The organism is Caulobacter sp. 05T431, assembly GCF_056665975.1.
This window is the reverse complement of the sequence record NZ_JBFTKU010000007.1, coordinates 1-57671: the sequence shown is the minus strand read 5'-3', so window position 1 is coordinate 57671 and position 57671 is coordinate 1. Positions and strand designations below refer to the sequence as shown.

The 57671-nt window shown below is 69.6% G+C and carries 38 protein-coding genes (1 of these 38 running past the window's edge); 24 read left to right on the top strand and 14 right to left on the bottom strand.

The genetic code is table 11. From position 1 onward, the window contains the following. From AC1U89_RS08585 to AC1U89_RS08535, 11 genes are all read left to right on the top strand, one after another. A protein-coding gene (locus AC1U89_RS08585) for a hypothetical protein (protein ID WP_479899299.1) crosses the window boundary here: on the top strand, positions 1-340 show its final stretch. The gene continues 1229 nt to the left of window position 1, outside the view; 340 of the gene's 1569 nt are visible here — the last part of the coding sequence; its start codon lies beyond the left edge, outside the window; the stop codon is at positions 338-340. 183 nt (positions 341-523) lie between these two features. Beyond that, a complete protein-coding gene (locus AC1U89_RS08580) occupies positions 524-1111 on the top strand; it encodes an OmpA family protein (protein WP_479899298.1) in 588 nt (195 codons plus the stop codon). Positions 1112-1250: 139 nt separating this feature from the next. Continuing rightward, on the top strand, positions 1251-2015 hold the full coding sequence (locus tag AC1U89_RS08575) for an outer membrane protein (protein WP_479899297.1): 765 nt from the start codon (positions 1251-1253) through the stop codon (positions 2013-2015). A 170-nt stretch (positions 2016-2185) separates the two neighbouring features. Further along, entirely contained in the window at positions 2186-3145 is a 960-nt protein-coding gene (locus tag AC1U89_RS08570) for a polysaccharide deacetylase family protein (RefSeq protein WP_479899296.1), read from the top strand. Between the two features lie 102 nt (positions 3146-3247). Next, on the top strand, positions 3248-4903 hold the full coding sequence (locus tag AC1U89_RS08565; protein WP_479899295.1) for a carboxylesterase/lipase family protein: 1656 nt from the start codon (positions 3248-3250) through the stop codon (positions 4901-4903). Positions 4904-4982: 79 nt separating this feature from the next. Then, complete coding sequence (locus AC1U89_RS08560) at positions 4983-5261, top strand: hypothetical protein (RefSeq protein WP_479899294.1); 279 nt, start codon at positions 4983-4985, stop codon at positions 5259-5261. A 190-nt stretch (positions 5262-5451) separates the two neighbouring features. After that, positions 5452-8559, top strand: a complete 3108-nt coding sequence (locus AC1U89_RS08555) for a TonB-dependent receptor (RefSeq protein WP_479899293.1) — start codon at positions 5452-5454, stop codon at positions 8557-8559. 143 nt (positions 8560-8702) lie between these two features. After that, positions 8703-9419 carry a SapC family protein gene (locus tag AC1U89_RS08550; RefSeq protein WP_479899292.1) on the top strand — a complete coding sequence of 239 codons (717 nt, stop codon included), beginning with the start codon at positions 8703-8705 and terminating at the stop codon, positions 9417-9419. A gap of 13 nt (positions 9420-9432) precedes the next feature. Then, positions 9433-10464 carry a cupin-like domain-containing protein gene (locus AC1U89_RS08545; RefSeq protein WP_479899291.1) on the top strand — a complete coding sequence of 344 codons (1032 nt, stop codon included), beginning with the start codon at positions 9433-9435 and terminating at the stop codon, positions 10462-10464. Between the two features lie 16 nt (positions 10465-10480). Beyond that, positions 10481-11971 carry a tryptophan halogenase family protein gene (locus AC1U89_RS08540; protein ID WP_479899290.1) on the top strand — a complete coding sequence of 497 codons (1491 nt, stop codon included), beginning with the start codon at positions 10481-10483 and terminating at the stop codon, positions 11969-11971. A gap of 130 nt (positions 11972-12101) precedes the next feature. Beyond that, entirely contained in the window at positions 12102-14213 is a 2112-nt protein-coding gene (locus tag AC1U89_RS08535; RefSeq protein WP_479899289.1) for a multicopper oxidase family protein, read from the top strand. 96 nt (positions 14214-14309) lie between these two features. On the opposite strand, the gene AC1U89_RS08530 is transcribed toward AC1U89_RS08535, so the two are convergent. Next, positions 14310-16277 carry a sensor histidine kinase gene (locus AC1U89_RS08530; protein ID WP_479899288.1) on the bottom strand — a complete coding sequence of 656 codons (1968 nt, stop codon included), beginning with the start codon at positions 16275-16277 and terminating at the stop codon, positions 14310-14312. Beyond that, a complete protein-coding gene (locus AC1U89_RS08525) occupies positions 16274-16993 on the bottom strand; it encodes a response regulator (RefSeq protein WP_479899287.1) in 720 nt (239 codons plus the stop codon). Before AC1U89_RS08525 ends, AC1U89_RS08530 begins: the two co-directional genes overlap by 4 nt. A gap of 297 nt (positions 16994-17290) precedes the next feature. Here AC1U89_RS08525 and AC1U89_RS08520 point away from each other — a divergent pair, with 297 nt between their 5' ends. Continuing rightward, positions 17291-18223 carry a bifunctional helix-turn-helix transcriptional regulator/GNAT family N-acetyltransferase gene (locus AC1U89_RS08520; protein WP_479899286.1) on the top strand — a complete coding sequence of 311 codons (933 nt, stop codon included), beginning with the start codon at positions 17291-17293 and terminating at the stop codon, positions 18221-18223. A 105-nt stretch (positions 18224-18328) separates the two neighbouring features. Beyond that, positions 18329-18832, top strand: a complete 504-nt coding sequence (locus AC1U89_RS08515; protein WP_479899285.1) for a YcxB family protein — start codon at positions 18329-18331, stop codon at positions 18830-18832. Between the two features lie 18 nt (positions 18833-18850). Here the strand turns inward: AC1U89_RS08515 and AC1U89_RS08510 are convergent, their stop codons facing one another. The 3 genes from AC1U89_RS08510 to AC1U89_RS08500 form a co-directional block, all read right to left on the bottom strand. After that, the gene (locus AC1U89_RS08510) at positions 18851-19576 is read right to left on the bottom strand and encodes a response regulator (protein ID WP_479899284.1); all 726 of its coding nucleotides are present in this window, start codon (positions 19574-19576) and stop codon (positions 18851-18853) included. Between the two features lie 3 nt (positions 19577-19579). Then, complete coding sequence (locus tag AC1U89_RS08505; protein ID WP_479899283.1) at positions 19580-22822, bottom strand: autotransporter domain-containing protein; 3243 nt, start codon at positions 22820-22822, stop codon at positions 19580-19582. Positions 22823-22996: 174 nt separating this feature from the next. Further along, positions 22997-25711, bottom strand: a complete 2715-nt coding sequence (locus AC1U89_RS08500) for an exo-rhamnogalacturonan lyase family protein (RefSeq protein WP_479899282.1) — start codon at positions 25709-25711, stop codon at positions 22997-22999. A gap of 122 nt (positions 25712-25833) precedes the next feature. On the opposite strand from AC1U89_RS08500, the gene AC1U89_RS08495 reads away from it, so the two are divergent. Continuing rightward, on the top strand, positions 25834-27078 hold the full coding sequence (locus AC1U89_RS08495; RefSeq protein WP_479899281.1) for an SGNH/GDSL hydrolase family protein: 1245 nt from the start codon (positions 25834-25836) through the stop codon (positions 27076-27078). Between the two features lie 19 nt (positions 27079-27097). Here the strand turns inward: AC1U89_RS08495 and AC1U89_RS08490 are convergent, their stop codons facing one another. The 3 genes from AC1U89_RS08490 to AC1U89_RS08480 form a co-directional block, all read right to left on the bottom strand. Beyond that, a complete protein-coding gene (locus AC1U89_RS08490) occupies positions 27098-28780 on the bottom strand; it encodes a S8 family peptidase (protein ID WP_479899280.1) in 1683 nt (560 codons plus the stop codon). Positions 28781-28811: 31 nt separating this feature from the next. Further along, on the bottom strand, positions 28812-30749 hold the full coding sequence (locus AC1U89_RS08485) for a S41 family peptidase (protein ID WP_479899279.1): 1938 nt from the start codon (positions 30747-30749) through the stop codon (positions 28812-28814). A gap of 185 nt (positions 30750-30934) precedes the next feature. Next, on the bottom strand, positions 30935-31948 hold the full coding sequence (locus AC1U89_RS08480; protein WP_479899278.1) for a LacI family DNA-binding transcriptional regulator: 1014 nt from the start codon (positions 31946-31948) through the stop codon (positions 30935-30937). 127 nt (positions 31949-32075) lie between these two features. Here AC1U89_RS08480 and AC1U89_RS08475 point away from each other — a divergent pair, with 127 nt between their 5' ends. From AC1U89_RS08475 to AC1U89_RS08445, 7 genes are all read left to right on the top strand, one after another. Further along, positions 32076-33572 carry an MFS transporter gene (locus tag AC1U89_RS08475; protein ID WP_479899277.1) on the top strand — a complete coding sequence of 499 codons (1497 nt, stop codon included), beginning with the start codon at positions 32076-32078 and terminating at the stop codon, positions 33570-33572. Positions 33573-34205: 633 nt separating this feature from the next. Beyond that, positions 34206-37583 carry a TonB-dependent receptor gene (locus tag AC1U89_RS08470; protein WP_479899276.1) on the top strand — a complete coding sequence of 1126 codons (3378 nt, stop codon included), beginning with the start codon at positions 34206-34208 and terminating at the stop codon, positions 37581-37583. A gap of 75 nt (positions 37584-37658) precedes the next feature. After that, complete coding sequence (locus AC1U89_RS08465; protein ID WP_479899275.1) at positions 37659-39224, top strand: tryptophan halogenase family protein; 1566 nt, start codon at positions 37659-37661, stop codon at positions 39222-39224. Continuing rightward, positions 39224-40702, top strand: a complete 1479-nt coding sequence (locus AC1U89_RS08460; RefSeq protein WP_479899274.1) for a tryptophan 7-halogenase — start codon at positions 39224-39226, stop codon at positions 40700-40702. Before AC1U89_RS08465 ends, AC1U89_RS08460 begins: the two co-directional genes overlap by 1 nt. A 14-nt stretch (positions 40703-40716) precedes the next feature. Further along, entirely contained in the window at positions 40717-41742 is a 1026-nt protein-coding gene (locus AC1U89_RS08455; RefSeq protein ID WP_479899273.1) for a cupin-like domain-containing protein, read from the top strand. After that, positions 41739-42461: a DUF6445 family protein gene (locus tag AC1U89_RS08450; RefSeq protein ID WP_479899272.1), complete on the top strand. Its 723-nt coding sequence runs from the start codon at positions 41739-41741 to the stop codon at positions 42459-42461. The genes AC1U89_RS08455 and AC1U89_RS08450 overlap by 4 nt, the downstream gene beginning before the upstream one ends. A gap of 148 nt (positions 42462-42609) precedes the next feature. Next, positions 42610-44655 (top strand): glycoside hydrolase family 97 protein, encoded by a 2046-nt coding sequence (locus AC1U89_RS08445; RefSeq protein WP_479899271.1) that lies wholly within the window; start codon positions 42610-42612, stop codon positions 44653-44655. 85 nt (positions 44656-44740) lie between these two features. On the opposite strand, the gene galA is transcribed toward AC1U89_RS08445, so the two are convergent. Continuing rightward, positions 44741-47257, bottom strand: a complete 2517-nt coding sequence (galA, locus tag AC1U89_RS08440) for a beta-galactosidase GalA (protein WP_479899270.1) — start codon at positions 47255-47257, stop codon at positions 44741-44743. Between the two features lie 218 nt (positions 47258-47475). Beyond that, entirely contained in the window at positions 47476-50115 is a 2640-nt protein-coding gene (locus tag AC1U89_RS08435; RefSeq protein ID WP_479899269.1) for a TonB-dependent receptor, read from the bottom strand. 307 nt (positions 50116-50422) lie between these two features. On the opposite strand from AC1U89_RS08435, the gene AC1U89_RS08430 reads away from it, so the two are divergent. After that, positions 50423-51139 (top strand): DUF899 family protein, encoded by a 717-nt coding sequence (locus AC1U89_RS08430; RefSeq protein WP_479899268.1) that lies wholly within the window; start codon positions 50423-50425, stop codon positions 51137-51139. Between the two features lie 169 nt (positions 51140-51308). On the opposite strand, the gene AC1U89_RS08425 is transcribed toward AC1U89_RS08430, so the two are convergent. From AC1U89_RS08425 to AC1U89_RS08410, 4 genes are all read right to left on the bottom strand, one after another. Then, entirely contained in the window at positions 51309-52676 is a 1368-nt protein-coding gene (locus tag AC1U89_RS08425; RefSeq protein ID WP_479899267.1) for a glycoside hydrolase family 53 protein, read from the bottom strand. A gap of 165 nt (positions 52677-52841) precedes the next feature. After that, entirely contained in the window at positions 52842-55154 is a 2313-nt protein-coding gene (locus AC1U89_RS08420; protein ID WP_479899266.1) for an acyl-CoA dehydrogenase, read from the bottom strand. A gap of 56 nt (positions 55155-55210) precedes the next feature. Then, a complete protein-coding gene (locus AC1U89_RS08415; protein WP_479899265.1) occupies positions 55211-55879 on the bottom strand; it encodes a class I SAM-dependent methyltransferase in 669 nt (222 codons plus the stop codon). Between the two features lie 205 nt (positions 55880-56084). Next, on the bottom strand, positions 56085-56780 hold the full coding sequence (locus tag AC1U89_RS08410) for a helix-turn-helix transcriptional regulator (protein WP_479899264.1): 696 nt from the start codon (positions 56778-56780) through the stop codon (positions 56085-56087). A 151-nt stretch (positions 56781-56931) separates the two neighbouring features. On the opposite strand from AC1U89_RS08410, the gene AC1U89_RS08405 reads away from it, so the two are divergent. Beyond that, a complete protein-coding gene (locus tag AC1U89_RS08405; protein ID WP_479899263.1) occupies positions 56932-57513 on the top strand; it encodes an RNA polymerase sigma factor in 582 nt (193 codons plus the stop codon). Next, positions 57477-57671, top strand: a 195-nt coding sequence (locus tag AC1U89_RS08400; protein WP_479899262.1) for a DUF4880 domain-containing protein, incomplete at its 3' end; no start/stop codon positions are given. The genes AC1U89_RS08405 and AC1U89_RS08400, both read left to right, overlap by 37 nt.

Sequence of the window (57671 nt, the reverse complement as noted above, 5' to 3'; positions counted from 1 at the left end):
CGAAGCCGAGTACTATGCCCGCTGGCTGGACCACTTCAGGGTCGAGGGAACGATCCCCAAGAACGAGATGTTCGACCACGGCTACACGCTGCAGGCGTCGGCCATGGTCATTCCAAAGACGCTGCAGCTGTACCTCTCGGGATCCCAGATCTGGGGCGAATACGGCAATCCGCACGACCTGGCCCTTGGTCTCAACTATTACCCCCTCAAGCGGCGCGATCTGCGGGTGAACGCCATGGGGCTGTGGGTCAAGAACTCGCCGGTCGGCTACACGGCCTATCCCGTGCCCGTTGGCGGCAACGGCTTCACCTTCATCACGGACTTCTCCCTCGCCTTCTAGAGGCGGGAGGCGCCGAGTCCGGGTAAAAGATCGCACCTGGGAAAAGGCCATTGCGAGACCATAGGACTCGGCAAGCCCAGATTCGGGTGAACTGAGGTCTAGGCTCAGGTCTACACCTGATAGGTCTTGTCCGCCCCGGCGCCAAACTCCTGTCCGAGTTTGGCAAGAGCTGGGAGATCCAAGATGGGTCATATTCTATCGGGCGTCGCGGCCGTGGCCGTGATCGCCGGCGGGCTGGCCCTGAGCGGCTGCGCCACCGAGAAGTACGTCGACGAGCATATCGCCGCCGTCAATTCGCGGGTCGACGCCGTCGACTCCAAGGTCACGGCGCTGTCGGGCCGCGTCGACCAGGTGGCCGGGTCCGCCCAGTCGGCGCAGGCGCGGGCCGACGAGGCCTACGCCCTGGCCCGGGGCAAGATGACCCGCACTGTGGTCAGCGAAAGCGACAGCATCACCTTCGAGACCGGCAAGTGGGCCCTGTCCGACGAGGCCAAGGCCACCCTGACCGCCTTCGCCGAGCGCCTGAAGGCCGACAACAAGAAGGTCTTCGTCGAGATCGTCGGCCACGCCGACTCCCGCGGCGACAGCGACGCCAACCGCATCCTGGGCGAAAAGCGCGCCCTGGAGACGCGCCGGTTCCTGTTCAGCCAGGGCCTGCCCCTGGTCGGCATGCAGACCGTGTCGTGGGGCGAGGACCAGCCGGTCGCGGCCGGCAACACGCCCGAGGACCTGGCGGCCAACCGCCGCGTGGTGCTGCGCATCATCGAGTAGTCCCGGACGGCGCGCGGGACGCCTCGCGCGCCGCCTCGGGTCTCGGCGCCGGGGCGATCAGGCTTCCACCTGATACCGGCGACTCACGGTTCCAGAAAGCCTTGCGCCTGGGGGGCTCCCCGCTTTTCTGGAGAACAGTATGAGCAAGACGCAGCTTGCCGCGGTCGGGATCTTCGGCTTGGCCGTCCTCGGCGCCGGCACCGCCGCCGCGCAGGACACCCCATGGAACGGCTTCTACATCGGCGCCAACGTCGGTGGATCGAAGGCGGACACGCACCTCAAGATGAAGGCGGCTTCAGGCAACGGCACGGTCATCATGCCGCCCGGCGACACGGCCCTGATCAATGCGGTCGGGTCCACCAAGGACAACGACACCGGCTTCAGCGGCGGGATCCAGGGCGGCTACAACTACCAGGTCGACTCCTGGGTGTTCGGCCTTGAGACCGACGTCGGCTTCTACGACATKGGCCAAAGCCGTTCGAAGACCTTTCAGTCGCCGCTGCTGATCACCCCGCCGATCAACTTCACGGTCGAGCAGAAGATCAAGACCGACTGGATCTGGACCCTGCGTCCGCGCATCGGCTACGCTACCGACAGCTGGATGATCTACGGAACGGCGGGCGTCGCCGTGTCGGAGATCAAGCTGAGCACCAGCTACCGCGACACCCGCGCCACGCCGATCACGGCCTCCAACAGCGAGTCCGACACCAAGACCGGATGGACGGCGGGGCTGGGCGGCGCCTATGCCCTGAACCCGAACGCCTCGATCCGGGGCGAGTGGCTCTACACCAACCTGGGCACGATCAAGTCCCAGACCACGGTGGGCGCAAACTACGCCACGCTCAGCTCGGAAGCCGACACCCGGGGCAACCTGATCCGCATCGGCCTCGACTACCGGTTCTGACGACCGGTCCCGGCGACAACCAAAAGCAAAGGGCTCCCGCGCGGGAGCCCTTTCGCGTGCCGCGGCGACGATCGGGCGGCGCTAGACCGGCGTGAACGGCCTTGCGGCGAAGCCTGCGGACGGCATAACTGTTACCGTTATCATCCACGAAGGATGAAACGGGAGGACGCATGGCGATCGAAGGTGGAGCGCGGCGCGCGCGGGCTGGGCTTTGGGCGCGGTGGATCGCGCCGCTGGCCGTATCGGCGATGACGGCGGGCGCGGCCCAGGCCGCCGAGCCGGTGAAGATGGCCCTGACCTTCGACGACCTGCCGGCCCACAGCGCCCTGCCGCCCGGCGTCAGCCGCATGGACGTGGCGGGTCGGCTGCTGGCCGCCTTCCACGACGCGGGGACGGGTCCGGTCTACGGCTTCGTCAACGGCGTTCAGGAAGAGCGCGAGCCCGACTCGGTCGGCGTGCTGTCGCTGTGGCGCGCGGCGGGCCACCCGCTGGCCAACCACACCTGGTCGCACATGAACCTCAACACCAACAGCCTGGCCGACTGGGAGGCCGACCTGGTCCGCAACGAGCCGCTGCTGGAGCGGCACATGGCCGGTCAGGACTGGCGCTGGGTGCGCTATCCCTTCCTCAGCGAGGGCGAGACGCCGGAGAAGCACGCGGCGGCCCGCAAGGTGCTCAAAGCCGACGGCTACCGCATCGCCAGCGTGACCATGAGCTTCGGCGACTACGCCTGGAACGAGCCCTACGCTCGCTGCATGGCCAAGGGCGACACGGCGGCCGTGGCGGTGCTGGAGGCCAGCTACCTGAAGGCCGCCAAGGACGCCCTGGACTTCGAGCGCGCCCTGTCGGCCAAGCTCTACGGCCGCGACATCCCCTATGTGCTGCTGATGCACGCCGGGGCCTTCGACGCGCGGATGATGCCCAGGCTGCTGAAGCTGTACCAGGACAACGGCGTGACCTTCGTCAGCCTGCAGGAGGCCGAGCGCGACAGGTTCTACGCCGCCGACTTCAAGACCGAGGCGACCGCCGCGCCCACGACCCTGGAAGAGGCCGCCAAGGCCAAGGCCCTCCTGCCGCCGTCGCCGGCGCCGGCTTGGGGCGGGGCCGAACTCGACAAGATGTGCCGCTAGGACGTTTCGACGAAGGTCGGGGTCCAGCAGGACCTCGGACTCGCGCAGGATGAACCGGGCTTCGGCGTCCGCCGGAGGCCGCATGAGAATGGGGAGGCGTCCATGAAGTCCTTCGAGAGCGGCGTCGATCGCCGTCGCCTGCTGGCGGGCGGCGCGGCCGTCGCCGGCGGCCTGGTCCTGCCTTGGGCGGCGCGCGCCGACGAGCCGTCCGAGACCGTCGAGACCGAGGTCGCCGAGGGCCGCCTGCGGGGCGCGCGGACGGGCGGCGTCGACGCCTACAAGGGCGTGCCCTATGGCGACAGCGTCTCGGGACCCAACCGCTTCAAGCCGGCCCGGCCGGTCGCGCCGTGGACCGGGGTGCGGGACGCCACGCGGCTGGGCACGCCCACCCTGCAGGACCCGACCACCGTCTACGGCCTGAACGAGCCGGCGCCGGGCGAGGACTGCCTGGTGCTGAACGTCTGGACCCCGGCCAGCGGGGGCAAGGGCAAGCCCGTGATGTTCTACAGCCACGGCGGCGGCTACACGACCGGCTCAGGCGGCAGCACGGCCCAGGACGGCTCGACCCTGGCCCGCGAGCACGACGTGGTGGTGGTGGCCCACAACCATCGCCTGGGCGTGCTGGGCTATCTGTATCTGGGCGAGCTGGGCGGGGCCGAATACGCCGGGTCCGGCAACCAGGGCCTGTCCGACATCGTGCTGGCCCTGAAGTGGGTCCAGCGGAACATCGCCGCGTTCGGCGGCGATCCCGGCAACGTCACGATCTTCGGCGAGAGCGGCGGCGGGGCCAAGACCTCGTGCCTGTACGCCATGCCGTCGACCGCGCCGCTGTTCTCCAAGGCCATCATCCAGAGCGGCCCGGTGGTGCGGATCTCCACGCCCGACGTCGCCGCCCAGACGACGCGGTTCTATCTGGACCTGCTGGGCGTCGCCCCGGCCGACTGGCGCAAGGTGCTGGACGTTCCCGCGCCGCAGATCCTGGCCGCCCAGAAGGCCCTGCAGGCCAAGTATCCGGGCGACAGCGGCGGCTGGAAGGGCATCCAGTCGCTCAATCCGGGCAGCTACGGGCCCATCGTCGACGGCGGCCTGCTGCCCCATCACCCGTTCGATCCGACCGCCCCGGCCAGCGCCGCCGGCAAGCCGCTGATGATCGGCTGGCTGGACCGCGAGGCGGCCTTCTTCTCCTGGCAGAACAAGGACGTCGAGGCCTTCCGGCTGGACGAGGCGGGGCTGAAGGCGCGCCTGACGCCCAAGCTCGGCGACAAGGCCCAGATGACGATCGACGCCCTGCGGGCGGCGCATCCGGACGCGACCCCCAGCGACCTCTATCTGACGGCGCTCAGCTTCTACGCCATGGGCGCGGGGTCCGTGGTCACCGCAGAGCGCAAGGCGGCGCAGGGCAAGGCGCCGGTCTATGTCTACAACATCGCCTACCGCTCCAACCGCAAGATGGAGGGGACCGACATCGAGCTGGGGGCCATGCACGCCAGCGACATCCCCCTGGTGTTCAACACCGTGGCCTCGCCCAAGACCCTGGCCGGCGACCGCGCCGATCGCTTCGAGGCGGCCAGGAACATCAGCGCCATGTGGGCCAGTTTCGCGCGGTCGGGGCGTCCCTCGGCGCCCGGCCAGCCGGCCTGGCCCGCCTACGACCTGAAGACCCGCCAGACCATGGTGCTGGACGTGGCGTGCAAGGTCGTTCCCGATCGGTTCGGGGCGGAGCGGGCGCTGTGGGCGAAGCTGGATCCGGCGGTCTAGGCCCGGCGGAAAAGAAGGGGGCCGCCGTCGCGGAGACGCCGGCCCCTTGAAGGTAATCCACGGGCGGATGGGCAAGCGAATGACCGCCAGCCTGAAAGCCCAAGATAGCGGTAACATCGTTCACGGTCCCGTCAACGGGATTTCTCCGCCAGGGCCGTCAGAGGGCGGATCGCCGGGCGAACCGCTGGGCGCCGCTACGTCAGGCGCCGCGATCGATCACAGGTTGACCCGGGGATCGCCCGCCGTGGTCTGTGTCGAGACTGCAACAACCGATACGCCTTGCGAAAAAGGCTTTTTCGTCAAAAAAGCGGCAACCCGCTTATTTGTCAGGGTTTCTGCTCATTTGTATGAGAAATGAGCCGATACAGCGCTGTCAAAATCGCTTTTCGATCGCTTGACCGATTTCGCGTACTGATGTTACCGCTAACTCAGTCGCCGCTATTCCGCTGTTTTTGACGAAAATCGCAAAAACTGGCGGGCCCAACGTATCGGCGCCGAAACAAAAAGAACCAAGCCCCTTCGGGGGCCACTTGTGCGGGGAAACGGCTATGAAGCGACACCGTCGCCTGAACACCTCTGCGTCCTTGCTGGCTCTGTCCATGGCGATCTTCGCCGGCGGTCAGGCCCAGGCCCAGAGCAACAACGACAGCAGCACGGTCGACGAGATCGTCGTCACCGGCATCCGGGCCTCTCTGGAGCGCTCGATCGAGATCAAGCGCAGCAACAGCGGTGTGGTCGACGCCATCTCGGCCGAAGACATGGGCAAGTTCCCCGACACCAACCTGGCTGAATCGCTGCAGCGGATCACCGGCGTGTCGATCGACCGCACCAACGGCGAAGGCTCGCAGGTCACGGTCCGCGGCTTCGGCGGCGGCTTCAACCTGGTGACCCTGAACGGCCGGACCATGCCCTCGGCCAACGTCTCGACCGTCGGCGGCGACCAGTCGGCCGACTTCCAGACCGGCACCAGCCGCTCGTTCGACTTCTCGAACCTGGCGTCGGAAGGCGTCTCGACCCTGGAAGTCTACAAGACCGGCCGCGCGGGCATCCCGTCGGGCGGCATCGGCGCGACGATCAACGTCAAGACCCGCCGTCCGTTCGACGCGCGCGAAAGCGGCCTGTCGGGCAGCGTCGGCGTGAAGGCCGTCTACGACACGAGCATGGACAACAAGCTCGAGGACGCGGCCAAGGTGACGCCGGAAGTCTCGGGCCTGCTGAACTGGACCGACGCGGACGAAAAGTTCGGCGTCACCCTGTTCGGCAGCTACCAGAAGCGCAACTTCACCAGCACCAGCGCCACGTCGAACGACTGGAACATCCGCAAGTATTCCGACTTCATCAATCCGGCCAACGGCTTCGTCCGTAACGGCGGCGCGACCCAGATCACCAACGCGCCGGCCAGCGGCGACACCCTGGTGGCGATCCCGAACGACAGCCGCTACCACTTCTCGCAAGGCAGCCGCGAACGCATCAACGCCCAGGCGTCGGTGCAATGGCGCCCGACCGAKAACATCCTGATCACGGCCGACGGTCTGTACGCCGACAACAAGTCGTTCGAACGCCGCAACGACCAGACCAACTGGTTCAACCGCCCGTTCGACAAGGTGACCTTCGACAAGAACCCGACGGTGGCTACCGCCGTGTTCCTGCAGGAAACCCTCAGCGGCACCAAGGACACCGGCTTCGAGCAGCAGTACCGCGCCAACGAGGACAAGCTGAAGTCGTTCGGCCTGAACGGCGCCTGGGACGTCACCGACCGCTTCAAGATCACGGTCGACGGCCACATCTCGAAGGCGTCCAGCGACCCGGACGCCCCCAACGGCACCAGCTCGACCTCCGTCAGCATCGGCGCGCCGATCATCTCGACGCACTCGGTCGACTACAACGGCAAGATCCCGGTCCAGTCCGTGATCATCAACGACGCCCTGCCGCGCGGCAACGGCAACGGCGTGCTGGACGTCGGCGACCTGGGCAGCCAGGTGGCCCGCACCTCGGCCCAGAGCCAGGACCAGGAGATCAAGGAATTCCGCGCCGACGGCGGCTACGAGTTCGACGACAGCGGCAGCCGCTTCGACTTCGGCTTCGACTACCGCAATTCGAAGATGAAGCAGGCCAGCATCAACACCCAGCAGGACCTGGGCAGCTGGGGCATCTCCAACCCGCGCGACGTGTCGCAGTACGCCGGCAGCCTGGTGAAGCAATTCTGCCTGGCCTGCCGCTTCGACACCTTCGACGCGCATCAGAGCGGCACGGGCCTGGTCGCCTTCCGCGCCGACGCGATCGCCCTCTACAACGCCCTGTCGCCGCACTACGTCTCGGTCGGCAACGCCATCGGCGTCACCAGCCAGGACGACAACCGCGTCGACGAGAAGATCTGGGCCGTCTACGGCCAACTGACCTGGAAGGGTGAACTGGCCGGCCACGAGGCCAGCATGGTCGCCGGCGCCCGCTACGAGGAGACCAAGTCGGAGTCCGTGTCGCTGATCCGCACGCCGCAAGCCGTCGTCTGGACCGCCGACAACGACTTCCGCATCGACACCGCCTCGACCTACTCGCCGATCTCGGGCAGCAACAAGTACAGCAACCTGCTGCCCGCCCTGGACTTCCAGATGGAGCTGAGGAAGGACCTGATCGGTCGCTTCTCGTTCAGCCGCACGATCGCGCGGCCGGACTACGGCAACCTGTTCGCTTCGGTCGCCCCCCAGGCGCCGAACCGTCCGATCGCCAACGGCGCCATCCCGCTGGCCACCCGCGGCAACCCGGAACTGCAGCCGCTGATCTCGGACAACTTCGACGTCTCGGTCGAGTGGTACTACAAGCCCGACAGCTACATCTCGGCGGGCTTCTTCGAGAAGCGCGTGAACAACTTCGTGGGTACGGGCACGTTCAACCAGAGCCTGTTCGGTCTGCGTGACGCCAGCTCGGGCGCCGCCGGAACCCGTTCGGGCGACGCCAAGGCGTCCCTGGCCGCGATCGGCGCCGACCAGACCGACGTCAACCTGTTCACGATGACCTCGCTGATCAACACGACCGGTTCGGTGGCGGCCGCCACGGCCCAGTACCAGGCCAACCGCGGTCCGTCCGGCGACCTGAACCAGGCCTTCGTCGACGCGATCCTCGCGGCCACCGACGTCTCGCCCAACGCGTCCGATCCGCTGCTCAACTTCCAGGTCGCGCAGCCGATCAACAACAAGACGGGCAAGATCCACGGCTTCGAAATCGCCGCCCAGCACTTTTTCGGCGACACCGGCTTCGGCGTCTCCGGCGCCTACACCCTGGTGCGCGGCGACGTCGGCTTCGACATCGGTTCCGACCCGGGCCAGGACCAGTTCGCCCTGCTGGGTCTGAGCGACACGGCCAACGCCACCCTGATCTACGAAAAGAACGGGATCTCGGCGCGACTGGCCTACAACTGGCGCGACAAGTTCCTGCAGGCCACCAACCGCGGCGGCTCGCGCAACCCGGTGTTCGTCGCGCCGTTCGGCGAGCTGGACTTCAACATCAGCTACGACGTGACGTCCAAGCTGGCGATCTCGCTGGAAGGCATCAACCTGACGAACGAGAGCCTGCGCACCTACGCTCGCGACGAACACGAGCTGTGGTACGCGCAAGAACTGGACCGCCGCTTCCTGCTCGGAGCGCGCTACAAGTTCTAAGGAACGTAGCCATGGTCGGGTCCCGGGGCTCTTGTCTTGGGGGCCCGGCCTAGGTCGGGGGGAAGGGCCGCTGTTCGCAGCGGCCCTTTCTTCTCTACAGTGGCCCGACATCGCACCCGCGACGCTTGGGCCGGAAGGCGGACATGACCAACAGAGTGCTGCTCAACAACGTCGACCACGGCGATCTGCACGTCGTCACCAGGGGCGACGCCGCGTTCGGCGACGACATCAACCAGGTGCTGATCTTCCCGACCGAGTTCGAGGCGGTGCAGCGCGAATATCCGATCTTCTTCCGCAAGGACGCCGAGGGCGCCTTCCAGTCCGTGGCCCTGCTGGGCCTGGACCGCGACGAGAACCTGTTCCTCGAGGAGCGTGGCTGGAACGCCCGCTACGTGCCGGCCATCCAGCAACGCGGGCCGTTCTCGATCGCCCTGCGCGGCGACGGCGAGCCGATGATCCATGTCGATCTCGACGATCCCCGCGTGCTCGCGGCCGAGGCCGAGGGCGGCGAGCGGGTGTTCCTGCCGGCTGGGGGCAATTCGCCCTATCTGCAGCATGTCGCGCGCCTGCTAGGCGTGATCTATGACGGCCTGGAGTTCAGCAAGGCCATGTTCGCCGCCTTCGAGGCCCATGGCCTGGTCGAGCCGGTCGATGTCGAGATCAAGCTGGACGACTACACCCAGTACGACCTGCCCGACCTCTACACGATCTCCCAGGATCGGTTCGCCGCCCTGGACGCCGCCGGGCTGGAGGCGCTGCACCGGTCGGGATTCCTGGCCGCCGCCCAGTGGGTCTTGTCGTCCCTGGGCAATGTGGGATTCCTGGTCGAACTGAAGAACCGCAAGCGGGCCCAGGCCTGAGCGGGGGGATCCGATGACCGACATCGCTCGCAAGACGCCGGTGGTGGAGGGGCTGACGCCCGACCAGATCCCGTTCGACGAGATCCTGACCCTTCAGCGGCCGACGATCTTCCGCGGCATGGCCCGCGACTGGCCGCTGGTGCGGGCGGGCCTGGTCTCGCCCCGCGCGGCGATGGACGAGCTGCTGGCGCACGACCGCGGCGAGCGCTTCATCGGCTATACCGGCGCGCCCGAGATCAAGGGGCGGTTCGGCTATGACGAGGCGGTCACCCGCCTGAACTTCCAGGCCGAGCGCACGCCGCTGCCGGCCTTCCTGGAGCGGATCGAGCAGACCCTGGACGAGCCCGGCGCGCCGTCGCTCTACATCGGCTCCAGCGACATCGACGCCTATCTGCCGGGCCTGCGGTCCCAGAACGACCTGGGCCTGGACCTGACCGCCCTGGGCGACGCCACGCCCCTGGCCAGCATCTGGATCGGCAACCGCACGGTCGCCGCCGCCCACTACGACATGTCCAACAACATCGCCGTCTGCGCCGTGGGACGCCGGCGCTTCACCCTGTTCCCGCCCGAGCAGGTCGAGAACCTCTATCCCGGTCCGCTGGACATGACGCCGGGCGGCCAGGCGGTCAGCATGGTCGACTTCGCCGCCCCCGACTTCGGGCGCTTCCCGCGTTTCCGCGACGCCCTGGCCGCCGCCCAGGTGGCCGAGCTGGAGCCCGGCGACGTGCTGGTCTATCCGGCCCTGTGGTGGCACCAGGTCGAGGCGCTGGAGCCGTTCAACGTGCTGGTGAACTACTGGTGGAACGCCGCGCCGGGTTTCATGGACGCCCCCATGAACACCCTGCTGCACGGCCTGCTCAGCCTGCGCGACCGGCCCGACTTCGAGAAGCAGGCCTGGAAGAAACTGTTCGACTACTACGTCTTCGGCCCCGCCGACCGGGCGGGCGCGCACCTGCCCGAGGGCGCGCGCGGCGACCTCGCGCCGATGGACGACCGCAAGGCCCGCCGGCTGCGGGCCTATCTGCTCAACCGCCTCAATCGCTGACGACCAGGAGAACCCCATGCAGGAACAGGTCGTGAAGAAGGTCGTGGTCGCCGGCGGCGGCACGGCCGGCTGGATGGCGGCGGCGGCGCTGGCCAAGCAGCTGGGCCCGCTGCTGGACATCACCCTGGTCGAGTCCGACGAGATCGGCACGGTCGGGGTCGGCGAGTCCACGATCCCCACCGCCCGCACCTTCAACGCCCTGCTGGGCATCGACGAGCCGGCGTTCATGCGCGCCACCCAGGCCACGTTCAAGCTGGGCATMTCGTTCGAGAACTGGGGCCAGATCGGCGACCGCTACATCCACTCGTTCGGCCAGGTGGGGAAGTCGAACTGGATGGGCAGCTTCCATCACTTCTGGCTGCAGGCGAAGGCGGCCGGCTTCGGCGGCGAGCTGGGCGACTACTGCTTCGAGTTGAAGGCCGCCGAGGCCGAGAAGTTCTCGGTGGGCGAGGGGCCCGAGCTGAACTACGCCTACCACCTGGACGCCACGCTGTACGGCGGCTTCCTGCGCAAGATGAGCCAGGCCCTGGGCGTCAAGCGGGTCGAGGGCAAGATCGCCAGTGTCCAGCAGGACGCCGGGACCGGCTTCATCGAAGCCCTGGTGATGGAGAACGGCGACCGCGTCGAGGGCGACCTGTTCATCGACTGCACGGGCTTCCGGGGCCTGCTGATCGAACAGACCCTGAAGGCCGGCTACGAGGACTGGGGCCACTGGCTGCCGACCAACAGCGCCCTGGCGGTCCAGACCAAGTCGACGGGCTCGGCCGTGCCCTACACCCGCGCCATCGCCCACACGGCCGGCTGGCGCTGGAAGATCCCGCTGCAGCACCGGGTGGGCAACGGCCTTGTCTACTGCAACGAATACATGTCGGACGACGAGGCGCGCGCCACCCTGCTCGAGGCGCTGGACGGCGAGCGGCTGATCGAGCCGCGCGTCATCCGCTACCGCACCGGCCGGCGGCTGAAGACCTGGTCCAAGAACTGCGTCGCCCTGGGCCTTGCCAGCGGCTTCGTCGAGCCGCTGGAATCGACCTCGATCCACCTGATCATGATCGGGGTGACGCGGCTGATGCAGCTGTTCCCGTTCACCGGCTTCAGCGAGGCGGTGATCGCCCGCTACAACCAGCAGGCCGTCGACGAGCTGGAGAAGATCCGCGACTTCATCATCCTGCACTACAAGCTGACCGAGCGGACCGACAGCCCGTTCTGGGACCGCTGCCGGACCATGGACGTGCCCGACAGCCTGGCCCACCGCATCGAGCTCTTCCGCGAAAGCGCCCAGGCCTTCCAGGCGCCGGGCGAGCTGTTCCAGGTCGACTCGTGGCTGCAGGTGATGCTGGGCCAGCGGCTGGAGCCGACCGGCTATCACCAGATGGGCCGGCTGATGCCGCCCGAGGAGCTTCGCGGGGCGCTGTCGGGCCTCAGCGCCAACATCGCCCGCGCCGTCGGCGGGCTGCCGGGGCACCAGGCCTTCCTCGAGCGGTACTGCGGCGTCCAGACGGCCTGAACCAACTTAAAGCTGCACCTTTCCAATCGGCGATCCATGCGCGATAGTTCGCCCTTGGGTAGTCATTTGGCGCTACGCAATCCCTGGTCAATCCTCGTGGCCGAGGCGGGCGCCGTTGGGAGGGGCAGTCATGGAATCTCACGCTCGCACGCGGTGCGTCGCCCTGGCCGGCGCATCGGCCGTCGCCCTGGTCCTGGCGGCCGCGCCGTCGTCGGGCCTGGCGCAGCCCAAGGCCGCCAAGCCGGCCGCCCAGGCGGTGAAAGAGGCTCTGCCGAACGTCTTCGCCAACCCGCCCGCCGCCATTCCGGAGGAAGAGCCCGCGCCGCCCCGGCTGACCGCGCCCCTGGGCGTGATCAAGCCGCCGGAGCCCGTCCCCGGCGCCGACAGCTACGTCGATCCGCGCAAGAACATCCTCTACAAGTTCTCGATCGAGTTCACCGAGGGCACGGTCCGCAATCCCTGGACGCTCAGCGACGACAAGGTGCTGCTGCGCTCGTACCACAGCTCGGCGGTCGACCCGAACACGCCCTTCCTGGCCCCGACCATCACCATGCGCCCCGGTCAGACCGTGCGGATCAGCCTGGCCAACGACCTGTTCGAGACCAAGGACGGCAAGCGACTGCCGGTCGAGAAGTGCAAGATGCCGGACGGCGGCGTGAACGTGCCCCACTGCTTCAACGAGACCAACCTGCACGCCCACGGCCTGTGGGTCTCACCGTCGGGCAACAGCGACAACGTGCTGATCTCGATCAATCCGGGCGTGACGTTCGACTACGAGTACAACGTCCCGTCCGACCACGCGGCCGGCACCTTCTGGTACCACCCGCACAAGCACGGCTCGACCGCCCTGCAGGTGTCCAGCGGCATGACCGGGGCGCTGATCATCAAGGACGACCGCGTGCCGACGGCCACCACGCCGGGCGACATCGACATCCTGCTGCAGGACGAGAAGGGCCAGGCCTTCCCCGACAAGGTGCTGATGTTCCAGCAGGTGCAGTACGCGTGCTTCGACAAGGACGGCAAGATCCAGCAGTCGAAGACGCCCACGGGCCAACCGTGGCTCTGCAACGCCGGCCAGGTCGGCGAGATCCGCGACTACGAGCAGCAGCTGAGCTTCAGCACCAGCTGGCAGTATTCCGGTCGCTTCACCTCGATCAACGGGAAGGTCCAGCCCGGCGTCACGGGGCTCCAGGCCGGCCGGTTCGAGCGCTGGCGGCTGATCCACGGCGGGGTGCGCGAGGCGGTGAACTTCCGGCTGTTCCCGATGAAGGCCGGGGCTCCCGACTGGAACACCGTGTCCGCCGACAAGCAGGACGAGTTCATGCGCAAGTACTGCGGCGGAAACGCCTTGCCGATGTGGGAGGTGGCGGTCGATGGCCTGACCCGGTCCCAGGCGTTCCGCACCAGCGAGGCGCGCCTGCAGCCCGGCTACCGCGCCGACCTGGTGGTCTATTTCCCGACCGCCGGGAACTACTGCATCATCGACGGGGCCAGCGACGCCCTGGGCAGCCCCAGCCAGGCGGCCGAGCCGATCAAGCTGCTGGGCGTGGCGGTGGTGGGCGCGGGCAAGGCGCCCGCCGATCCCGACAAGGCGCTGCGCGACCTGATGAAGGCCGCCGCCGATCGCAACATCACCGACGGCAAGATCAAGGCCGAGGTGGTCGGCGACATCGACGCTGATCTGAAGCTGTCGAGGTTCGTCTGGCACAAGCCGATCGCCGAGGCGGAGCTGAACGCGCCGCCGCAGGACCTGCATTTCGCCATCGTCGCCGACCCGAAGCGGCCGGGGAAATCACTGTTCCAGGTCAACAATCCCAAACTGCCGCCGGACGAGAGCGGAGCCTATGTCCCGTCGCGGATCGACCGCACGGCCAAGATCGGCGACGTCCAGGAGTGGCGGCTGACCTCGGACGCCGGGTCCCACCCGTTCCACATCCACGTCAATCCGTTCCAGGTGATAAGCGTGCTGAACCCGGCGGGCCAGCCGGTCACCGATCCGGGCACGAAGGCCTACGACCCCGACTACGCCGGCGTGCTGGACCAGTGGAAGGACACCCTGTTCGTCAAGCGGGGCTACAAGATCGCCGTGCGCACCCGCTACGAGCGCTACATCGGCGAGTACGTCCTGCACTGCCACATCCTCGACCACGAGGACCAGGGCATGATGGCCAACGTCAAGATCGGCATCCCCGACGGCCAGGGCGGCATGGCCGAGGCGCATGCCGGGCACGAGGGGCACTGAGGACGACTTGGGGGACACACACTCACCCCACGGCCCCGCCAAGCCGGCCGTCGCCTTTGGGTGAGTGTGTGTCCCCAGCTTCGAGCTGGGAGCTGTCTATTCCGCCGCCTGCAACCGCACGGGCGTCGCCGGCGCGGCCGCGGCCACCAGCGGCAGCCTCACCTGCACCAGCAGGCCTTCGCCCGGCAGGCTCAGCCGGATGTCACCACCGTGGGCGCGGACCACCGAGCGGGCGGAGCTGAGGCCCAGCCCGACGCCCTGCTTGCTGGAGGTGCGGGCCTCGACGCCGCGGTAGAACGGGGTGAACACCCGCTCCAGTTCGCCGGGCTCCAGGCCCGGGCCCCGGTCGCGGATCTCGACCACCGTCTCGTCGCCCTCGACGTGCAGGGCGACGCGGGCGCTGTCGCCGTACTTGACCGCGTTGTCGACCAGGTTGGCGAAGACCCGCTGCAGGCCCAGCACCGAGACCTCGACCTCGGCCGGTTCGCCCGGCTCCAGAGCGACGTCGGCGCCGGTGACCTCGGCCTCGTCGATCACGCATTCCAGCAGCGAGCGCAGGTCCACCCGCTGGCGGGCGCCGGCCTCGGCGTCCTCGCGCATGAAGGCCAGCACCGAGGTGATCATCGCCTCCATCTGGTCCAGATCCTGGCCGATCTCGCGGCGCAGGGCGGGCGAGGCGCGCTCCAGCCGGAAGCGCAGGCGGGCCAGGGGCGTGCGCAGGTCGTGCGAGATGGCACCGATCATCGCCGTGCGGTCGGTGATGTAGCGGCTGAGCCGCCCCTGCATGGCGTTGAAGGCCCGGGCGGCGCGGCCGATCTCGGCGGGACCGTCGGCGACGATCACCGGCGAGGCGGGGTCGCGGCCCAGCTGCTCGGCGGCGGCGGCGAAGCCGGCCAGGGGCGCGGCCAGGCGGCGGGCGAACACCCAGCCCAGCGGCGCCACCACGGCCAGGGACAGGGCGAACCACATCAGCACCCGGCGCTGCCAGCTGTTGGGGAAGGCCTCGGGCCGGGGCCGCAGGGTCACCCACTGGTTCGGACCCACCCGCAGGGCGGCCACGAAGTCGCCCTCGATGAACGGCGGCGGGGCCAGGCCGAACAGGCTGCGGGTCACCGGCGCGGGCAGGGGACGGCCGACCGCCGGCTCGGGCTCGGGAGCGGGCGCGCTGGCCCGGGGCGCGGGCAGGGCCACCGCCGGGGCGGCCTGGACCGGCTCGGTGACAGGCACGGCGGCGGCCAGGKGCTGGGGCGGCGTCGGACGGCGGATCGGCGGCGGCTCACGTGCGGCGGCGTCGGCGACCGGGTCCAGCGGCGGGGACGACGGCGCCACTCCGCGCAGCGAGTCGGGCAGGGTCACCTGGCGCGAGCGGAACGGCGCGGCGAACAGCGGATCGGTCGCGCGATCCGAACGGGCCCCGGACGATTGATAGCTGAAGATCCGCTGGCCGCCGGAGCCGTCCTGGGCGCCGTAGCCGGCCCGGTAGACCCGCTGGGCGCCGCCGGCCGGGAAGCCCTGGGGACCGCCGGTCATGACGCTGGTCATCGGCCCCGGACCCATGCCGCCGCGCATCCCCACCCCGCCGGGGCCGGGCCCGGCCGGCAGGGTCTGGGCCTCGGCGTAGGTGGTGAACAGCAGGGCCAGGGAGGGCGGGCGGCCGGGGCGGCGGCTCTCGGCGCCGGCGAACGGCGGCGGGGCGTAGAACAGCAGGCGGACGTCCTCGCGCGGCACCTTCAGCAGGCGGGCGAGGTCGGCGCTGGCGGGTTCGGACGCCACCCAGCCGGGGCTCTGCAGGCTGGGCGGCTGGGTCTCGACCGTGCGGACCAGGGGGCGCTCGGCGTCGCTGTCGGGCAAGGCCCCGCGCAGGCCGGCGGCGATGTCGGCCAGGCTGTGGTGCATCGGCGGGGCCGGCGGCAGCAGCAGCGTCAGGCCCAGGGTCACGGTCTGGGCCACCACCAGGGCGGCCAGCAGTAGGGCCAGGATCTGCACGGCGATTGGCGGGCTGGGCCAGCGCCTGGACAGCCTGGCCAGGAAGGAGACCCCCGAAGCGCCCCCCCGGGCGGTCATTCGACCGTCACCCTGGCGTCCAGCATGTAGCCCATGCCGCGATAGGTGCGGATCAGCGGGGCGTCGGACTGGGCCTCGATCTTGCGGCGCAGGCGGCTGATGTGCAGGTCGACGCGGCGACCCAGGTTCTCGACCGTCTCGCCGGCGATGATGGTCAGGAGCTCGTCGCGCGACACCACCGAGCGGGCGTGGTCGGCCAGGGTGGACAGGATCGTGAACTCGCCGGGCGTCAGCAGCAGCAGCACGCCGTTGGGCGCGGTCAGCTGGCGGGCGGCGACGTCCAGGCGGAAACCGGCGAACAGGCGCACGTCGCCCCGCGGACCCTTGCCCCCGGCCCGGCGGCGCAGCAGGGCCTTGACCCGGGCCAGCAGCTCGCGCGGCGGGATCGGCTTGACCACATAGTCGTCCGCGCCCAGCTCCAGGCCGACGATGCGGTCGACCGGGTCGCCCAGGGCGCTGAGCAGCAGGATGGCCGGGCCGTCGGTCCCCGCCACCTGGCGGCACAGCGACAGGCCGTTCTCGCCGGGCAGGTTGACGTCCAGCACCATCACGTCGACGGGACGGGCCTCCATCACCTCGCGCGCGGCGGCGACGTTGGCGGCCTCGCGGACGGTGTAGCCCTGGGTGTCCAGATAGCCGGCCATCTCCTGGCGCAGCACGTCGTCATCCTCGACCAGCAGGACGGTGGCGGTTTCGGAGAGCGCGCGCAAAGTCATGAGGCCCCATACAGCCAGATTATGGCCGCGGCTGGACCTTCGCCATGAGCGCCATGGGCGGGTCGTGCGTCCCAATCCCCTAGGAGGACTGAGTTTGTTGCGCCCGGATTTCCGGTCGCGCCGCGAGGCTGGGTCATTTGTATCGGTTGGTATCGACCATCGAAACAAAGCCCGGATTCCGCGATTTCGACCACGCGGCCGAACGTCGCGGCGGCCGACGATCGCTTCCATCACGTATGTTGACTCAGTCAAGATATTGGGTATTTGACTCAGTCAACTTAGACCTAGGATTCCGCTATGGTTCCGGAGACGGAAATCGCCGCCCTGCGCGCCTTCAACCGGCTGTACACGCGCAAGCTGGGCCTGCTGAACCCCCAACTGGACAACAGCCCGTTCTCGCTGACCGAGGCCCGGATTCTCTACGAGCTGGCCCATCGCGACGAGCCCAACGCCGCTGAGATCACCCGGACCCTCGACCTGGACCCCGCCCAGCTGAGCCGCACCCTCAAGCGCTTCGAGGCCCGGGGCCTGGTCGAGACCGCGCCCCATCCCGGCGGCGGGCGCAGCCGGTCGATCCGGCTGACAGCGGCCGGCCGCGAGGCCTTCGCGGCCCTGGAACGCAACACCCGCGGCGTGATCGGCGACCTGCTGGAGACCCTCCCGACGTCCCGGCGCGAGACCCTGCTGGCGGCGACCCGGTCCATCCGCGGGGTGTTCGACGAGACCCCCGACGCCGAGGCGTCGTCCGGCGTCGTGCTGCGCGATCTGCGGCCCGGCGACCTGGGCTGGATCATCCATCGCCAGGCGGTGCTCTACGCCCAGGAGTACGGCTGGAACCAGGACTACGAGGCCCTGGTCGCCCGCATCCTGGCCGACTTCGTCCAGGCGTTCGATCCCGCCCGCGAGGCCGCCTGGATCGCCGAGCTCGACGGCCGGGTGGTGGGCTCKATCTTCCTGGTGCGCGGCGAAACGCCGGAGGTCGGCAAGCTGCGGCTGCTCTATGTGGAACCCGACACGCGCGGCCGGGGCGTGGGCGCGATGCTGGTCCAGGCCTGCGTCGACCGCGCCCGGGCGGTGGGCTGCCGCCGCCTGGAGCTGTGGACCAACAGCGTGCTCGTCGCCGCGCGGCGGATCTACCAGCGCGCCGGCTTCGTCCTGGTCGCCGAGACGCCGCACCAGTCGTTCGGCAAGGACCTGGTGGGCCAGACCTGGTCGCTGGACCTGGAGTAGCGGCCGAGGCGGGCTTCCCGCGGGCAGCGCCGTGAGCTAGACGCGTGGGAGGGGGACGCTATGGAAGCTTCAGGGATTATCGCGGCGGGGGAAGCCGCTTCGGCCATGGCCTATATCAAGGCCCGCTGGGGCCTGTCGCCGCGCCAGGCCAAGGCCATCATCATGGTCAGCATGCTGGCCGTCGGCGTTCCCCTGTCCGTGTGGGCGTCGGGATCGTGGTTCTCGGCCTTCCTGTCGGTCGAGTTCGCCATCGRCGGGCTGGTCGTGGGCATTCTCGTGGTTCAGAGGCTGTCGGCCCCCAGCCTGCGGAAGGCGCTCGGCGAGCGGGGGCAGGCGGCCGACCTGGCGCTCACCCTGCGCCTGACGCCCGAGGCCATCGTCTATGACCTGGGCGACCTGACGACCACCGCCCGCTGGCCGCGCGTCACCGACCTCTATCGAACCCGCAAGCACTGGGTCTTCCTGGTGCAGAGCAGCGCCATGGTCCTGCCGCGACGCTTCTTCGCGACCCCGGAGGCCGAACGCGACTTCATCGCCGAGGCCCTGTCGCGGATGACGGACGCGGCCCGGGCGAGAAGCCCGGACGCGGTCGGGATCGCCGGCGGCTAACCGGCTTCCCGCCCGCCGCTACTCCTGCACGCGGTCCACCCGCGTGGCGAAGATGTAGCCGACATGGCGCACCGTGCGGATCAGGTAGGCCCCGCCGTCGATACGGCCCAGCTTGCTGCGCAGGCGGCTGATGGCGACGTTCACCTGCTGCGGGGCGGGGCGCGCATGGGCGTCGGGCGGACCCTGGCGCAGCTCGTCGCGGGTCAGCACCTGGTTGGGCCGATCGACCAGCGCCCACAGCACCAGGAACTCGGCCGTCGCCAGCGGCACGGTCCCGCCGCGCGGATCGAGCAGGGTCTGGGTGGCGACGTTCAGCCGCCAGCCGTCGAAGCTGAAGACGGGGGCGGTGTCGCGCGCCGGCTCGTCGGGGCGGCCGTCGTCGTGCCGGCGMAGCACCGCCCGGACCCGGGCCAGCAGCTCGCGCGGGCGATAGGGTTTGATCACATAGTCGTCGGCCCCCAGCTCCAGGCCCACGACCACGTCGCACTCCTCGCCCGAGTCCGAGACCACCATGATCGCCGGCGGGGAGGGCAGGGTCAGCAGGCGCGAGCAGACCGACAGGCCCGAGGCGTCGGGCAGCACCATGTCCAGCATCACCAGGTTGACCTGGGTCTCGCGCAGGATCTGCTCCATCTCGCGGGCGCTTCCGGCCCCCAGGGCGGTGAGGCCGTAGCCCGATAGGAGCCCGGTCATGTCGTGACGGGAGACGGGGTCGCCGTCGAGGATGAGAATGCGCTTTTCCACGGGCTAGAACATCGCCCTCCCTGTCAGACGCATGGTGTATTTGGTCTGCTTGCGCGAGGCCTCCGCGCCGCCTTCGAGGGCCACGTAGGACAGGGCCGAACCGGCGCGCAGGGCGAAGCCCAGGGTCACCGCGCCGTCCCGGTCGTTGTCGGCCACCAGGGTGAAGGGCGCGCCGCCGGTGAAGCTGGCGATCGTGTCGCCCATGGCCCCGGCCAGGGTCTTGCGATAGCCGACCCGCAGTTCGGGCCGCACCCAGACGTCCTTGCCGTACTGCTTGCCCAGCACCAGGCCCAGGTCGCCGCTGAGGTTGTCGGCCTCGCGCGCGGCGACGGTCAGGTCGAAGCCGGCGCCCCCGCCGTGCTCCTTGCGCTTGCCTTCCCACAGCCAGACATAGTCCAGCCGGCCCTCGGGGCGCAGGTAGACATCGCCCAGCCGCGCCTCGTAGGCGACGCCCGCGAAGGCGTTGGCGACCATGCCGTTCCAGGCGGCGGTGTTGGTGATGCTGACGTCGGCCGCGCCGTCGCCGTCGACGTCGGCGGTGACCAGGCCGCGGTCGCCGTTGAAGCGGCTGTAACCCGCGCCGCCGCCCAGGTTGAACCGCCAGCCGCCGACCGACCGCCGCCAGTAGAGGCCGGCCTGCAGGATCGAGGCGGTGGTCTTTTCGCCCAGCTTGGCGACCGTGTCGTGCTCCTCCAGGCTGACCGCCGCCAGGGTCACGCCCAGCGCCCCGCCGGCGTCGCCCATCGCCTCGTAACCGGCGACCATGCCCAGGGCCTGGGTGTCCGACCCTTGCGTGTCGCCGTCCTCGCGGCGAACCAGGGCGTTGATCTCGTGCACCCAGACGCTGTCGGGCCCGTAGCGATCGCCGGGGTCGGGGCGGTCGGCCGTGGCTGCCGAGATCTGCTGCTGCACGGTCTGCAGGGCCGCGAACAGGCCTTCGCCTTGGCTGGGCAGCATCTGGTCATAGACGCCGAGGAAGCCGTCGCGGGTGCTCTGGTTCAGGAAGGCGGTGGCGATGTCGTCGTCGTTCGACAGGGCCGCGAACACCGCGTCATAGGCGGCGGCCTGGCTGCGCGACAGCGAGGCCTCGGTCGCCGTGCGCCGCCGCACGTCGATATTGATGTCGTTGCCCGAGGCGTAGCCGTTGGCGACGTACATGTAGGCCACGTGGCCCAGCAGGTCCTGGTCGATCGTCCCGGCGGTCAGGCTGCCCGCCTGGATCACCGTATAGGTCGTCGGGGTGGTCAGCAGGCTCTTGAAGTTCAGGCCCAGCGAGGCGCCGGTCTCGACCGTGGCGGTGTCGACCACCAGCTTGGTCTGGGTCCCGGCGGCCGGATCGACCGTGAAGACCATCACGCTGTCGGCGCCCAGGGTCAGGCTGGTGGCCTTGATGGTGTCGGTGTTGGTCAGGCCCAGCGAGCCGTTGCCCACCTTGATGTCCAGCAGGCCGTCGCTGTCGTGCAGGGCGCCGATCATGTAGCCGGTGCCGTCGATGGTCAGCTTGTCGGCGCCGTCGCCGAACCAGACGTCGCCGATCAGGCCGCCGTTCAGGATCGACAGGCTGTCGGCGCCCGAGCCCAGCACCACGCGTCCGCGGATCATCGGCTCGTCGGCGTCGTCCACGCCGTCGCCGTCGGTATCGGTGTCGGCCACGCCGTCGTCGCCGTCGTCGCCGTCATTGACCCCCGACTGGACGATGGTCACGCCCGTGGTGTTCTTCGACACGTCGATGGCCGTGGCCAGGCCGTGGATCACCTCGTTGCTGGCGTCGGTGTCGTCGTCGTCGGTGTCGTATTCGTCGTCGGTGGCGACCACATAGGCCGCGATCGAGCCGGTGTTGGTGATGGTCTTCAGGCCGCCGGTCTCGTCGATGATGGCGTAGGACGAGCCGCCCTCGCCGCCGACGGTGGCGCTGATGACCCCGGCGTTGGTGATGCTGGTCATCACCGACCCGGCGCCGATGCTGACGGCCTTGGCGGTGACGGCGGTGTCGCCGGTGACCGAGGCGCTGATCGAGCCGGTGTTCCATAGCGTGTCGGCCACGGCGCCGGCGTTCAGCTTCAGGGCGACGGCGTCGCCTTCGTAGGCGCTGGCCGCGATCGAGCCGCTGACCTTCACCCCGCCGGTGATGATCGTCGACTGGCCGGCGTCGCCGCCCAGCTGCACGCCGGTGGCGCTGATCCCGTCGTGGACGCCCGCCGCCGTCACCGAGCCGCGGATGATCAGGCCGTAGGCGTCGTCGCCGGTCCCGACCGCGCCCAGGGTGACGGTCCGGGTGTCCGAACCGATCAGCAGGGCCGGGACCGAGCCATAGGCGGTGATCGCGGCCGAGCCCTCGCTGCTGTCGGTGACGCCGTCGCCGTCCTCGTCGTCGGAGGTGTCGTCGTTGGTGTCGGTGGGCGGCACGTCCAGCAGCACGCCGCCKGCGACATCGGCCGTGACCTTCACCGCGCCGCCGCCCTGCAGCAGGTCGTCGGCGTCCAGCAGGGCCTCGTCGTCCGGATCGGAATAGCGGCTGGTGACGCGGTAGCCGGTCGAATAGATCGTGCCCTGGATGGCCAACACCCCGCCCATGTTGGCGTCGACCGCCAGGCCGACGGAGTCGGCCCCGGTCACGCTGATCGAGCCGGTGCTGGTCACGCTGCCGCTGATCGGGGCGGCGATGTGGATGCCGTAGCTGCGGTCGCCGACCACGCTGATCGTCCCGGCGTGAAGCAGCGTACCGAGCAGGGGCGCCTCCAGGCTGATCCCCGCCGAGTCGTTGCCCTCGATGGTGATCGCGCCGCTCGAGTCGTTGGTAATCGTGCCGATGAGCGGATCGGTCCCGGTCAGCCGGATGCCGTAGCGACCCGAGCCCTTGGCGAATGGGCCGTCATAGTCGCCGTCGTCGTCGTCGTCGGTGTAGTCGTAGTCCTCGGTCAGGCTGATCGTGGCGCTGTTGAGCAGCGTGCCCGTATGGCCGCCCAGCACCAGCATGCCTATCGAGTCGTCGACGCCCACGCTGCTCAGCGCGCCGGCGTTGGTCAGGGTGTTGTCGCTGTCCAGCGCGGCGATCGCGCCGGAGCTGGAGAGGGTGATCGCGCCGTCGCTGGTGATCTTGACGTCGTCGGCCGCCCCCGAATTGGCGGTGGAGGTGGCGATCGGCGTGGTGCGCGAACTGCTGGTGACCTGGGTTTCGGCGACCGCCTTGCCTCCACAGATCAGCAATGGGGCCAAGGCGGCCGTGGCGAGGAGTTTGCGGGACATGGAGGTTTCGGGACGGCCTGTGCTGCGTGCCGTCCCTGGCTAGAGCGCCGCCATGGCCCCTGGATGACCCATCGGTATCGACGTCGATAAGCTGGGCTGTCCGAAAGCGATGAAGTGTTTCGGAAGTGTGTCGGTGTGATCCGCTCCTCCCCCAGAGGGGGAGAAGCGCCTTAGCTACCCCTCGCTCGCCGGAAGGGCGTCGGCCACCAGGGCCAGGTTCATGATCGCCGCCAGGCCCCATTGCGCCGTGCCGTTGGTGGTGACCCCGGCGGCCTCGTCGATGGGGTTGAGGACGTCGGGTCCGGCGTAGTGCCTGGTGGCGGTCGACAGGTTCAGGTCCTCGACCACGCCGCGGCCGAAGAACTCCTTCCAGGCCCGCTGGGCCAGGGCCTTGTCGCCCAGGCGCGAGGCGGCGTAGGCGGTGAGGCGCGAGTGCCCCTGGCGCAGGCCGTTGCCGCCCAGCGCCTGGCCGAACTGGGCCGTCTGCTCCTCGCGCGAGGCGTTGTACCAGCGGCAATAGTCCAGCCAGGCCTTGTCGTAGGCGGGCACGCGGATCAGGAACAGCATCTCGACATGGATTTCGGGGGCGCCGAACGCCGCGTTCAGATGCGAGACCGCCAGCTTGTCGCCGACCCCCGAGAACCGGCCGGTCTTGACGTCGTAGGGGGCGCTGCCGGCGAACCACTGCTTCTGCAGGGCGGCGATGGTCTTCATGCCGCCCACGATCCGGTCGCGCCAGCGCGGGTCGCCGGTGCGTTCCCACTCGGTGAACCAGGCGCCGCACAGCGAGCTCCAGTCGGTGCCGAACGAGGCGCGCACCTCGCCCTTGGGCCAGCCGTCGTCGCCCAGCTTGCGGCCGATGTCGACGCGGGTCAGGGACTCGTCGCCGTCGGTCAGGGCCCGCATCAGGTCGCCCACCCGCTCGTCGGCGGTCAGGTAGTAGTAGATGCGGCGATAGATGGCGTTGCTGACCCGGGGCTGCTTGGAGCTGTCGCCCCAGTGCTGCACCCCGTGCCGGGTGCCCAGGCCGCGGTAGGGACCCACGTGATAGACGTCGACCTCGCCGGTGTGGCGGGTCATGGCCTCGGCCATGCGGAACACGTCGGCCCGGCCGCCGCGCAGGTAGCTGAGCCACAGCCACAGGTCGGTCGAGAGCTCGGAATTGTCCCAGGCGAAGCCGCCGATGTCGTAGCGCCAGACGTGGCGGTCGACGTCGTAGCTGTGCATGACGTCGCCGTAGTTCCAGAAGCCGTACCAGCGGCGCTGCTCGATCTGGCCCAGATAGTAGTTCAGCAGCTGGTCCTGACGGTCCTCGATCCGAGCCCTGGCCGGGGTGCTGCGGTCGACCAGGCTCCAGGCGCCCAGCACCCCGGCGGCATGGATGCGCTCGGGCGTCGTCATCAGGCGCGGCGGCTGGTCGTTCAGCTGGGCCATCTTCGGGAACTGGTCGCGGGCCGGCGTGGTCTCCAGCGCCCACAGCCTCAGCTCCGAGGTGCGGGCGACGCCGGTCGGCGTGCCCCAGTTCTTCTCGTAGTCCTCGTAGGTGATGTTGAGGCCTTCGGTCTCCTGGGCGTGCGTCTCCATGCCCATGCCGTCGTGATAGAACCGGGTGTCCATCACCGGGGCGTCGGGCGACCACAGCCAGGCGGTCAGGCGGGCGGTGTCGCCGGCCGCGCCCTGGACCTCCAGGGCGGTCGGTGGGGCGCGCCAGAAGTTGCAGAGGCCGATCGCCGCCCCGCCGCCGGCGCCGCCCACATAGGCCACGCCGCTGGCCCGCTGGCCGCCGTCGGATTGGATCCAGGCATGGCCCGGCGCCGTGCGCTTGCGGATGGTGAAGCCGTCGGCCGTGGGCTGCGACAGCAGGAAGTCGCCCCAGTCGGGGATCAGGTGCAGGGACGAGCGCACCGGGGCGGCCATCTGGTCGAGGGCGGGGACCTTGCGGCCGGCGATCTGGGCGTCGCGGAACGCCTTGCCGGGATCGCGGCGCAGGCCGGTCAGCGGCTTGACCGCCTCGGCCCACAGGCCGCCGTCCTGGCCGGTGAAGCGGACGTGGCGGTCGTAGGCCGCGTCGGTCATCGGCACGTCGGCGGTGACGCCCAGGCCGCAGATGAAGTCCTTGGCCGCGTCGCCGTCGAAGATGAAGGTGTGCAGCATCCGCAGGGAGTCAGCGCCGGMATAGGCGTAGAAGCGGACGATGAACGGCGCCCAGGCGCGGTCCCCGCTCTTGTGGCGGCCCTCGATGCGGATCACCGCGCGGACCGGGCCGGACTGTTCCACGATCACCTTGTCGAGCACGCTCTCGAAGGCCTTGCGGCCCACGGCGGTCTGCTCGATCTCGGGAGCGTCCTGGGTCTGCAGCACCAGGCGGACATTGCGCAGCACCTCACGGCCGCCTCGGGTCGCCGAGGCGATCAGGGCCGAGCCGTCGCGCGGGAAGCGCCAGGTGGCCGGGCCGGTGGAGACCTCGACGGCGGCCGGGGTCTCGGTCACGCGCACGCCGGGGACGGCGCTCGGCTTGCCCGGCGCGATGGTCAGGCGCTGGCCCAGTTCGCCCGCCGGGACCGCGTGGCCGGTCCACTTCAGCGAACCGTCGGGCCAATAGGCCAGGGGCCAGGTCTGCAGGGCCACCTCGGCCCCGGCCGCGTCGCGGGCCAGGAACGGCTGCTTGGGCTTGAACGCGCCCTGCGGCCACGGGACGCCCCAGGTCTGGCCGGCGTTCAGCCCCGGCGCCTGGCCGTCGATCCAGCGGACCTCGGTCGGCGGCGGCGGCGCGCCCTTGGCCGGGGCGGCGGCCAGGGCCTTGCCCGACAGGCTGGCCCCCATGAGGCTGGTCAAGCCGCCGGCCAGGGCGGTTTGCACCAGCACGTCGCGTCGTGTGGGGGTGTTCATGGCGCGCTTCCTCATTGTGCGCCGTCTTCGGCGTCGACAGCCGGCAAGCGCGATCTTGCCAGCGACGCTAATTCCATATTCTGTGACGTCAATCCATTTTATGAGATATTGGGGAGGGCGCGATGCGTCGGTTCGGTTCGGGTCTTCTGGTTCTGGCCCTGTGCGTGGGGACGGCCTGGCCGGCCGCTTCGGCGTCGCGCTGGATCGGCTCGTGGACGACGGCCTCCGTGCCGTCCGAGGCGACGGCAACCTTGCCGGGCGCGCCGACGGGCGAGGTCACCCTGCGCCAGGTGGTGCGGCTGACGGCGGGCGGGCCGCGCCTGAGGCTGCGGGTCTCCAACCAGTTCGGGACGGCGCCGCTACGGATCGACGGCGCCCACGTGGCCCTCTCGGCGGCGCCGGCCGGCTCGGCGATCGCGGCCGGGACCGACCGCGCGGTCACCTTCGATGACGGCCAGGCCGGCGTGACCGTGCCGCCCGGCGCGACCTGGCTGTCCGATCCGGTGGACCTGCCGACCGAGGGCCTGGCCCGCGTCGCCGTCAGCCTGCGCCTGCCCCAGCCGCCCGCCCGGATCACCACCCACCGCGCCGCGCGCACCACGGCCTATGTCGCGGCCGGCGACCAGCTGTCGGCGCCGGAACTGCCGGGCGCGGCCACCTGGCTTCAATGGGCCCAGCTGGCGGGCGTCGATGTCGAAGAGGCGGCCAAGAACGCGGGCGCGATCGTCACCCTGGGCGACTCGATCACCGACGGCACCGGGGCGGGCGTCGACGTCTACGAGCGCTGGCCCGACGTTCTGGCCGACCGCCTGCAGGCCGATCCGCGCACGCGGGGCGTCGCGGTGCTGAACGCCGGCATCGGCGGCAACCGCCTGCTGACCGACAACACCAGCCCCAACGCCCTGTCGCGCCTGGAGCGCGACGTGCTGGCCCAGCCGGGCGTGCGCACGGTGATCGTGCTGATCGGGATCAACGACATCGGCGGCCTGTCGCGCGAGGGTCCGGTCACGGCCGAGAAGCGGGCGGCGGTGGTCGCGGGCCTGATCGCCGGCTACGGCCAGGTGATCGCCCGGGCGCACGAGCGCGGGATCCGCGTTGTGGGCGCCACGATCCTCCCGTGCGGCGGGACCAAGGTCTACCGCTCCGACGCGGACGCCGACGCCGACCGCCAGGCGGTCAACGCCTGGATCCGGACCTCGGGCGCCTTCGATGCGGTGATCGACTTCGACGCCGTGACTCGCGATCCGGCCCACCCCGAACGGCTGCTGCCGGCCTACGATTCCGGCGACCAGCTGCATCCGTCGGCGGCGGGCTACAGGGCGATGGGCCAGGCCGTGCCGATCGCGGCGCTGCTGGCGGCGAAGTAGGGCGCCGCCCGCGAGCCGACTATCGGGCCAGTTCCTTCAGCCGAGGCTTGCCCGCCAGGGCGGCGCCCAGGTCCGGGGACGGGGGCGGGCCGTTGAACCGTGTCAGCTGGCCCCCGCCCATCGCCGCGAGGGCGTCCTGGCCCAGGATCGCGGCGGTCCGGTCGCGGGCCGATCCGCGATAGAGCCGCCACAGCGCCTCGGCGGCCAGGTCCTCGTCGAGGCCGGCCGCCTCCAGTCCCGCCAGCCCGTCGATCTCGGCCGCCGTCGGGCCCAGGAACCGCTTCAGCGGCGTGACGTGGTCGTCGGCCAGCGGCACGTCCGCCAGGATCGTCGCGGACTCGGGCAGCGGGCGGGCCAGCAGTTCGCCGGCGTTCACCAGCCCCGCGCCCATGCCCTTCGGCCAGCCGGACGGCTTTTGCGCCGTGGCGGCGATCATCCGGTTGAAGATCGCCTGCACGGTCGTGCCGGCGGCGTCCGCATGGGCCTTGAGGACCGCGCGCCCATGCCGGGCGACCCAGAGGGCGGCGACGCCCGCGGTCAGCGACGTTGCCAGCGTCGTGCCTTCCGAGCGCGCGACGGCGTCGTTGGGCGAGGCCTGGTTCCGCTTGCGCGCCCCCCACACGGCCTCGCCGAAGGCGCTGACGGTGACGGAGTCGCCCTTGGAGGTCCTCTCCCACGGGGCCTTGAGGTAATCGACGGCCGCGACGGCGGTGGAAAGCCCCAAGGGCGCGAAGCGAGCGGGGAAGACCACCAGGCCCACGCAGTTGCCGGCGGCGCAGACCACCACGATCCCCCGACGGACGGCGGCCCGCAGGGCCACCTCGACGGGTTCGATCGGGAAGGGGCTGCCCAGGGCCATGACGATCACGTCGCAGTCCTGGGCGATCGCGTGCTCGATGGCGGCGGGGATGCGCGACTGGCGCAGGTCCACGACCGACCGGATGGCGCGGATGGGCAGGATCTTGGCCTCGGGCGCCGAGCCGGTGATCTCGCCGGGACCCGTGGTGTTCCCGTCGGCGTCGATGTCGCCCCGGCTGGCGGCGACGCTGGCCACCAGGGTGCCGTGACCGGGGTTGCTGAGCGGGACATTGGTCGAGAACCGGTCGTGCGCGTCGGCATTGTTCTCCACCAGGTTCAGCTGGGGCTTGGCGCTGATCACGCCCTGCAGTTCGACGTGGTCGCTGTAGCCGGTGTCGATCGAGGCGATGGTGACGCCCTCGCCCCGGCCGTGCGCGTCCCAGGCCGCCTTGACGCCCAGGGCCCACGGCGCCCAACCCCGGGCCGCCGGCCCCATGTTGTCGCCCGAGCAGGTGAAGAAGCCCGCCAGGCCGTCGGCGCCGGCCACGGTGGGATCGACCATCGCCTGGCCGATCAGCGAGTCGACCAGCACGGGGCGGCAGGAGTCCAGGCCCAGCTCCTGGGTCAGGGCCCGGGCGACCTCGAAGGCCAGGGTCTCGCCCCGCACCGCGTCCAGGCCCGGGAAGGTGAGGATCCAGAAGCGCCCGCCGGTCTCCGCCGCCAGCGCGCCGAGGAAGGCGGGCGTCGTCTCGGGCCGGTGGCCCGGCGCGGCGGCTTCGAGGCCGTCCCGGAACGCGTCGATCGTCGTTCCGCCGCCCAGGACGATGGAGAATTGCGCCGCGCCGTCCTCGGCGGTCGGGCCGAGCGTCGCCCAGCGGGCCAGCAGTTCGTTCAGGGTCGCCATGTGGGTTCCTCCGGTCGGAATGGGGGCGAGCTCAGATCGTCAGAAGCCGCACGGCGGCCAGCTTACCGTTCACGAAGCCGTCGATTTGCAGGGTGGACCCGACGGACGCCGGCACGGTCAGCTGCGTCGACGGGGTGGAGACGTCCTTCGACAGGCTCAGGCGCCGGTCGACGAAGATATCCAGCCGGTCGATCCCGGTCGTGGCGATGTCCAGGGTGACGGAAGCGCCATTGCGGGTGATCGTGACCGGCAGGCGGTCGGTCGAAGTCTCGGACAGCACCAGGCACGCCCGGTCCAGCAGGTTCTCATCGTCCTCGAGGATATCTCTGAGGGTCGGCTGGTGGATGATGTCGGACGGCGCGCCCAGGTCCTCGATCTCGGTCCCGGCCTCGGGGCCCACGCGCAGGGTTCGGCGGATCGCCACCCGCATGCCGACTCCCGCCGCCATCTGCGCCAGGGGCGTGGTGACGCCCGCGGTGGCGCAATGCTGCCGCACCAGCTCGTGGTTCCAGACATTGGCGCCGCCCGCGCCCGTGGTGGCGTCCAGGCCGATGATCTGGCCGATGTCGTGGTCGAGGAAGCCGCAGGCGAACATGTCGGTGGTGCTGTAGCAGCGGGCGTCGGTCAGCAGCACGACCGGACCGAAGTAGCGCTGGCCGATGTCGTTGCAGCGCGCGAGGTCGGTGATCGGGAAGGCGGCCGAATAGATCGCGCCGGTCTCGAAGGCGCGCCCCATCGACGGCTTCCACGCCGCCAGGATGGGATCGGCGCCGCAGAGCTCCACGGCCRGCGGCGTGGCGACCAGCTGGGCCCGCGTCGGTTCGATGCGGCGGGGCGTGAACAGCTGCAGCAGGCGCTCGCCCGCCCAGATCAGCCCGCCGCCGTTGCCCCGCACGTCCAGGATCACGCCGGTCTTCGGGAACAGCGGATCTTCGAGCAGGCGGATCGCCTCGTTCACGCACGCGTCGTCGTCCACATCGAAGGTCTGGATGCGCAGGTAGCCGAAGGTCCGGCCACCGTGGCTGACGGCCGCCGGGGTGAACACTTCCGGCAAGTAGGACTTCAGGCCGCTGGCGGCGCTTGCGACATCGCCGCCCGCCGCCTCCGCCGCGGCGGCCCGCCGCTTCGCCGCGGCCGGAGCATAGAGCAGGGTGGTGAGACGGCGACGGGAGTCGCCTTCCAGGTCGATGCCCATGAACTCGGCCACCGCCGGCGTCGCGGCGACGCTTTCCGGGCGGCGCGGCAGGTTCACCACATTCCACTCGACCTGAACCTCCCGCGTCTCGCCGTTGGCGTTCAGGTAGCCGACGATCACCCATTCCTCGTCGGGGGGCGGCCACAGGTTCATGGCGCGCGTGGTCAGCAGGTCCACGCCTCGGGCGTGACGCGCGGCCGGATTGCTGCCCGCGTGATAGCTGGCGGCGATCTCGACCGCGCGATCGATCGGGATCGCGTTCCAGTAGGTGAGCTCCACGCCGGGCCGGAAGTCGGAGGCGGGAATGTCGCCCAGCAGGTCGGACACGACGTACCGGCGATCGCCACGATCGTAGCAGGGCTTGACCTTGAACGGCAGGAAGGCCACCGCATCGGCGAAGTATTTCGGCAGGATGTAGTTGGTGTGCAGGTCCCGCAGCGAGGTGAAGATGGTCGTCATCTCGTGGTGGAACTGGACCTCGGACTCCAGCATGTGCAGGCGCCGCTTCAGGAGCTTCAGCCGTTGGACCGGATCCACGGCGTGCATCGCGCGCTTGAGCGGCAGGTGGGCGTAGAAGCCCTCCAGCAGGCAGATGGCCTGCTCGACGATCTCGACGCGGGCGTCATGGTCCAGCTCGTCGATGGCGCCGAGGAACTCGTGCAGGCCGCGGGCGCCGACCAGGGCGCCGCGCACGCTGTCGTCGGTGGTCTCGATTAGATCGCTCAGCTTGTAGCGGGGCGTGGCCGACGGGGTGTGCAAGATCGGGCGGTTCATAACAAATCCTCTCCGCAAGGATGAGCTGCGACGCCGCATTCCGGGGCCCCACGCCAAGCGCAKGGGTGCAAGCCGTTCGACGTCCGCCATGGGAATGGCGGGCTCACTCTCGGAGGGTTGAGCTCAGGCGGCGGTGTCGAACGGCACAGCTCGTTTGTGAGTTTGGCCACACCGCAGCGAGGGGGCTATCCCCCGCAGCTTTCCCGCACGATCAGGTCGGTCGCCAGGCGTTCGGGCCGGTGGTCGCCGTCGGCGTCCAGCACGCGGGCCACCAGCAGGCGGCCGGCCTTGTAGGTGTCCTGCTTGATGGTGCTGAGGGCGGGGGTCGACAGCCGGCTCAGCAGCATGTCGTCGTAACCCACCACCGAGACGTCCTCGGGCACGCGCATGCCGGCCCGGCGCAGGGCGCGGATGGCGCCCAGGGCGATCAGGTCGCTGGAGGCGAAGATGGCGTCGAAGGCCACCTTGCGGCGGACCAGGGCGCCGACCGCCGCCTCGGCCGATTCCAGTTCGAAATCGACGGGGGAGATCAGGGCCGGGTCGGCCTCCAGCCCGCTCTCCTTCAGGGCCTCCAGATAGCCGGCCTTGCGCTGCAGGGCTTCCGGCTCGGTTTCGCCGAGGAAGACGATGCGCTTGCGGCCGAGGCGGGCCAGGTGCAGCGTCGCCCGCCGGCCGCCCAGCAGGTTGTCCGAGCCGATCGAGCAGTACCTCTGGCCCGGCAGCTGGGCGCCCCAGACCGCGAAGCGGGCGTCGGCGGCGGCCAGTTCGTTGAACGCCTCGTGCAGGTTGCTCTGGCCCAGGAAGATCACGCCGTTGGCGCGGCTGGTGGTGGTGACCGTCAGCAGGTCGTCGTAGCTGGCCGGGGCGGTGTGGCTGACCGTGAAGTCGCAGCCGCGATCGCGCGCGGCCTCGCCGATGCTGGCCAGCAGTTCCAGGAAGAACGGGTGCGACAGCGGCAGCGGACGGCCGTGGGTGCGGGGCGTGACGATGGCGATCGAGCCCTCCGACCCGATCGGCCCCGCCGGCATGTAGCGGCGGAACGGATAGTCGTGCTCCTTGGCCAGGGCCCAGATGCGCTGCTTGGTGCGGGTGCTGATGGACGGGTGGTCGTTCAGGGCGCGCGAGACGGTCGAGGCCGAGACGCCCGACAGCTTCGCCAGATCGTCCAGCGTCGTGCTGTTGTTGCTACCGCTGCCCATTGCGTCCAGATACTGTCAGGAGAACCACGTTCCGCGCCTTAATGCACATCGAAGGAAAGCCTTTGCAAGGCAGCCGCCAAGACCTCGCCCGCCAAGACTTATTCGGGCGAAGCGGGACCCGCKCCGCATGACGAAGGCGCGGCTGTCCTTTTCGCAAATCTGGAACATGTGTTGCGGTCTGTTCGGGGTCCAGATCGTCTGGGGTCTGCAGAACGTCAACACCAGCCGCATCTTCCAGACCCTGGGCGCCGACCTCAACGAGCTTGCCATCCTGTGGATCGCCGCGCCGGCCACGGGCCTGCTGGTCCAGCCGATCATCGGCCATCTGAGCGACCGCACCTGGGGCCGGCTGGGCCGGCGGCGGCCCTATCTGTTCTACGGCTCGATCCTGACGGCGGTGTCGCTGTTCCTGATGCCCAACGCCTCCAGCGTGCTGACCGCCAGCCTGATGCTGTGGGTGCTGTCGGCCTCGATCAACGTGGCCATGGAGCCGTTCCGCGCCTTCGTGGCCGACACCCTGCCGGAGGAGCAGCGCACCACCGGCTTCGCCATGCAGGTGTTCTTCATCGGCGCGGGGGCGGTGTTCGCCTCGGCCCTGCCGTGGGTGCTGACCCATTGGTTCGGCGTGTCGGGCCAGGCCGAGGCGGGGCGGCTGCCGCCCTCGGTCCACACGGCCTTCTATGTGGGCGGCGTCACCCTGCTGGTCGCGGTGATGTGGACGGTCTTCACCACCCACGAGCATCCGCCCGAGACCCTGGCCGACGGCGCGCGGGTCCAGCCCGAGCACCGCACCCCCAGCGCCGAGGGCGCGGCCCTGATGCTGAAGAGCGGGGCGCTGTGGACCATCGCCGGCCTGGTCGCCTGCGCCCTGGCCTTCGCCAGCGGCTGGGCGCGCGAGATCTATGTGCTGGCCGGCTCGGCCACCGCCTTCGGCGCCGCCCAGCTGGCCGCCACCTGGCTGCGCCGCCAGGGCAAGGCGTCGCTGGGCGTGCTGGAGGTGGTCGAGGACATGCTGCACATGCCCCAGGTGCTGATCCGCCTGGCGGTGGTGCAGTTCTTCACCTGGTTCGGCCTGTTCGCCATGTGGATCTACACGACCCCGGCGGTAACTGCCCGGCACTACGGCGCGACCGATCCGACCTCGGCGGCCTACAACCAGGGCGCCGACTGGGTGGGGGTGCTGTTCGCCGGCTACAACGGCGTGGCCGCCCTGGTCGCCCTGCTGCTGCCGGCCCTGGTGGCGCGGATCGGCCTGCGGGTCAGCCACGCCCTCTGCCTGGCCATGGGCGCCCTGGGCTTCGTGGGTTTCGTGGTGATCGACGACCCGGCCCTGTTGTGGATTCCGATCGTCGGGATCGGCGTGGCCTGGGCCTCGATCCTGTCGGCGCCCTACGCCATGCTGTCCAGCGCGGTGCCGCCCCACAAGATGGGCGTCTATATGGGCATCCATAACCTGTTCCTGGTCCTGCCCCAGCTGATCGCCGCCGTGGTGCTGGGGCCGGTGGTCGGACGCCTGTTCAAGGGCGAGGCGATCCAGGCCCTGGGCCTGGCGGCGGGGGCCTTCGCCCTGGCCGCGATCAGCGCCCTGGTCGTGCGCGATCCGGGTCGGGACTCGATTCGATAGCCGGGCGCCCTCGCCGAGCCGGCGGGGCAAAGCTTGCATGCGCGTCGCGGCGATTGCGCTCATCCCGTTCGCCTCCCGAACTTACGCAAGAATTGCGTAAATCGAGTCGCTCCGCAAGGCCTTCTCGGGAAATCTATCGTTCCAAAAATGCCACAACACGCGATTCCACGCGAAAGTTAGCGCTAACGGTCCGAATTTTCGCAAAACAACGCTCTTGCGTTTGACGCAAAAGAACGCAAGATTGCGCAAGTCGAACGGTTGGACGTCGCGCGGAGGCCTCTCCGCATCCCGATCCAGGTGCTCGACGCCGCAAATCTTGCGAGGGTCGTCCCGAGGGGCGGCGCTGGCGGCGGAACGGACAACGGCGAACGCCGTGACGAAGAGGAGGGGAGGGGGATGACGGGGCCGAGCGCCCCGCGGGCGATCCCGGTCGGGGAGACCGGACGCTCATCGCGTCGAACGCGCCGCGCGGCGCCGACGTCTTTCAACGGAAATCACCGGTTCGGCGCGCCCCAGGGGCGTGGGCGGGACCGAGGGTGCAGGGGTCTCCGCGACGCTCCGGGAGGGGCTGCGCGGCTTCATCAAAAAAACCCCGCGCGACCAAGGCGCGGGCAGAAAATTAGGGAGAACGGGATGAGCAAGTTCAATGTCCGCCGCAAGGCGCTTCTGCGCGGCGGGGTGTCGCTGGGGGCGATCGCGGCCCTGGGCGTCCTGGGGGGCGTCATGGGCGCTGCCGCGCCGGCCTTCGCGCAGGACAAGTCCGCCAACGACGCCGCCGTCGTCGACGAAGTCGTCGTCGTGGGCGTGCGCAAGTCGCTCGAGACCTCGCAGCAGATCAAGAAGAACGCCGACACCGTCGTCGACTCCATCACCGCCACCGACATCGGCGCCTTCCCCGACAAGTCGGTCGCCGAGGCGCTGCAGCGCGTGCCGGGCATCACGGTGTCCCGCCTGCAGTCCAGCGACGACAGCTCGCACTTCTCGGCCGAGCCGGCCGGCGTGCTGATCCGCGGCCTGACCCAGGTGCGCACCGAGTTCAACGGTCGCGACAGCTTTTCGGCCGACGCCGCCCGCGGCCTGAACTTCAACGACATCTCGCCGGAACTGATGGCCGGCGTCGACAGCTACAAGAACCAGACGGCCGAGATGATCGAAGGCGGCATCGCCGGCACGGTCAACCTGCGCACCCGCCTGCCGTTCGACGCCAAGGACCAGGTGTTCTCGCTGTCGGGCAAGGCCAACTACGGCGACCGCTCCGACAAGGTCACCTACGAATATTCGGGCATCGTCAGCAAGAACTGGGACACCGACTTCGGCCGCATCGGCGTGATGGCCGACTACGCCTATTCGCACGTGCTGACCCAGACCGAAGGCGTGGTGATGCAGCGCATCGGCACGTTCTGCTCGGCCGGCATGAACGACGTCAACGGCAAGGCGATCGTCAACGCTGACGGCTCGATCCCCTGCACGACCAATCCGTACGGCGGCTCGGGCTGGCGCTACATGCCCGACCAGGTCAACTACTCGCAGGTCGAGTATGACCGCGTCCGCAAGGGCACGGCCCTGGCCGTGCAGTACGAGAACAACGACGGCACCGTCCGCTTCAAGGCCCAGTACAACGACTCCAAGTACAAGAACGCCTGGCTGGAGCGCAGCACCAACGTCGTGCTGTTCGGCCTGTGGGCCGCGTCCGCCTATTCGCCGCAGACCACGGCCTTCATCGCCCCGGCTCAGGGCTCGCCGGCCTTCACCTTCGGGTCTGACGGCATGCTGACCTCGGGCATCCTGACCCAGCCGACCGGCGACTGGGGCTCCAGCACCCAGGACAACATCAACCGCGGCTCGGCGGTCCCCGGCCTGCCCTTCGTCAACTACTGCGGCGCCGGCTCGGCCTGCGCCACTCAGCGCGAAGGCCTCTACATCGAGAACCAGGCGCGCAACTTCGACCACTCCGAAGGCACCAGCGACTTCTCGGCCAACCTGCAGTGGGACATCAACGACCGGCTGCACACCAGCTTCGACGTCCAGTACATCGACGCCAACACCAACAATTACGACATCCTGGTCGCCAACCGCACGATGGCGGACGCCCAGTACAAGGTGAACGACAAGGGCACGCCGCAGATCACCCTGCAGCCGGGTTCGAACGTCAACTACGCCCCGGGCTTCCTGTCGAACCCGCACAACTACTGGATCCCGTTCATCCAGGATCACTACGAGGACAACGACGCCCACGAACTGGCCCTGCGCGCCGACGGCGAGTACGAGTTCAACGAGGGCGGCTGGCTGAACTCGCTGAAGGTCGGGGTGCGCTACGCCGACCGCAAGCAGAAGGTCCGCTACTCGACCTACAACTGGTCGCCGGTGGCCGCGCCGTGGAACTGCAACGGCCCGGGCTTCAACGTCGACAACACCACGCCCCAGCCCTATCCCGCCGCCTGCAACCACGCGGGCAACTTCCAGGGCTACGGCGCCGGCATCTGGAGCGTCGCCGGCCTGGGCGACTTCTATGACGGCAAGGTGTTCCCCAACAACGACCTGGTGTTCCTCAGCAAGGGCACGCTGGCCGACCACGACGGGCTGATCAAGGCGCTGAGCGGCGCGACGACCAACTCGCCGATGGCCTGGACCCCGCTGTGCCAGCGCGCCAACAACACCGAGGGCTGCTTCATCGATCCGGAAATGGTCGATGTCGAGGAAGAGACCATGGCCGCCTACGGCATGTTGCGCTTCGGCGGCGACGACATGACGATCTTCAACGGCATCACCGTCCAGGGCAATGTCGGCCTGCGCTTCGTCCAGACCAAGACCACCAGCTCGGGCGGCGTCGCCTTCCCGACCAGCACCTGGTACACCTCGGCCGCCACCACGCCGTGCAACGCGCCGCTGGGTCCCAACTCGGTCACCAACATCTCGTGCTGGCTGACGCCCGACCTGCTGAACTTCAGCAACGGCGGCGGCGCGGCCAACGACTTCGCCGGCAAGCACGACAACTGGCTGCCCAGCCTGAACGTCCGCTTCGGCCTCAGCGACAAGAGCTTCGTGCGCTTCGCGGCCTCGCGGGCCATGTCGCGACCGGACTTCGGCCTGCTGCGCAACTTCGTCGGCATCCAGGTGCCGTCGACCGATACCTCGCCGAACTCGCAGTACGTGATCTGGAACGACCCGAACGCCCCGCACGTGGCGTCCAACGTCAAGGGCTTCAACTTCCAGTTCAACGCCGACTCCGGCTTCGGCGCGCTGAAGCCGATCACCGCCGACCAGTTCGACCTAGCCTTCGAGCACTACTTCACCGAAAGCAGCTCGTTCACCTTCGACGTCTTCTACAAGAAGCTGAACGGCAGCATCGCCTACGGCGAGTTCCTGCGCTCGTTCACCAACAACGGCTCGACCCAGAACGTGCTGGTTCGCGGCCCGCGCAACGGCAACGGCGGCGGCGAGCTGACCGGCTTCGAAGTGGCCTACCAGACCTTCTTCGACTTCCTGCCCAGCCCGTGGGACGGCCTGGGTATCCAGGCCAACTACACCCACACCAAGCAGGAAGACATCCACAACTCCAACCTGGCCACCCAGCCCGGTTACGCGGCCGGCGGCACCGTCGCCTTCGGCGGCGGCCTGCAGGTCAACGGCGCGGTCATGGACAGCCATCGCCTGGCCGGCATCTCGGACGACGCCTACAACATCGTGGGCCTGTACGAGAAAGGCCCGATCGCCATGCGCCTGGCCTACAGCTGGCGCTCGGCCTTCCTGACCAACAACCTCGACTGCTGCATCGGCCTGCCGATGTACCAGAAGGGCGCGGGGTTCCTGGACGGCTCGATCCGCTACCAAGTCAACGACCACATCGAAGTGTCGCTGGACGGCTCCAACCTCCTCGACACCACCACGGTCTTCCAGCAGCAGGTCTTCGGCGACTCGGCCCTGACCCCCGGCGCCAAGCCCGTGAAGATCGACTCGTCGTGGATCCGGAACGACCGCCGCATCCAACTGGGCATCCGCTTCAAGTACTAATCCCCCGATCGGGCCACGCCGTCGCGGATGTTCCGCGGCGGCGTCGGTTCCGGCGTAAACGGGAGGCCAGGACCAATGCACACGGACAAGGGCGCGACCCTGAAGGTCGTGATCGTCGGCGGCGGCACGGCCGGCTGGATGTGCGCGGCCGGCCTGGCGCGGCTGCTGGACCCGAAGGCGTATGACCTGACACTGATCGAGTCCGACGAGATCGGCACGGTGGGGGTCGGCGAAGCCACCCTGCCGCACATCAAGACCTACAACGACATGCTGGGGATCGACGAGGCGCAGTTCCTGCGCGAGACCCAGGGCTCCATCAAGCTGGGCATCGAGTTCCGCGACTGGAACCGCCCCGGCGACCGCTACATCCATCCGTTCGGCACGTTCGGCGAGCCGTGGAACGGGGTGGACTTCCAGCATCACTGGGTGAGGGCCAGGAACGCCGGGCGCGAGGTCGCGCCGCTGCAGGCCTATTCCTACGCCGTGGCCGCGGCCCGCGCGAACGCCTTCGAGTTCCCCAACCAGGACGACAAGTCGATCCGCTCGACCTACGCCTACGCCTACCATTTCGACGCCAGCCTCTATGCGGGCTTCCTGCGGCGCTGGGCGACCGCGCGGGGCGTGAAGCGGATCGAGGGCCTGGTCGCCGACATCGCCCGCGACACGGCCTCGGGCCAGCTGCGGAGCCTGACCCTGAAGTCGGGCGCCGTGATCCAGGGCGACCTCTTCATCGACTGCACGGGCTTCCGTTCGCTGCTGCTGGCCGGCCAGATGGAGGTGGCCTGGCAGGACTGGGGCCACTGGCTGCCCTGCGACCGCGCCCTGGCCGTGCCCTGCGCGACCGGCGGCGACGGCCTGACGCCCTACACGCGGGCCAGCGCCGACCTGGGCGGCTGGCGCTGGCGCATCCCGCTGCAGCACCGCACCGGCAACGGCTACGTCTTCTCCAGCGCCTTCCTCGATGAAGACCAAGCGCGCGAGACCCTGCTGGCCAAGCTGGACGGCCCGGCCCTGGACGAGCCGCGCCTGCTGCGCTTCAAGGCCGGCCGCCGCGTGCGCGGCTGGAGCGGCAATGTCGTGGCCATGGGCCTGTCCAGCGGCTTCCTCGAGCCCCTGGAGTCGACCAGCATCTTCCTGATCCAGGCCGCCGTGATCGACCTGGCCAACCTGATGCCGACCCCGGGCGACGGCGACCGCATGGACCCGCGCCTGGTCGCCGAGTTCAATCGCCTGTTCGAGATCCAGTACGACCGGGTCCGCGACTTCCTGATCCTGCACTACCGCGCCAACAGCCGGTTCGGCGAGCCGCTGTGGGACCACGTGCGGACCATGGCGATCCCCGACAGCCTGGCCGCTAAGATGGAGCTGTTCGAGCGCCGCGCGGCCCTGCCCAACTACCAGTACGGCCTGTTCTCGCGCGACAGCTGGCTGTCGGTGCTGGAGGGCCAGGGGCTGGTCCCCCGCGCCCACGACCGCCTGGCCGAGAGCCTGACGCTGGACGACCTGGAGACCCGCCTGGCCGACCTGAAGGCGCGGATCGACGGCAATGTCGCCACCATGACCAACCACGCCGACTTCCTGGCCCGCTACGCGCCCGGAGACCTCGGCGGACCGGTCCAGGCCGTGCGGGCGGTGTCGTGATGAGCGCGCCCAACAGCATCGTCGTGGTGGGGCGCGACGCGGCCCTGTGGCTGTCGGCCTGCGTGCTGCGCGCGGCCCTGCGCCCGGCCGGGGTCAGCGTCACGGCGGTGGAGCTGCCCACCCGCCTGACGCCCGCCGACGTCCACGCCAGCCTGCCGCCGCTGGAGGCCCTGCACGGGATGCTGGGCCTGGACGAGGCGGCCCTGCTGCGCGCCACACGCGGCGCCTTCTCGCTGGGCCAGAACTTCGCCGACGTCTCGGGCGCGACCCCGGCCTTCTTCCACGCCCACGGCACCTATGGCGCGCCGATCGACAACCGCGACTTCTTCCCGTTCTGGCTGAAGGCCCGGGGCCTGGGTCTGAACGTCGGCCTGGACGAGTTCTCGCTGACCGCCGCCGCCGCCCGCCAGGGCCGGGTGCTGCTGCCCGACGACGAGACGGAGGTCTTCGGCCGCACCGACTACGGCTACCACCTGCCCGCCCTGGCCTACGCCGCGGCGCTGAAGGGCCTGGCCAAGCGGCTGGGCGTCGAGCTGCTCCAGGCCCTGTCGGTCGCGCCGACGATCGACGCCGACGGCGAGATCGCCGCCCTGGACCTGGGCGAAGGCCGCAGCGTCCGGGGCGACCTGTTCGTCGACGCCACGGGYGGCGAGGCGGTGCTGATGACCGCCCTGGGCGTGGCGCGCGAAAGCTGGCGCGGGCACTTCCCGGCCGACCGCGTGCTGCGGGCTCAGGGGCCGCGCTTCGCGTCCCTGCCGCCCTATGCCGACATCCGCGCCTGGGCGCGCGGCTGGGTGGGGCTGCATCCCAGCCAGGCGGCGACCCATGTGGTCCAGGCCTATGCCGGCGATCTGTGCACGGACGACCAGGCCTTCGAGATGGCGAGCCGCGTCTCCGGCCTGGTCCTGGCCGACGCCGTGGTCTCGGTCAGCGATCCGGGGCGGCGCGTCCAGGCCTGGAGCCGCAACTGCGTGGCGGTGGGCGAGGCGGCCTGCGCCTTCGACCCGGTGCACGGCGTCGACCTGCAGGCCGTGCAGCTGGGACTGGTCCACCTGCTGCCGCTGTTCCCGGTGGCGGCCGACTTCGCGGCCGAGCGGGCGGCCTACAACGACACGATGCGCGAGGCGTACGAGCGCCTGCGCGACTTCCAGTCGGCCCACTACGTGGCCAACCGCTACGCCAAGGCGCCGTTCTGGGAGCGGGCCCGGGCGGCGGCGGCCTCGGACGTGCTGGCCCACAAGATCGCCACCTTCCAGGCGCGCGGCGACATCCCGCCTTCGGAGCACGAGACCTTCGTCGCCGACAGCTGGCGGGCCCTGCTGACCGGTCACGGCCTGACGCCCGAGACCCACGCGCCGATGATCGACCGCACCCCGCCCGAGGTCGTGAAGGGCGAGTTCCGGCGCATCCTGTCCTTCATCAAGGACCAGGCGCTGAAGCAGCCGACCCACGACCTCTATCTGGAAAGCTTCTGCTGATGGACGGCGGCGGCATGATCCAGCCTTGCGACATCGACGCCCTGCCGCGCGTGGCGACGGCCGCGTGCGCGTCGCCGGCCGACTTCGACGCGATCGTCCGAGCCGAACGGCCGGTGGTGATCCACGGCCTGCTGGAGACCTGGCCCGCCCTGGCTGCTGGCCGCCAGGGCCCCGCCGCCCTGAACGCCTATTTGAAAGCCATGGACACCGGCGCCCCGGCCCCGGTCATGGAGGCCCCCGCCGCCACCGGCGGCCGCTTCGGCTACGGCGCCGACCAGCGCGAGTTCGCCTTCTCCAAGCGCCAGGCCGGGATCGGCGAGACCCTGGACCGCATCGCGCGCCTGCTGGGCGACCCGGATGCGCCGTTCGTGGCCATCCAGATGCTGCCCCTGGCCAGCCACATGCCGGCGTTCGTGCGCGAGAACCCGAGCCCGCTCCTGCCGCCGCAGGTCATGCCGCGTCTGTGGATCGGCGGGGCCGTGCGCACCCAGACCCACAACGACCGCGACCACAACCTGGCCGGCGTGATCGCCGGCCGCCGCCGCTTCGTGCTGTTCCCGCCGACGGAGGTGGCCAACCTCTATGTCGGTCCGCTGGACAATCCGCCGCCGCTGTCCCTGGTTGATCCCGAGGCTCCGGACCTGGCGCGGTTCCCGCGCTACCGCGACGCCTACGCCGCCGCCCAGGTCGCCTGGCTGGAGCCGGGCGACGCCCTGTTCGTGCCGAAATACTGGTGGCACCACGTCACCTCGCTCGCGCCCTACAACGCCATGGTCAACTGGTGGTGGGGCGACACGGGCGCGGGGCTGGAGCGGGTCAACGACGTCTTCCTGACCGCGCTTCTGGCCTTCAAGGACCTGCCCCCGGGCGAGCGCGCCTACTGGCGGGCGATGTTCGAGGCCTATGTCTTCGCCGGCGACGGCGAGGCGACGGCCCACATCCCCGACGGGCTGAAGGGCGCGCTGGGGCCGATGAGCCCGTCGTTCCGCGCTAACCTGGCGCGCCAGCTGAAGATGGCCTTCCTGAAGGGCGGCGCATGACCGCAGCCATCGCCGTTCCCCCCTTGCTGCTCGGTCGCCAGATCCGGCTCCAGCTCCTCCACCTGGGCGAGGAGCGCCAGCCGCTGCTGGTCGTCGACGACGTGCTGGACGATCCGAACGCGATGATCGAGGCCGCGCGCCAGGCGGACTTCTACAGCCCGCCGCACACCAACTATCCGGGCCTGAACGCCAACCTGCCGGAGTCGTACTACCGCACGGTGGTCACCGCCCTGCGCGGGCCGATCGCCGCGGCGTTCGGCCTGCCCAGCGATGTCTACGTCAAGTATTTCGGCTATTTCGGCCTGGCCACGACGTCGGCGCGCGACGCCCAGCCGGTGCAGAAGATCCCGCACCACGACGGGCCCGATCCGAACCGGCTGGCCATGGTCCACTACCTGTGCCGGGGCGACCACGGCGGCACCGGCTTCTTCCGCCACAAGGCCACCGGCTTCGAGAGCGTCGACCAGGACCGCCACGCGACCTATGTGGCCGTGGCCCAGGCCCAGCTGGCCGAGCGCGGCGTCGGCGTGTCCGTCTATCCGGGGGCCGGCATGGCCGACTACGATCTGATCGGCCAGGCCGAAGGCGTGTTCAACCGGCTGATCGTCTATCGCAACCACGTGCTGCACTCGGCGCTGCTGGCGCCCGAGGCGGGCGAGGCCGATCCGGCCCGGGGCCGGCTGACCGCCAACGGCTTCATCGAGGCGGTGACCTCCTGATGCGCCGCTCCCTCCGCCATGTCGTCGCCGGCCTCCGGGCGCGGACGACGGGACAAGTCCTCCCCTGCGTCTCGGCTTTGGCCTGCGGAGCCGAGACGCCCTTTTTTCTTCTGACGCCCACCTTCCTTCTGACGAAAGAGACCGTTCGATGATGTTGCGAACCACGGCCCTGTTCGGCGCCCTGCTGAGCGCCCTGGCCGCCCCTGCCGTCGCGGCCGCCGCGGATCGCGAGTGCGCCCAGTCGCCCGGCAAGGTGATCGAGGTCTGCGTCTTCACCAAGGACGGCTCGGCCTTCTACGAGGTGTCGCGCGGCGGCAAGCCGGTGCTGGCGGCCGCGCCCCTGGGCCTGACCTTCGCCGGCGAACCCGCCGCCCGGATCACCGCCCTGACCGCCGCCAAGCGCGGCGCGTCCGACACCACCTGGGAGCAGCCTTGGGGCGAGCAGCGGGTGATCCGCGACAACCACTTGGAGCTGACCGTCTCGCTGGCCGGCGACACGCCGCTGAGCAAGAGCTTCGACGTCACCTTCCGGCTGTTCGACGACGGCCTGGGCTTCCGCTACGCCTACGGCGCCATTCCGGCCGGCCAGAACGTGTCCGTCACCGACGACCGCACCGCCTTCAAGCCGGTCGGGGCCTATGACGCCTGGTGGTACGAAGGCCTGGGCCAGGAGCGCGACGAGTACCTCTACAAGCAGACCGACGCGCGCCGGATCACCCTGGCCGAGACGCCGCTGACCCTGAAGCGCACGGCGGGCAACGAGGCCGGGGGCCTGTACCTGTCGTTCCACGAGGCGGCCCTGGTCGACTTCCCCAGCATGCTGCTGGCCGGCGACGGGGCGGGAACGCTGAAGGCCCGGCTGATGCCCTGGCAGGACGGGACCCTGGCCAAGAAGACCGGACCCTTCACCACCCCGTGGCGCACGGTGCTGATCGGCGAGACCGCCGGCGCCCTGGCCGACAGCCGCATCGAGCTGAACCTCAACGAGCCCAGCAAGATCGCCGACACCTCGTGGATCAAACCGGGCAAGTACGTCGGCATCTGGTGGGAGATGCACCTGGAGCGGTCCACCTGGGGCAGCGGTCCCAAGCACGGCGCCAACACCGCCAACACCGAGCGCTACATGGACTTCGCGGCCAAGTACGGCTTCGACGGCGTGCTGGTGGAAGGCTGGAACGAGGGCTGGGACGGCGACTGGATCAGCAACGGCGAGAAGTTCAGCTTCACCAAGGCCTATCCGGACTTCGACCTCAAGGCGATCACCGACTACGGCAAGAAGAAGGGCGTCAAGCTGATCGGCCACAACGAGACGGCCGGGGCGGTGCCCAACTACGAGGCCCAGCTGGAAGACGCCATGAAGCTGTATGAGAGCGTCGGCATCTCGCAGGTGAAGACGGGATACGTCCGCCACAGCGGCACGATCCTGGACCAGCAGGGCGAGCAGCAGTGGTTCGCCGGCCAGTACATGGTCCGCCACAACCTGCACGTCGCCCAGGTGGCGGCCCAGCACCACATCTCGATCGACGCCCACGAGCCGGTCAAGGACACCGGCCTGCGCCGCACCTGGCCCAACATGCTGAGCCGCGAAGGCGCGCGGGGCCAGGAGTTCAACGCCTGGGGCAACCCGACCAATCCGCCCGAGCACACGGTGATCCTGCCGTTCACGCGGATGCTGGGCGGGCCGATGGACTTCACGCCCGGCGTCTTCGACGTGGTGCACGGCAAGACCGAGCTGACCCGCCGCGGCCAGTCGACCATCGCGGTGCAGCTGGCGCTGTACGTGGTGCTGTACAGCCCGATCCAGATGGCCGCCGACCTGCCCGAGAACTACGAGGCCCGGCCCGACGCCTTCCAGTTCATCCGCGACGTGCCCACCGATTGGGAGACCTCGAAGACGCTGCAGGGCGAGATCGGCGACTACATCGTGGTGGCCCGCCAGCCGCGCGGCGGCAAGGACTGGTTCCTGGGCGCCCTGACCGACGAGACGGCCCGCAAGCTGACCCAGAAGCTGGACTTCCTGGCCCCCGGCAAGCGCTACGAGGCCCAGATCTACGCCGACGGTCCCGGCGCGGACTACATCACCAACACCACGGCCCTGGCGATCTCGAAGAAGGTGGTGACCAGCAAGGACTCGCTGGAGTTCGACATGGCCCCGGGCGGTGGAGCCGCGGTGCGGTTCAAGGCGCTGGATTGATCGCGGAAGCGGTTGGGGACACGCGCGAGCGCATGTCCCCGGCCGCGAGCGGGGACATGCCCTTGGGCGTGTCCCCAACCGGATCTCAGGCGCTGGCCAGGCTGACGCTCGACGCCTTCAGCCCCGGCGCCGAGGCGGTCACCCGCAGCTCGCCCGCTTGGCCGCGCCGTGTGCGGACGATCGCCTGGCACAGGCCGTTGAACGCCTTGCGCGAGCTCGCCACGTCCGGCTCGTGGCTGGTCGGATTGCCGTTGCCGACGCCGATCACCTCGGCCGGACCCGTCACCGCGAACGTCACCAGGTCGTCGGCGCGGGGCACGGGCCGGCCCTTGGCGTCCAGAACCTCGACCTTCAAAACCACCACGTCCTGGCCGTCGGCGGCTAGGCGCGAGCGGTCGGCCGTCAGGCGCAGGGCGGCGGCCGGGTCGGCGGTCTCGCGGCGATCGCGCAAGATGACCTTGCCGCCCTTGTAGCCGTGGGCCTCGATCACACCGGGCGAATAGGGCACCGACCACTCGACGTGGTGATTCGGGGTGACAACGCGGATGCCCTGGCTCTTGCCGTTCAGGAACAGCTCGACCTTGTCGCAGTTGCTGTGGGCCCAGACCGCGATCGGCTGGCCCTCGCGGCCTTCCCAATTCCAGTGCGGCAGCAGGTGCAGCAGCGGCTCGGGCCGCCACCAGGCGCGGTAGTAATAATAGTTGTCCTTCGGGAAGCCGCAGGTGTCGAGCGCGCCGAAGTGCGAGCTGATGCTGGGCCACTTGTTGAACGGCGTCGGCTCGCCGCGATAGTCGAAGCCGGTCCAGATGAAGCCGCCGGCCACCCACGGGCGGTCGGCCGCGTGGCTCCACCACTTCTCGGCCGTGGTCGCCCACCAGGGATGCTCGGTGTCGTAGGCGGGCACATAGAGCTTGGCGTCGTCGCGGGCGTATTCGCCGCGCGTGGCCACGGTGCTGGCGCTCTCGGTGCCGATGATCGGCTTGTCCGGGAACTTGGCGTGGAACGCGTCCATCTTCTCGTGTCGGTAGTTGAAGCCCTGCACGTCGATGACCGCGCTGATGCCCTCGCCGAAGCCTGAGTCCATGGCGGCGATGACCGGACGGGTCGGGTCCAGGCGATTGACCAGCCGCTTCATCGTCGTGGCCACCTTGGCGCCGCGCGCGGTGCCCTGCTGCGGCTCCTCGTTGCCGATCGACCACAGGATCACCGACGAGTGGTTGCGGTCGCGGCGGACCAGGCGCTCCAGCTCATCCAGCGAGGTCGCGTCGCTGGACATGCGGCGGGTCTCGTCGATGACGACCATGCCCAGGCGGTCGCAGGCGTCCAGCAGCTCGGGCGTCGGCGGATTGTGGGCGGCGCGATAGGCGTTGCAGCCCATCGACTTCAKCTGCTCCAGCCGCCAGACCTGCAGCGCATCGGGGATGGCCGCGCCCACGCCGGCGTGGTCCTGGTGGTTGCAGGTCCCCTTCAGCTTCACGCTCTGGCCGTTCAGCAGGAAGCCCTTGGCGCCGTCGAAGGCGATCGAGCGGAAGCCGAAGCGGGTCACGTGGCGGTCGACGACCGCGCCGCCCACCTTCACCTCGGTGACCAGGGTGTAGAGGGTCGGGCTCTCCAGCGACCACAGCACGGGGTTGTCCAGGGCCACGGTCAGGGACAGCGTCTGGCGCTCCCAGGCCGGCAGGCGATCGGACGCGGCGGCGGGGGTCAGCACCGGCTTGCCGGCGGCGTCCAGCACGGTGTGCAGCAGCTCGAACTCGGCGCGGGCGTCGCCGTCATTGACCAGGTCGGTGTCGATGGTCAGCGTCCMGTCGACCTTGGCCCGCACGAACACGCCCCACTGCGGCACGTGCACCGGGGCGGTCTTGACCAGCCAGACGTGGCGATAGAGACCCGCGCCCTCGTAGAACCAGCCCTCGCCCAGGCTGGCGTCGACCCGCACCACCAGACTGTTTTCCTGGCCGATATTGGCGATGTCGGTGATGTCGACGCGGAACGGCGAATAGCCGCTCTCCTCGCGCTCCAGGATGTAGCCGTTGACGATGACCAGGGCGTCGCGCATCGCGCCGTCGAACTCGATCGACAGCCGCTTGCCGGCGTCGGCGGCGGGCAGGGCGAAGGTCTTGCGGTACCAGCCGACGCTGGTCTCCGGGAACTCGCGGCCCAGGGGCTTGTAGCCGTGGGCGGCGCGCAGGTCCTCGTCGTCGGGCTTACCGGACGGCACGTAGGCGGGGTTGTCGACGAAGGGCAGTTCCACGCCCCAGTCGTGGGGGAGGGTCACCGGGGCCCAGGCGCCGGCGTCGAAGGCAAGGTCGGACAGCTGGCTGACCTGCCAGTTGGCGGCGGTCGCGCCGGCCTTGGCGAAGGTGCGCTGGTTGGCCCCGAAGCCGAAGTCGCGGGCCGGGTCCTGGGCGTGACCCAGCTTGAAGCGCCAGTCGAAGTCCAGCGACAGGCGCTCGCGCGGGGCCAGGTCGACGGTGGGAAGGGCGGGGCGCGAGGCCGCGGCGGGCGCGCTCTTCGAAGCGGCGCGGGCGGAAGCGGCGGCGACAAGAGCGGCGGCGCCGGCGGTGGCGGCCAGGGCTTGGCGGCGGCTGAAATCGACCATGGGGTCCTCACGCGGAAAGCAAAAAAATGGGGAGGAAGCGCGGATGGCTTCCTCCCCAGGTGCAGGATCTCATCGGGGAGGTGTGATGAATCCCAGCTTGACCGGACCGGAGCCTTTGCGAAAGCAAAGGCTCCAAATCAGAAGACCTGGAGCGTGGCAAAGCCACGCTCTGGGCCGGTCGCCGCCACCCCCGCAGGACGAAGGGGTGGCGGAAAGGGTTAGAACTTCAGGGTCACGTCGGCGAGGTAGCGACGGCCGTAGACGTCGTAGCGACCGATCCGGTTGGGATCGTTGTCGCGGTACATCCGCAGCTCCTCGTTGGTCAGGTTGTTGGCCTGGAAGCGGACCGTGACGTGGTCGTTGATGTTGTACGACGCGCTGAAGTCGAGGGTCTTCTCGCTCTCCAGGGTCTGCAGGTCCGCGCCGTTCCAGCCGTAGATGACCGTCATCGGCGAGTGGTACTTCCAGCCCAGGCGCGCTTCGATCGGGCCGTTGGCGTACCACAGGTCGACCGTGGCGGTGTGCTTGGCCAGGCCGGTCATGTCGAGCGGGTTGTTGGCCGGCGAGAACTCCTTCAGGTCGGAGTTGACATAGGCGTAGTTCGAATAGATGCCGAACTTGTCGAACGGGCCCGGCAGGAAGAAGAACGGCGTCTGGAAGGTCAGCTCCAGGCCCTGGATGTAGCCGTCGCCGCCGTTGGTCGGGCTGGAGACGGCGTAGGTGGTGCCGCCGTAGGCGATCGGGGTCTGCTTCCAGCCGATGTAGGAGCTGACGTCCTTGTAGTAGTACGAGGCCGCGATCAGGGCTTCCGGACGGAAGTACCATTCGGCCGAGGCGTCGAACTGCACCGCCTCGAACGGCTTCAGCGTCGGGTTGCCGGCGCTGCCGGTGTAGGGCGACCAGGTGGTCAGGGTGCGGCTGGCGCGCAGCTCGTCCAGCGGCGGACGGGCGATCACCTTGGCCAGGCCCAGGCGGAACACCTTGCCGTCGCCGAAGTCGAACTTCACGTTCGCCGAGGGCAGGATGTCGGTGTAGTCGTTGTCGATGGACACCGGCGAGAACACGCCGGACGTGTTGGCTTGCTGGCCGTCGCTGCTGGTCTCGGTGTGCACCACGCGGGCACCGATGTTGCCGGTCGCCCACGAGCCGCCGATGCTGTCGGCGGCGAAGTTCAGCTTGCCGTAGCCTTCGAAGACCTTCTCGTTGACGCTCCACTGCTGGGCCAGGTTCTCCGAGCCATGGCTGGGGTCGAAGGCGTTCGCGCCGTACAGGACCGAGGCCAGGGCGTCGAAGTCGCCCGTGACGACCGCCGGCACGTCGAAGGCGCTGACCTTGTAGTAGCTGAGCATGCTCGCCGGCACGACCGCCCCGGCGTTGGCCCAGGGGTAGAACTGGAACATGCTGTGGTCTTTGGTGCGGTTGGACGCCCGCGCGCCGAACTGGACGCTCTTGAACGCCCCGCCCGTCAGGTCGCGGGTGAAGTCCAGCGCGCCGGCCGCCAGCTCGTCGTTCAGGTGTTCCGGACCGTCGTTCTGGCCGCCCTTCCACGAGTTGTACTGCGGCAGGGTGGTGATGTCCTGGGTCAGCTTCACGGTCGGCTTCACGCCGGCGCGGGTGTCGAACGACATCGTCGACGGATAGGTTTCCAGGCGCACCGCCGCCCAGTTGTTCTCACGCTCGGCCTTCGAATAGGACAGGTCGCCGACGACGGTCCACGCGTCGTTGGTCCACTTGCCGTTCAGGCCGGTGACGAACAGCTTCTTGTCCTCGGTGTAGCGCGCGATCACGCTGTGCACCGCGTTGTTGGACACCAGGTTGGCGGCCACGACCGTGTTGTTGATCAGGGTGTAGGACGCGCCCGGGGCGTTGTAGTCGCCGGCGTTGCCGTTGGCCCAGTTGCCCCAGTTGTTCCAGCCGTAGATCGCCTGGTCCTGGTTCTCGTTGATCTTGATGTCGGAATAGAGGGCGTCGAACTTCAGTTCGAAATTGTCGCTGGGCTTCCACTGCAGGCCGGTGGAGACGCCGTTGCGCTTCTGACTGAGCTTCTTGACCTCCAGCTGCGCGCCCCACGGGGTGGCGTCCAGCTTGCCGTCGCCGTTCAGATCGCCGCTGGAATCGCTGGCGCCGGCCGGCTGGCGGATGGTCGAGTCGTTGTAGCCCCAGCCCTGGAACGACACGTAGCCGTTCTTCTGCTTCTGGCTGGTCAGGCCCAGCACGATGGCCAGGTCGTCGTTGATCTTGTGCACCCACGAGCCCGAGGCGCGGTAGCCGGTCTGGTCGTAGTTCGGGATGTCCTTACCGCCGTCGTAGAAGACCGGGCCGGCGCGCAGGACGAATTCGGGGCCCTTGTAGTCGAGCGGGGCGATCGTATCGATGTTGATCGTCGCGGCCACGCCGCCGGCGATCAGGTCGGCCGACTGCGACTTGTAGACCTGGACGCCCTGGACGACTTCCGAGGGGTAAATCTCCCAGCGGACGTTGCGGTCCGGCTCGGACGAGGCGACTTCGCGGCCGTTGACGGTGCCCAGCACCAGGCGGGCGCCCAGGCCGCGCACGACGGCCTGGCTGTCGTTGCCGCGGTCGCGGGTGGCGTTGACGCCGGGCAGGCGGGCGATGGATTCGGCGATGGTCACGTCGGGCAGGACACCGATGTCCTTGGCCGAGATGGCTTCGACGACCTTGTCGGAACCACGCTTCACGTCGAGCGCTTCGCGCAGGCTCTTGCGCACGCCGGTGACGACGACTTCGTCGACCTGCGACGAGTCGGAAGCCGGGGCCGGAGCGCTTTGCGCATGGGCGCTGGCGGCGGCCATCAGGGCCAGGCCGCTGGCGGCTGCAAGCAGTTTGTAGTGGGTCATCGTTGGTTCCCCCAGGGACGACGGCGCCGCGTTCGCAAAGACGCGGCTGCTCTGTGTTTGTGATGCGGTGAACTCGCCGGCGCGAAAAAGGCGGCCGGTTTGAGGTGGACGCGGGGTCCGCGTCGTCGCGCTTCTGGCGAGCGCTTCCGTCTCGGCGCGAGCGCCAAGCGGAACCTTTATTTATCATATCAATCACACATGACAAGCCTCACCATGTGGGACGGCGGATTTGTCGGACCGCTGTGTCGCAAAGAACCCACCTCGTGCGTCTTCAGTTATGTCGACATCAGAAACGGAGGCCGTCGCCATGGACGCCCGACCCACGCTCACCCCAGCTGCTGAACTCGCCGCGCGAAGCCCGGTGCGGTTCCCCAACGAGAGTCCCGAATACCGCGCCGCCCGCACGGCGCTGCTGGCCGAGGAACTGGAGCTGCGCCGCCACCTCGAGCGCGTGGCCCAGCAGCGTCGCGACCTGCCGCCCGGCGGCGAGGTGCGGGGCGACTACCAATTCGAGGGCGAGGAGGGCCGTGTCGACTTCGCCGGCCTGTTCCGCGACAAGCAGACCCTCGGTGTCTACAGCTACATGTTCGGCCCCCAGCGCGAGCGGCCGTGCCCGATGTGCACCGCCCTGCTGGGCCCGCTGGACGGCAACGCCGCCGACCTGGACCAGAAGATGTCGCTGGTCGTGGTGGCCCGCTCGCCGCTCGACAAGCTGCTGGCCTTCAAGAAGGAGCGCGGCTGGCGGAACCTGCGGCTCTACACCGACCTGAACGGGAACTATTCGCGCGACTATTTCGGCCTGCTGCCGAACGGCGACGAGATCCCGGCCTACAACGTCTTCACCCGCCAGGACGGCGTGATCCGCCACTTCTGGTCCGGCGAGATGACCGGCGACAGCGCCGACCCCGGCCAGGACCCCCGCGGCGCGCCGGACCCGGCGCCGCTATGGAACTTCCTGGACATGACGCCGGAGGGCCGAGGCGAGGATTGGTATCCGAGCTTGGATTACGGCTCCAAGCCCTGACACCAACCACCGTCATCCCGGGCCTTGTGCCCGGGACCCCTCTATCCGCCGCAGGTGCGGTAGGGGCGGACCGCTGGCGGTCCGCTTGCGTCTCACGTGCAAGCTGAACCAGGGGTCCCGGGCACAAGGCCCGGGATGACGATTGAAAGGTGAGGGATGGGTGAGCGGCTTACTCCCCCACCCGCACCACGCTGGCCCGCTGCCCCACCGTCGCGGTCACCGCCGAGGCGTCGGCCACGGCCGCCGCCGTCGGCGCCGTGGCCACGGTCACCGAGGTCCCGGGCGTCAGGCGCGTGCGGTAGACGAAGGCGTCGCCCTCGCGGACCATGGGACGCGGCCCGACGCCGGCCAGGAAGTCGCCGTCGATGAAGGCGGTGTCCCCGGCCGCCTTGGCCTTGAACGTCACCTCGACCGGCAGGACATAGGCGTGCTTCAGCCAGGCCTCGGCGCTGCCGTTGTCCTGGCCCTTGTAGTCAAACACCGCCGCGTTCTCCCAGTTGGAGCCCTTGCCCCAGCGGGTGCCGCACGACTTGGTCGAGACCCAGGCGGGCTCCCAGTAGAAGACGCCCGTGCCGCCGCTGGACAGCACCAGCTGGGTCAGGTCKACCAGGTACTTCTGCTGGCCGGCCGGCGTTGCCGGGTAGCCGGCGATCAGCGAATCCTCGCCCAGCAGGTTGGGCGAGCTGTCGGCGTTCTCCGTGGTGAACGGATAGGCCGTCTCGACCACCAGCACGTCGGCGGCGTAGGTGTGGCGCAGGCGGTCGATCGTCTGGCCCAGCTGGGCCATCGAGCGCTTGGACCACTTGCTGTAATAGCTGAGGCCGATGATGTCGTAGTCGGTGACGCCCGCCTGGGTCGCCGCCGCGAACCAGGGCTCGGCGTTCTCGGGCTGGGCGATGTGCAGCATCACCCGGGGCGGCTTGCCGGTCTCCTTGCCGGCGTCGCGCACGGCCTTGATCCCGGCGTTGAACAGCAGGGCGTTGCGGTCCCAGTGGATGGGTTCCTTGGCCTTGGCCAGGCTGGAGACGATCTCGCCGTTGGTCTCGTTGCCCACCTGCACCAGCTCGGGCATCAGGCCCTCGCGGTTCAGCTCCAGAAGGGTGTTGTGGGTGAAGGCGTACAGCGCCTTGGCCTGGTCGGGCGTGGACAGCTTGGCCCAGGCCTTGGGGGCGATCTGCTTGTCGCCGTCGGCCCAGTCGTCGGAATAGTGGAAGTCCAGCAGCACCTGCATGCCGGCCTGCTTGGCGCGCTTGATGCTGCGCTTCACGTCGGCGAGGTTCGAGTACTTGGTCCAGTCCGGATCGTTCCAGATGCGGATGCGCGCCACATTGGCGCCGGCCGACTTGAAGAACCGGAACTGGTCGACGGTCTGGCCGCCGGATTTGTAGACCGCGCCGCAGTCGTCCATCTCGTTGGCGTAGGAGATGTCGACGCCGAGATAGATCGGGGGCTTCATGGAGTCCGGGGCGGCCTGGGCGACGCTCAGGCTCAGCAGGCTGGCGGCCATCCCGGCGATGATGAAGCGGTTGCCCCGCATGACGTTCTCTCCCGACGTTTACACGCCTCGTTGAGGAGGCGGGCGGAAGGTCGCTGCAATTATATTATAAATCAAGCGCGGAGTTTGAAGGCGGGGACACACACTCACCCTGAGACCTTGCCGACCTGGCGAAGCCCATGGGTGAGTGTGTGTCCCCCAAGTCGTCTACGGCCCCACCCCGCTGAACGTCCGCTGCTCCTCGAACCCCGGTCGGGGCGTCACGCCGTCGGTCCAGATCGGAGGCGCGGGATGGGCGTCGGCGACGCTCCGGGTGCTCAGCCCGTCATGCGCGAAGTCGTCGACGGCGATCACCGCCGCCACGGCCTTGTCGGCGGCCTCCAGCGCCGCGATCTCCTCGGCCGACACCCAGCCGCCCTCGACCCCGTCCTTCCAGTGGCGGATCTTCTGGGCGCGCAGGCGGTCGTGGATCGGCTGGGTGGCGACCACGCGTTCGAAGGCGTCGATCAGCTGGCCGACGGCCTCGTCGGCGCCGCCCACATAGACGTTCTCGATCAGCCGGTCGCGGGTCTCCGAAGGGTGCAGCAGCAGCTCGGCGCAGGCGGTGGTGACCTTGTCCGACGGCCCTCGGCGGCGCGGCCCCAGCGGTAGGATCGCCGCCCGCAGCAGCCAGCCGGCCAGCTGGTTGGGCAGGTTGGCGAACACCTCGTCGAAGCGCTGCTCGATCGTGGCGAAGCCGGTGTCCACGCACCACTGCAGCAGCGGGAAGTCGGCGTCGTGGCGGCCCTCGTCCTCCCAGCGCTTGAGGGCGGCCGACAGGAAATAGAGCTCGGCCAGGATGTCGCCCAGGCGGCCCGACAGCATCTCCTTGCGCTTCAGCGCGCCGCCCAGGGTCAGCAGGGCGATGTCCGAGGTCAGGGCGAAGGCGGCGCTGTAGCGGCCCATCTTGCGATAGAAGCGGCTGGCCCGGCCGGCGTCGGGCGCGGGGGCGAAGGCCGCCCCGGTCCAGCTGTGGCCGACGGCCCGCAAGCCGGTGCGGATGGAATGGGCCACGTGCTTCCAGAACACCGCGTCGAAGTCCGCCAGCCCCTTGGCGCGGTCGTCCTCGCCGATGGCCAATATCTCCTGCAGTAGATAGGGATGTGCCCGGATCGCACCCTGGCCGAACACCATCAGGCTGCGGGTCAGGATGTTAGCCCCCTCGACCGTGATGCCGACGGGGATGGCCCGGTACTGCGAGCCCATGTAGTTGCGCGGGCCCTCGATCACCGCCTTGCCGCCGTGCACGTCCATGGCGTCGTTGACCACCACACGCATCCGCTCGGTGGCGCCCGACTTCAGCAGGGCCGAGATCACCGACGGGTGGTGGCCCAGGTCCAGGCCCGCGCAGGTCAGGCGGCGGCCGGCGTCCAGTAGGTAGGCGTTGCCGGCGATGCGGGCCAGGCGCTCCTGCACGCCTTCGAACTTGCCGATCGGCACGTTGAACTGGCTGCGCACGCGGGCGTAGGCGCCGGTGGTCAGGGCGCTGAACGACGCCGCCGCGCCCGACAGCGCCGGCAGCGAAATGCCGCGTCCGGCCGCCAGGGCGGTCATCAGCATCTTCCAGCCCTGGCCCACGCGCTCGGCGCCGCCGATCACCAGGTCCATCGGGATGAAGACGTCCTTGCCCCAGTTGGGTCCGTTCTGGAACGTCTGGAAGGCGGGCAGGTGGCGGCGGCCGATCTCGACCCCGGCCGTGTCGGTGGGCACCAGGGCGCAGGTGATGCCGATGTCCTCCTCGCCGCCCAGCAGGCCGTCGGGGTCGCGCAGCTTGAAGGCCAGGCCCAGCACCGTGCAGACCGGTCCCAGGGTGATGTAGCGCTTGTGCCAGTTCAGGCGGATGCCCAGCACGTCCTGGCCCTTCCAGGTCCCGCGGCAGACCACGCCCTCGTCGACCATGGCCCCGGCGTCCGAGCCGGCCTCGGGGCTGGTCAGGCCGAAGGCGGGCACCTCGCGCCCGTCGGCCAGGCGCGGCAGCCAGTGGTCGCGCTGGGCCTGCGTGCCGAACTTCATGATCAGCTCGCCCGGGCCCAGGCTGTTGGGCACCATGGCCGTCACCGCCGCCGACACCGAGCGGGTGGCGATCTTGCGGACGATCTCGGCATGGCCGAAGGCGCTGAAACCCAGACCGCCGTAGTCCTTGGGGATGATCATGCCGAAGAACTTCTGGCTCTTCAGATAGGCCCAGGCCTGGGGCGGCAGGTCGCGCGTCTCCCAGGTCATGCTCCAGTCGTCGAGCATGGCGCACAGGGTGTTCACCGGTCCGTCGATGAAGGCCTGCTCGTCGGGGCGAAGCTTCGGCGCGGGGAAGGCCAGCAGTTCGTCCCAGTCGGGATCGCCGGTGAACAGGGCCGCGTCCCACCAGGTGTCGCCGGCGTCGATCGCCTCGCGCTCGGTCTGGGACAGGGCGGGCATCACGCCGCGCGCCCATTGCAGGATCGGCCGCGAGATCAGGTCCCGGCGGAAATTGAAATCGGTCATGACGCCACCTCGGAAACAGATGGACGTCAAACGCGGGGAAGGCCTTTGGGCTCCGGTCAGGCCGCCGTGTAGAGCGAGATCGAGCCGGTCAGGGTGGGGATCACGCGCCGCTCCTCGACGCCCGCGAAGCCGACCTGGGCCATCAGCGAGGGCAGTACGCCCTTGGCGTTGGGCTCGGTGAGGGCGAAGCCGTCCACCGCCTGGACCACGCGGAACAGCAGCCGCATCAGCGCCGTGCGCTGCAGGCCGTAGTCGCCGACGACGATCGCCCCGCCGGGCTTCAGCGCCGCGTGCATGGCCTGCAGGATGGCCAGCTTCATCGGCAGAGGGCACTGGTGCAGCACCAGGCTGGAAACGACCTTGTCGACCGATCCGCCCGGCGCGACCTCGGCCAGGCGGTCGCCCATGGCCCGGCGCCAGTCGATCTCGACCCCTGCCTTGCGCGCCTTGGCGGCGGCGATGTCGAGGATGGCCGGGTCAGGATCGACGCCGACGATCCGCGCGGCCGGGCAGGYGGTCTTGAGCATGATCGCCAGGGCGCCGGTGCCGCAGCCGACGTCGAGGATCGTCTCGCCGGGCCGGGGATTGGCCAGGGCGACCAGGGCCGTGCGCCAGGTCCGCTCGCGGGTGACGAGGGCGACGACGTGGTCGTAGAGGCCGGTCAGCTCAGGCCGGCCGAGGGCGGGGACGTAGGGGCGGGTGTCGGGGGTGCGGGTGTCGGTCATGGGGGCAGCATGGCCGGGGCGCATGCGGGGCGCTTGAACGTAGCGGCTAGGGCCACCGCGCTTCATCGCATCCCCACGGTTGTCATCCCGGAAAGCGCGCAGCGCTTGTCCGGGACCCAGGTGAACCGCAACGCTTCCGCCCAGTCCCCTGGGTCCCGGACAGCCTCTGCGAGGCTTCCGGGATGACAACCTTTTGGGGGCGGCCCTACAGAGGAATCTGCGTCGCCGTCACCCCGAACATCCCCTTCAGCGTCCGGGCGAAGTGGGCGGCGTCGGCGAAGCCGGCCAGGTGGGCCGAGGCGGTCACGTCCTCGCCCGCCTTCAGCGCCACGAAGGCGCGCTGGACCCGGCGCCACAGCAGGTAGCGGCGATAGGGGAGGCCCAGGGCCTCGACGAACAGGTGGCGATAGCGCTCGGGCGACAGGTTCGCCGCCCAGGCCGCCACGGCCAGGGGCACGGGGCCCTCGGCCAGCCGCGCGTCGATCACCGCCAGCGAGCGCTCCAGCGCCTGGGGCAGGGGCGCGGCCCTGTGCGGCTCCAGATCGGTCAGGATGCGCCGCCAGGCCTGGAGGCGCGGATTGGGCGAGCTGAGGATCAGCGCGTCGGGCAGGGGGCGCAGGGCGGTCAGCATGGCCACGGCCTCGGCGCTGGGGGCCATCGCCTCGACGAAGACCTGGCGGGCCTGGTCGTGCGGTTCCAGGCGATGCTGCACCAGCGGATCGATCAGCACGGCTCGGGCCGTATGGCGGCGGCCCAGGCCGTCCACGACACTAACTGGCGTGTCGCCCAGCACCAGCTGGGCGGCCAGGTGGCGGTGCGGAACGCTGGCCCCGATCGAGCCGGTCCACATCGCCCAGCGGTCGCCGAGGTCCAGTTGGCCATGCCAGAGCCGATCGCTCACCGCCGGGGTCCTCGCGCTGCGCCGTCCCCACACCTAAGCCCATCCGCGCCGTCGGCAAGGCCGGTCGCGCCTGTCAGCAAACCGACACACGATGCGGCTAGTTCAGCGCTTCGAGGATCCGGCGCAGCGATGAGGGGGCGGGACGTCTTCCATGGCTTGGCTACGCGACATCGACCGCTGGTTCGCCGCCAGCGTCCTGCCCTACGCGGGAAACTATCGCGCTTACGCGCGCAAGCTGGTCGGCGACGAGGGCGACGCCGAGGACCTGGTGCAGGAGGCCTACGCCAAGGTGCTGGGCGTGGCCGAGTGGCGGCGGCTGGAGGCCCCGGAGCGGTTCGTGATGACCATCATCCGCAACCTGGCCTTCGAACGCTTCCGCCGCGCCAAGGTGGTGGGCATCCGTCAGATCGGGGTGCTGGAGATGGACGCTCTGCCCGACCCGGCGCCGGACGCCTATGCGGTGACCAGCGCTCGTCAGGAGCTGGACCTGGTGCTGGCCGCCCTCGAGCGGCTGCCCGCCCAATGCCGAAAAGTGCTGACCTTGCGAAAAATGCACGGCCTCTCGCCCGGACAGATAGCGGTTAGGTTGAACTTGTCCGTCTCTACAGTCGAGAAACACCTCGCCAAGGGCCTCAAGCTCTTGACCAAGGCCCTGGCCACGGGCGATGGCCGCAGTATCGGGAAACGAACGAGTTCATGGCCAAAGCGGGCGATCAAGACAGAGACGCGCTGATCGCCGAGGCCTCGCTGTGGCTGGCGCGCCTCGACGCCGGCCGTGCTTCCGAACAGGACCTGGACGCCTGGCGCGAGGCCGATCCCCGCCGCGCCGCCGCCTTCGCCGAGGTGGCCAGCGCCTGGACCCGCCTGGACGCCTTGCGCGTGGCAGAGGTC

Coding starts and splice junctions, on each gene's coding strand:
- AC1U89_RS08570 (WP_479899296.1), top strand. CDS start 2,186: ATGGCGATCGAAGGTGGAGCGCGGCGCGCGCGGGCTGGGCTTTGGGCG.
- AC1U89_RS08465 (WP_479899275.1), top strand. CDS start 37,659: ATGCACACGGACAAGGGCGCGACCCTGAAGGTCGTGATCGTCGGCGGC.
- AC1U89_RS08445 (WP_479899271.1), top strand. CDS start 42,610: ATGATGTTGCGAACCACGGCCCTGTTCGGCGCCCTGCTGAGCGCCCTG.
- AC1U89_RS08565 (WP_479899295.1), top strand. CDS start 3,248: ATGAAGTCCTTCGAGAGCGGCGTCGATCGCCGTCGCCTGCTGGCGGGC.
- AC1U89_RS08405 (WP_479899263.1), top strand. CDS start 56,932: ATGGCTTGGCTACGCGACATCGACCGCTGGTTCGCCGCCAGCGTCCTG.
- AC1U89_RS08535 (WP_479899289.1), top strand. CDS start 12,102: ATGGAATCTCACGCTCGCACGCGGTGCGTCGCCCTGGCCGGCGCATCG.
- AC1U89_RS08550 (WP_479899292.1), top strand. CDS start 8,703: ATGACCAACAGAGTGCTGCTCAACAACGTCGACCACGGCGATCTGCAC.
- AC1U89_RS08545 (WP_479899291.1), top strand. CDS start 9,433: ATGACCGACATCGCTCGCAAGACGCCGGTGGTGGAGGGGCTGACGCCC.
- AC1U89_RS08450 (WP_479899272.1), top strand. CDS start 41,739: ATGACCGCAGCCATCGCCGTTCCCCCCTTGCTGCTCGGTCGCCAGATC.
- AC1U89_RS08525 (WP_479899287.1), bottom strand. CDS start 16,993: ATGACTTTGCGCGCGCTCTCCGAAACCGCCACCGTCCTGCTGGTCGAG.
- AC1U89_RS08490 (WP_479899280.1), bottom strand. CDS start 28,780: ATGGCGACCCTGAACGAACTGCTGGCCCGCTGGGCGACGCTCGGCCCG.
- AC1U89_RS08470 (WP_479899276.1), top strand. CDS start 34,206: ATGAGCAAGTTCAATGTCCGCCGCAAGGCGCTTCTGCGCGGCGGGGTG.
- AC1U89_RS08495 (WP_479899281.1), top strand. CDS start 25,834: ATGCGTCGGTTCGGTTCGGGTCTTCTGGTTCTGGCCCTGTGCGTGGGG.
- AC1U89_RS08430 (WP_479899268.1), top strand. CDS start 50,423: ATGGACGCCCGACCCACGCTCACCCCAGCTGCTGAACTCGCCGCGCGA.
- AC1U89_RS08420 (WP_479899266.1), bottom strand. CDS start 55,154: ATGACCGATTTCAATTTCCGCCGGGACCTGATCTCGCGGCCGATCCTG.
- AC1U89_RS08435 (WP_479899269.1), bottom strand. CDS start 50,115: ATGACCCACTACAAACTGCTTGCAGCCGCCAGCGGCCTGGCCCTGATG.
- AC1U89_RS08475 (WP_479899277.1), top strand. CDS start 32,076: ATGACGAAGGCGCGGCTGTCCTTTTCGCAAATCTGGAACATGTGTTGC.
- AC1U89_RS08455 (WP_479899273.1), top strand. CDS start 40,717: ATGATCCAGCCTTGCGACATCGACGCCCTGCCGCGCGTGGCGACGGCC.
- AC1U89_RS08480 (WP_479899278.1), bottom strand. CDS start 31,948: ATGGGCAGCGGTAGCAACAACAGCACGACGCTGGACGATCTGGCGAAG.
- AC1U89_RS08580 (WP_479899298.1), top strand. CDS start 524: ATGGGTCATATTCTATCGGGCGTCGCGGCCGTGGCCGTGATCGCCGGC.
- AC1U89_RS08560 (WP_479899294.1), top strand. CDS start 4,983: ATGACCGCCAGCCTGAAAGCCCAAGATAGCGGTAACATCGTTCACGGT.